The sequence below is a fragment of the Streptomyces sp. enrichment culture genome, assembly GCF_964272895.1.
Classification (GTDB): domain Bacteria; phylum Actinomycetota; class Actinomycetes; order Streptomycetales; family Streptomycetaceae; genus Streptomyces.
The window spans coordinates 903,293-958,786 of record NZ_OZ186832.1; the positions used below are offsets into that span (position 1 = coordinate 903,293).

At 74.0% G+C, this 55,494-nt stretch carries 52 protein-coding genes and 1 pseudogene (2 of these 53 only partly in view); 25 read left to right on the top strand and 28 right to left on the bottom strand.

All coding sequences use genetic code 11. The annotated features are described in order from the left end of the window. Both ACSU6M_RS03995 and ACSU6M_RS04000 read left to right on the top strand, forming a co-directional pair. Positions 1-135: the 3' portion of an MFS transporter gene (locus ACSU6M_RS03995; RefSeq protein ID WP_437067086.1), read on the top strand. The gene continues 1,353 nt to the left of window position 1, outside the view; the window shows 135 of its 1,488 coding nt (coding positions 1,354-1,488); the start codon falls outside the window, past its left edge; its stop codon occupies positions 133-135. Between the two features lie 96 nt (positions 136-231). Then, entirely contained in the window at positions 232-516 is a 285-nt protein-coding gene (locus ACSU6M_RS04000) for a DUF6332 family protein (protein WP_437067087.1), read from the top strand. Here the strand turns inward: ACSU6M_RS04000 and ACSU6M_RS04005 are convergent. The 3 genes from ACSU6M_RS04005 to ACSU6M_RS04015 form a co-directional block, all read right to left on the bottom strand. Continuing rightward, entirely contained in the window at positions 477-1,142 is a 666-nt protein-coding gene (locus ACSU6M_RS04005; RefSeq protein WP_437067089.1) for a response regulator, read from the bottom strand. The two genes, ACSU6M_RS04000 and ACSU6M_RS04005, sit on opposite strands and share 40 nt — an antisense overlap. After that, a complete protein-coding gene (locus ACSU6M_RS04010; protein ID WP_437067090.1) occupies positions 1,139-2,341 on the bottom strand; it encodes a sensor histidine kinase in 1,203 nt (400 codons plus the stop codon). The genes ACSU6M_RS04005 and ACSU6M_RS04010 overlap by 4 nt, the downstream gene beginning before the upstream one ends. A gap of 196 nt (positions 2,342-2,537) precedes the next feature. Beyond that, positions 2,538-3,833 (bottom strand): geranylgeranyl reductase family protein, encoded by a 1,296-nt coding sequence (locus ACSU6M_RS04015; RefSeq protein WP_437067091.1) that lies wholly within the window; start codon positions 3,831-3,833, stop codon positions 2,538-2,540. Positions 3,834-3,966: 133 nt separating this feature from the next. On the opposite strand from ACSU6M_RS04015, the gene ACSU6M_RS04020 reads away from it, so the two are divergent. Both ACSU6M_RS04020 and ACSU6M_RS04025 read left to right on the top strand, forming a co-directional pair. Beyond that, the gene (locus ACSU6M_RS04020) at positions 3,967-5,322 is read left to right on the top strand and encodes a dipeptidase (RefSeq protein ID WP_437067093.1); all 1,356 of its coding nucleotides are present in this window, start codon (positions 3,967-3,969) and stop codon (positions 5,320-5,322) included. A gap of 307 nt (positions 5,323-5,629) precedes the next feature. Further along, entirely contained in the window at positions 5,630-6,337 is a 708-nt protein-coding gene (locus tag ACSU6M_RS04025; protein ID WP_437067095.1) for an MBL fold metallo-hydrolase, read from the top strand. Here ACSU6M_RS04025 and ACSU6M_RS04030 read toward each other — a convergent pair. The 3 genes from ACSU6M_RS04030 to ACSU6M_RS04040 all read right to left on the bottom strand — a co-directional run bounded on the left by ACSU6M_RS04030 (position 6,310) and on the right by ACSU6M_RS04040 (position 8,890). Continuing rightward, the gene (locus tag ACSU6M_RS04030; protein WP_437067097.1) at positions 6,310-7,344 is read right to left on the bottom strand and encodes an NUDIX domain-containing protein; all 1,035 of its coding nucleotides are present in this window, start codon (positions 7,342-7,344) and stop codon (positions 6,310-6,312) included. The genes ACSU6M_RS04025 and ACSU6M_RS04030 overlap by 28 nt on opposite strands. Positions 7,345-7,485: 141 nt before the next feature. Further along, a complete protein-coding gene (locus ACSU6M_RS04035) occupies positions 7,486-7,695 on the bottom strand; it encodes a hypothetical protein (protein ID WP_437067099.1) in 210 nt (69 codons plus the stop codon). A 241-nt stretch (positions 7,696-7,936) separates the two neighbouring features. Further along, entirely contained in the window at positions 7,937-8,890 is a 954-nt protein-coding gene (locus tag ACSU6M_RS04040) for an ROK family protein (RefSeq protein ID WP_437067101.1), read from the bottom strand. Positions 8,891-9,071: 181 nt separating this feature from the next. Here ACSU6M_RS04040 and ACSU6M_RS04045 point away from each other — a divergent pair, with 181 nt between their 5' ends. Together ACSU6M_RS04045 and ACSU6M_RS04050 are read left to right on the top strand one after the other, a co-directional pair. After that, positions 9,072-10,148, top strand: a complete 1,077-nt coding sequence (locus tag ACSU6M_RS04045; RefSeq protein ID WP_437067102.1) for a LacI family DNA-binding transcriptional regulator — start codon at positions 9,072-9,074, stop codon at positions 10,146-10,148. Between the two features lie 7 nt (positions 10,149-10,155). Then, complete coding sequence (locus tag ACSU6M_RS04050; RefSeq protein WP_437067103.1) at positions 10,156-10,959, top strand: hypothetical protein; 804 nt, start codon at positions 10,156-10,158, stop codon at positions 10,957-10,959. Here the strand turns inward: ACSU6M_RS04050 and ACSU6M_RS04055 are convergent. The 6 genes from ACSU6M_RS04055 to ACSU6M_RS04080 form a co-directional block, all read right to left on the bottom strand. Beyond that, positions 10,905-12,845, bottom strand: a complete 1,941-nt coding sequence (locus ACSU6M_RS04055; RefSeq protein WP_437067104.1) for a serine/threonine-protein kinase — start codon at positions 12,843-12,845, stop codon at positions 10,905-10,907. The genes ACSU6M_RS04050 and ACSU6M_RS04055 overlap by 55 nt on opposite strands. Before the next feature lie 94 nt (positions 12,846-12,939). Further along, a complete protein-coding gene (locus tag ACSU6M_RS04060) occupies positions 12,940-14,235 on the bottom strand; it encodes a DUF6986 family protein (protein ID WP_437067106.1) in 1,296 nt (431 codons plus the stop codon). 197 nt (positions 14,236-14,432) lie between these two features. Further along, the gene (locus ACSU6M_RS04065) at positions 14,433-15,395 is read right to left on the bottom strand and encodes an electron transfer flavoprotein subunit alpha/FixB family protein (RefSeq protein ID WP_437067108.1); all 963 of its coding nucleotides are present in this window, start codon (positions 15,393-15,395) and stop codon (positions 14,433-14,435) included. A gap of 56 nt (positions 15,396-15,451) precedes the next feature. After that, complete coding sequence (locus ACSU6M_RS04070) at positions 15,452-16,240, bottom strand: electron transfer flavoprotein subunit beta/FixA family protein (RefSeq protein WP_437067109.1); 789 nt, start codon at positions 16,238-16,240, stop codon at positions 15,452-15,454. A gap of 219 nt (positions 16,241-16,459) precedes the next feature. After that, entirely contained in the window at positions 16,460-16,969 is a 510-nt protein-coding gene (locus tag ACSU6M_RS04075) for a flavin reductase family protein (RefSeq protein WP_437067110.1), read from the bottom strand. Positions 16,970-17,156: 187 nt separating this feature from the next. Beyond that, positions 17,157-17,579 carry a TlpA family protein disulfide reductase gene (locus ACSU6M_RS04080; RefSeq protein WP_437067111.1) on the bottom strand — a complete coding sequence of 141 codons (423 nt, stop codon included), beginning with the start codon at positions 17,577-17,579 and terminating at the stop codon, positions 17,157-17,159. A gap of 76 nt (positions 17,580-17,655) precedes the next feature. On the opposite strand from ACSU6M_RS04080, the gene ACSU6M_RS04085 reads away from it, so the two are divergent. From ACSU6M_RS04085 to ACSU6M_RS04095, 3 genes are all read left to right on the top strand, one after another. Next, positions 17,656-18,072 carry a DUF4395 domain-containing protein gene (locus ACSU6M_RS04085; RefSeq protein ID WP_437067113.1) on the top strand — a complete coding sequence of 139 codons (417 nt, stop codon included), beginning with the start codon at positions 17,656-17,658 and terminating at the stop codon, positions 18,070-18,072. 176 nt (positions 18,073-18,248) lie between these two features. Next, the gene (locus ACSU6M_RS04090; protein WP_437067114.1) at positions 18,249-18,977 is read left to right on the top strand and encodes a lysophospholipid acyltransferase family protein; all 729 of its coding nucleotides are present in this window, start codon (positions 18,249-18,251) and stop codon (positions 18,975-18,977) included. Between the two features lie 77 nt (positions 18,978-19,054). Next, complete coding sequence (locus tag ACSU6M_RS04095) at positions 19,055-20,065, top strand: hypothetical protein (protein ID WP_437067115.1); 1,011 nt, start codon at positions 19,055-19,057, stop codon at positions 20,063-20,065. A gap of 7 nt (positions 20,066-20,072) precedes the next feature. Here the strand turns inward: ACSU6M_RS04095 and ACSU6M_RS04100 are convergent, their stop codons facing one another. The 5 genes from ACSU6M_RS04100 to ACSU6M_RS04120 all read right to left on the bottom strand — a co-directional run bounded on the left by ACSU6M_RS04100 (position 20,073) and on the right by ACSU6M_RS04120 (position 25,263). Then, positions 20,073-21,251: a hypothetical protein gene (locus tag ACSU6M_RS04100; protein WP_437067117.1), complete on the bottom strand. Its 1,179-nt coding sequence runs from the start codon at positions 21,249-21,251 to the stop codon at positions 20,073-20,075. A gap of 70 nt (positions 21,252-21,321) precedes the next feature. After that, positions 21,322-21,915, bottom strand: a complete 594-nt coding sequence (locus tag ACSU6M_RS04105; RefSeq protein WP_437067119.1) for a transglutaminase domain-containing protein — start codon at positions 21,913-21,915, stop codon at positions 21,322-21,324. A gap of 98 nt (positions 21,916-22,013) precedes the next feature. Beyond that, positions 22,014-23,084, bottom strand: coding sequence for a threonine aldolase family protein (locus ACSU6M_RS04110; protein WP_437067121.1), 1,071 nt, complete (start codon positions 23,082-23,084; stop codon positions 22,014-22,016). Further along, on the bottom strand, positions 23,081-23,827 hold the full coding sequence (locus ACSU6M_RS04115; protein ID WP_437067122.1) for an SDR family NAD(P)-dependent oxidoreductase: 747 nt from the start codon (positions 23,825-23,827) through the stop codon (positions 23,081-23,083). Before ACSU6M_RS04115 ends, ACSU6M_RS04110 begins: the two co-directional genes overlap by 4 nt. Positions 23,828-23,865: 38 nt before the next feature. Next, positions 23,866-25,263, bottom strand: coding sequence for a DUF6421 family protein (locus ACSU6M_RS04120; RefSeq protein ID WP_437067124.1), 1,398 nt, complete (start codon positions 25,261-25,263; stop codon positions 23,866-23,868). Between the two features lie 233 nt (positions 25,264-25,496). Here ACSU6M_RS04120 and ACSU6M_RS04125 point away from each other — a divergent pair, with 233 nt between their 5' ends. Next, entirely contained in the window at positions 25,497-26,180 is a 684-nt protein-coding gene (locus ACSU6M_RS04125; protein WP_437067126.1) for a glycerophosphodiester phosphodiesterase, read from the top strand. Here the strand turns inward: ACSU6M_RS04125 and ACSU6M_RS04130 are convergent, their stop codons facing one another. After that, positions 26,181-26,720, bottom strand: coding sequence for a GNAT family N-acetyltransferase (locus tag ACSU6M_RS04130; RefSeq protein WP_437067128.1), 540 nt, complete (start codon positions 26,718-26,720; stop codon positions 26,181-26,183). It lies immediately after the preceding gene. A gap of 67 nt (positions 26,721-26,787) precedes the next feature. Between ACSU6M_RS04130 and ACSU6M_RS04135 the strand changes: the two genes are divergently transcribed. From ACSU6M_RS04135 to ACSU6M_RS04160, 6 genes are all read left to right on the top strand, one after another. Beyond that, positions 26,788-27,180 (top strand): VOC family protein, encoded by a 393-nt coding sequence (locus tag ACSU6M_RS04135; RefSeq protein ID WP_437067129.1) that lies wholly within the window; start codon positions 26,788-26,790, stop codon positions 27,178-27,180. A 109-nt stretch (positions 27,181-27,289) separates the two neighbouring features. Further along, positions 27,290-27,838: a DUF5134 domain-containing protein gene (locus ACSU6M_RS04140; RefSeq protein WP_437067131.1), complete on the top strand. Its 549-nt coding sequence runs from the start codon at positions 27,290-27,292 to the stop codon at positions 27,836-27,838. Positions 27,839-27,977: 139 nt separating this feature from the next. Continuing rightward, positions 27,978-28,916, top strand: coding sequence for a M56 family metallopeptidase (locus ACSU6M_RS04145; protein WP_437067133.1), 939 nt, complete (start codon positions 27,978-27,980; stop codon positions 28,914-28,916). 252 nt (positions 28,917-29,168) lie between these two features. Continuing rightward, positions 29,169-29,873, top strand: coding sequence for a phosphatase PAP2 family protein (locus ACSU6M_RS04150; protein ID WP_437067135.1), 705 nt, complete (start codon positions 29,169-29,171; stop codon positions 29,871-29,873). 9 nt (positions 29,874-29,882) lie between these two features. Beyond that, on the top strand, positions 29,883-30,638 hold the full coding sequence (locus ACSU6M_RS04155) for an HAD family hydrolase (RefSeq protein WP_437067137.1): 756 nt from the start codon (positions 29,883-29,885) through the stop codon (positions 30,636-30,638). 154 nt (positions 30,639-30,792) lie between these two features. After that, complete coding sequence (locus tag ACSU6M_RS04160) at positions 30,793-31,467, top strand: TetR/AcrR family transcriptional regulator (RefSeq protein WP_437067139.1); 675 nt, start codon at positions 30,793-30,795, stop codon at positions 31,465-31,467. 4 nt (positions 31,468-31,471) lie between these two features. Here ACSU6M_RS04160 and ACSU6M_RS04165 read toward each other — a convergent pair whose 3' ends face one another. Next, the gene (locus ACSU6M_RS04165; RefSeq protein WP_437075003.1) at positions 31,472-32,971 is read right to left on the bottom strand and encodes an LVIVD repeat-containing protein; all 1,500 of its coding nucleotides are present in this window, start codon (positions 32,969-32,971) and stop codon (positions 31,472-31,474) included. 196 nt (positions 32,972-33,167) lie between these two features. On the opposite strand from ACSU6M_RS04165, the gene ACSU6M_RS04170 reads away from it, so the two are divergent. Beyond that, positions 33,168-33,848: a DUF305 domain-containing protein gene (locus ACSU6M_RS04170; RefSeq protein WP_437067140.1), complete on the top strand. Its 681-nt coding sequence runs from the start codon at positions 33,168-33,170 to the stop codon at positions 33,846-33,848. 190 nt (positions 33,849-34,038) lie between these two features. Here the strand turns inward: ACSU6M_RS04170 and ACSU6M_RS04175 are convergent, their stop codons facing one another. Beyond that, complete coding sequence (locus ACSU6M_RS04175; RefSeq protein ID WP_437067142.1) at positions 34,039-34,737, bottom strand: DUF6214 family protein; 699 nt, start codon at positions 34,735-34,737, stop codon at positions 34,039-34,041. Positions 34,738-34,894: 157 nt separating this feature from the next. On the opposite strand from ACSU6M_RS04175, the gene ACSU6M_RS04180 reads away from it, so the two are divergent. Then, positions 34,895-36,277 carry an FAD-dependent oxidoreductase gene (locus ACSU6M_RS04180; RefSeq protein ID WP_437067143.1) on the top strand — a complete coding sequence of 461 codons (1,383 nt, stop codon included), beginning with the start codon at positions 34,895-34,897 and terminating at the stop codon, positions 36,275-36,277. A 6-nt stretch (positions 36,278-36,283) separates the two neighbouring features. Here the strand turns inward: ACSU6M_RS04180 and ACSU6M_RS04185 are convergent, their stop codons facing one another. Next, positions 36,284-36,646 carry an ArsR/SmtB family transcription factor gene (locus ACSU6M_RS04185; protein ID WP_437067145.1) on the bottom strand — a complete coding sequence of 121 codons (363 nt, stop codon included), beginning with the start codon at positions 36,644-36,646 and terminating at the stop codon, positions 36,284-36,286. A gap of 99 nt (positions 36,647-36,745) precedes the next feature. On the opposite strand from ACSU6M_RS04185, the gene ACSU6M_RS04190 reads away from it, so the two are divergent. Continuing rightward, positions 36,746-37,825 (top strand): NADH:flavin oxidoreductase/NADH oxidase, encoded by a 1,080-nt coding sequence (locus ACSU6M_RS04190; RefSeq protein ID WP_437067146.1) that lies wholly within the window; start codon positions 36,746-36,748, stop codon positions 37,823-37,825. Positions 37,826-37,828: 3 nt separating this feature from the next. On the opposite strand, the gene ACSU6M_RS04195 is transcribed toward ACSU6M_RS04190, so the two are convergent. The 3 genes and pseudogenes from ACSU6M_RS04195 to ACSU6M_RS04205 form a co-directional block, all read right to left on the bottom strand. After that, positions 37,829-42,370 (bottom strand): HAD-IC family P-type ATPase, encoded by a 4,542-nt coding sequence (locus tag ACSU6M_RS04195; protein ID WP_437067147.1) that lies wholly within the window; start codon positions 42,368-42,370, stop codon positions 37,829-37,831. A 14-nt stretch (positions 42,371-42,384) separates the two neighbouring features. Continuing rightward, the gene (locus ACSU6M_RS04200) at positions 42,385-42,849 is read right to left on the bottom strand and encodes a hypothetical protein (RefSeq protein ID WP_437067149.1); all 465 of its coding nucleotides are present in this window, start codon (positions 42,847-42,849) and stop codon (positions 42,385-42,387) included. Positions 42,850-42,984: 135 nt separating this feature from the next. Then, positions 42,985-44,432: pseudogene (locus ACSU6M_RS04205) on the bottom strand (extracellular catalytic domain type 1 short-chain-length polyhydroxyalkanoate depolymerase). A 211-nt stretch (positions 44,433-44,643) separates the two neighbouring features. Between ACSU6M_RS04205 and ACSU6M_RS04210 the strand changes: the two are divergent. Then, positions 44,644-45,429 carry a pectate lyase gene (locus ACSU6M_RS04210; RefSeq protein WP_437067151.1) on the top strand — a complete coding sequence of 262 codons (786 nt, stop codon included), beginning with the start codon at positions 44,644-44,646 and terminating at the stop codon, positions 45,427-45,429. A 101-nt stretch (positions 45,430-45,530) separates the two neighbouring features. On the opposite strand, the gene ACSU6M_RS04215 is transcribed toward ACSU6M_RS04210, so the two are convergent. Then, positions 45,531-46,301 carry a PaaX family transcriptional regulator C-terminal domain-containing protein gene (locus ACSU6M_RS04215; protein ID WP_437067153.1) on the bottom strand — a complete coding sequence of 257 codons (771 nt, stop codon included), beginning with the start codon at positions 46,299-46,301 and terminating at the stop codon, positions 45,531-45,533. A 104-nt stretch (positions 46,302-46,405) separates the two neighbouring features. Here ACSU6M_RS04215 and ACSU6M_RS04220 point away from each other — a divergent pair, with 104 nt between their 5' ends. Next, positions 46,406-48,070: a DNA alkylation response protein gene (locus ACSU6M_RS04220; RefSeq protein WP_437067155.1), complete on the top strand. Its 1,665-nt coding sequence runs from the start codon at positions 46,406-46,408 to the stop codon at positions 48,068-48,070. A gap of 188 nt (positions 48,071-48,258) precedes the next feature. On the opposite strand, the gene ACSU6M_RS04225 is transcribed toward ACSU6M_RS04220, so the two are convergent. Then, complete coding sequence (locus ACSU6M_RS04225) at positions 48,259-48,849, bottom strand: Rv1733c family protein (RefSeq protein WP_437067156.1); 591 nt, start codon at positions 48,847-48,849, stop codon at positions 48,259-48,261. Between the two features lie 327 nt (positions 48,850-49,176). On the opposite strand from ACSU6M_RS04225, the gene ACSU6M_RS04230 reads away from it, so the two are divergent. The 4 genes from ACSU6M_RS04230 to ACSU6M_RS04245 all read left to right on the top strand — a co-directional run bounded on the left by ACSU6M_RS04230 (position 49,177) and on the right by ACSU6M_RS04245 (position 53,085). Further along, positions 49,177-50,262, top strand: coding sequence for a WD40/YVTN/BNR-like repeat-containing protein (locus ACSU6M_RS04230; protein ID WP_437067157.1), 1,086 nt, complete (start codon positions 49,177-49,179; stop codon positions 50,260-50,262). 67 nt (positions 50,263-50,329) lie between these two features. Then, on the top strand, positions 50,330-51,007 hold the full coding sequence (locus tag ACSU6M_RS04235) for a uracil-DNA glycosylase (RefSeq protein WP_437067158.1): 678 nt from the start codon (positions 50,330-50,332) through the stop codon (positions 51,005-51,007). After that, on the top strand, positions 51,004-52,035 hold the full coding sequence (locus ACSU6M_RS04240; RefSeq protein WP_437067160.1) for an N-acetylglucosamine kinase: 1,032 nt from the start codon (positions 51,004-51,006) through the stop codon (positions 52,033-52,035). The genes ACSU6M_RS04235 and ACSU6M_RS04240 overlap by 4 nt, the downstream gene beginning before the upstream one ends. A gap of 126 nt (positions 52,036-52,161) precedes the next feature. Continuing rightward, positions 52,162-53,085 (top strand): sirohydrochlorin chelatase, encoded by a 924-nt coding sequence (locus ACSU6M_RS04245; protein ID WP_437067161.1) that lies wholly within the window; start codon positions 52,162-52,164, stop codon positions 53,083-53,085. A gap of 76 nt (positions 53,086-53,161) precedes the next feature. Here the strand turns inward: ACSU6M_RS04245 and ACSU6M_RS04250 are convergent, their stop codons facing one another. Beyond that, positions 53,162-54,187, bottom strand: coding sequence for a lactonase family protein (locus ACSU6M_RS04250; RefSeq protein ID WP_437067163.1), 1,026 nt, complete (start codon positions 54,185-54,187; stop codon positions 53,162-53,164). Positions 54,188-54,523: 336 nt separating this feature from the next. After that, positions 54,524-55,494, bottom strand: the 3' portion of a protein-coding gene (locus ACSU6M_RS04255; protein WP_437067165.1) for an FUSC family protein. Its footprint extends 559 nt past the window's final position; only the last 971 of its 1,530 coding nucleotides appear in the window; the start codon falls outside the window, past its right edge; it ends in the stop codon at positions 54,524-54,526.

Genomic DNA, 55,494 nt, shown 5'->3' on the forward strand with positions numbered 1-55,494 from the left:
GTCGCCGGGATCGCCGCCCTCGGCCTGCTGATCACCCTGACGGGACTGCGCGGCCGACGCCGGTCGCACTCGGTCGTCGTCGCCAGGTCCACCGTGAAGGAGGCGGACGCGGAGCGCGTTGCGGTCCGCGACTGAACCGGGGGACACCGCCTCCCACAGATGCCCGGCGGGGCCGTTTGCCCCGCCGGGCATCCTCCTGTTTGACTTGATCACGACCAACGATGGGGGACCATGACCATGCACGGGGAACGACGGACGCAGGCCGACCGGGACGCGATCACCGTCGAGATCGGATACGCGCTGTTCAGCGCCGCCTTCGCGGCAGCGGTGGTGTTCGGGGCGGTGGCCGGGCCGGCCCTGTTCTTCGACCTGTCGGACCTGGCGGAGACGACCCTGCTGCGCACCGGCGCCGCGGTCGCCGTCGCGCTGTTCGCCGCCCGCGTGATCTCCGTGCTGCTGCGCTTCGGGCGGCAGGATCAGCCCAGCCAGCCCGGCCGCACCAACCCCGACTCGTAGGCCAGCACGACCAGTTGGGCGCGGTCGCGCGCGCCCAGCTTCACCATCGTGCGGCTGACGTGCGTCTTGGCGGTGAGCGGGCTGACGACGAGCCGGCGGGCGATCTCCTCGTTCGACAGCCCGATGCCGACCAGCGCCATCACCTCCCGCTCCCGCTCGGTGAGCCGGGTCAGCGCGTCGGCGGCCGCGGGCTCCTTGGAACGGGCGGCGAACTCGGCGATCAGCCGCCGGGTGACGCCCGGCGAGAGCAGCGCGTCCCCGGCGACCACCGCCCGCACCGCGCGCAGGAGTTCGTCGGGTTCGGTGTCCTTGACCAGGAAGCCGGAGGCGCCGGAGCGGATCGCCTCGAAGACGTACTCGTCGAGCTCGAACGTGGTCAGCATGACCACCTTGACGTCCGCCAGCGCCTCGTCCCCGGTGATCCGCCGGGTGGCGGCCAGGCCGTCGAGCACGGGCATGCGGATGTCCATCATGACGACGTCCGGGCGCAGTTCGCGCACCGCGCGCACCGCCTCCTCGCCGTCGGCGGCCTCACCGGCCACCTCGATGTCCGGCTGGGCGTCCAGCAGCGCGCGGAAACCGGCCCGCACCAGTGACTGGTCGTCGGCGAGCAGCACGCGGATCACCGGTCCACCTCCTCTTCGCCCCGCAGCGGCAGTACCGCGAGCACCCGGAAACCGCCGTCGGGCCGGGGACCCGCCTCGATCGTGCCACCCAGCGCGGCCGCCCGCTCCCGCATCCCGGCCAGCCCGTTGCCGCCGCCGCCCGCGTCGGCGCCGGTCGCCGGACCGTCGTCGTCGATACACAGCCGTAGCGACGTACGGTCGCCCGGATCGAGCCGCACGCGCGCGTGCCGGGACCCGGAGTGCCGTACGACGTTGGTGAGGGCTTCCTGCACGATCCGGAACGCGGCGAGGTCCGCGCCCGGCGGCAGCCGCGGTGCCTCGCCCTCGAGGTGCACGGTGAGGCCCGCGCTCGCCGCCTGCTCGACCAGTTCCGGCAGTCGGTCCAGGCCGGGCGCGGGGGCGCGCGGCGCGTCGCCCGGCGTGCGCAGGGTGTCGAGGACCTGGCGGACCTCGCCGAGCGCCTCCTTGCTGGCGGACTTGATGGTGGTGAGCGCGGTGCGGGCCTGCTCCGGGTCGCTGTCCAGCAGCGCCAGGCCGACACCCGCCTGCACATGGATGACCGAGATGCTGTGGGCCAGGACGTCGTGCAGCTCACGGGCGATCCGCAGCCGCTCCTCGTCGGCGCGGCGCCGGGCCGCCTCGGCGCGCTCGGCCCGCTCGCGCTCCCACTGTTCACGCCGCACCCGCGCCAGCTCCGCCAGCGCCACGATCGCGGCCACCCAGGCGGCGATCACCGCCTCCTGCCCCCAGGAGGCGGCCGAGTCCCCGGACGGCGGCAGCCACCGGTACAGCCAGTGCGCCACCAGCAGATGCACCGCCCACAGCAGCCCCACCGCCGCCCAGGCCGCCCGGCGGTGTCCCGCGACGACGGCGCTGAAGCAGGCCACGGCCACGGCGAGGAAGACCGGCCCGTAGGGATATCCGGCCCCCAGATAGAGCGCCGTCACTCCCGCCGTACCGAACACCACCGGCACCGGCCGCCGCAGCCGCCACAGCAGCTGCCCGCAGGCCAGCACCAGCAGCACCCGCGCGAAGGCATCCAGACCCGCCCGCCCGCCCTCCTGCCCGTGCGCCGCGAAATGCGACCCGACCTGCACGAAGACGGTGAGCAGCAGGGTCGAGCGCCACGGCCACCCCGAGCCGTCGCCCGCACCGCGGACGAGGGCCCAGGGGGGCCTCAGGGCACGCTGTTCCTCCATGCCCGCCACGCTAGACCGCACCTGCCGCGAGCGGCGTCAGCCGGGCGAGGTGATCACACGTACTCCCCATGAAGTACGCGGATCCGCACCGCGGCCGGTCCCGTGGATCAGATCACGGAGTGAAGTCCTCGGGCCAGGGAGCGGTGTGCTCGGGTCAGGGAGCGGTGTGCTCGGGCCAGGGAGTGGCGTCCTCGGCTCAGGGAGTGACGTCCTCGGGCCCGTCCGCGCCCGTGGCCGCCGGCTCCTCCGCACGGGTGTTCGCGGGAGCCGGGGGCTGCTCCGCCGGTCGCCGGTCCAGTGTGGTCAGTATCCGCTGGGCGATGGGGCGGTTGCGGACGATCTCGCCGAGGGAGGTGGCTCCGCGGGTGATGTCCATGAAGGCCCGCCAGGCGGGGCGGAAACCGGTGAGGGCGGCGTGGAAGACGCCGGGGCGGCGTTCGAAGGCGGCCAGGAGCCGCTTGCCGACGGCCATCTCGACGCCGAGGCCCGCCTTGACGGCGAAGGCGTAGTTGAGGGCCTGGCGGCGGGTGTCCACGGCGTCGTGCGCCTCGGCGATCCGTACCGCCCACTCCCCCGCGAGCCGCCCGGAGCGCAGGGCGAAGGAGATGCCCTCGCGGGTCCAGGGCTCCAGCAGCCCCGCCGCGTCGCCGCACACCAGGACGCGCCCGCGCGAGAGGGGCGAGTCGTCGGCGCGGCAGCGGGTCAGATGGCCGGAGGAGATGCTCGGTTCGAAACCGGCGAGGCCGAGCCGCCCGATGAAGTCCTCCAAGTAGCGCTTGGTGGCGGCGCCTTCGCCGCGCGCGGAGATCACCCCCACCGTCAGGGTGTCGCCCTTGGGGAACACCCAGCCGTAACTGCCGGGGATGGGGCCCCAGTCGAGCAGCACCCGTCCCTTCCAGTCCTCGGCGACCGTCTCCGGCACCGGGATCTCCGCCTCCAGGCCGAGGTCGACCTGGTCGACCTTGACGCCGACATGGGCTCCTATCCGGCTGGCGCTGCCGTCGGCGCCGACCACGGCCCGCGCGAGCAGTGTCTCGCCGCCCTGGAGGACGACCGCGACCGTGCGCCGGTCCGGCACCGCGGAGCCGTGCTGCTCGACACGCGAGACGGTGACGCCCGTGCGCAGCTCGGCGCCCGCCTTCTGGGCGTGCTCGACGAGCTGCTGGTCGAACTCGGGGCGGTTGATCAGCCCGAAGAGCATGTGCTTGGAGCGCCGGGTGCGGCTGAAGCGGCCGTTGTGCGCGAAGGTGACCGCGTGCACCCGGTCGCGCAGGGGCAGTTCGAAGCCGGGCGGCAGGGCGTCCCGCGAGGGGCCGATGATGCCGCCGCCGCATGTCTTGTAGCGGGGCAGGTCGGCCTTCTCCAGCAGCAGGACGCGCCGTCCGGCGACCGCGGCCGCGTAGGCGGCCGAAGCCCCCGCGGGTCCCGCGCCCACCACGACGACGTCCCACACCCGCCGCTCGTCGTCCGCCGAAGAGTTCTCGCTGCTCACGATGGTCTACCGCTCCCGGTCCAGCCGCCTGCCGCATCTGTCCCCCGCATCCTACGGCGGAGATCGCCGCAGGCCGTTGTGGGAGGATCGCGCTATCCATTGGTTCAACGTCGCACCCACGAGGAGCGTGCCCATGTCGTCGAATCCGGTCGCCGAGACCGTCGCCTCGCTGATGCCCCGGGCGAAGGCGGAGCTGGCCGAGCTGGTGGCCTTCAGGTCGGTGGCGGACTTCGACCAGTTCCCGAAGAGCGAGAGCGAGGGCGCGGCCCGCTGGGTCGCCGACGCGCTGACCGCCGAGGGTTTCGAGGACGTCGCGCTGCTGGACACCCCGGACGGCACCCAGTCGGTGTACGGCCATCTGCGGGGGCCGGCCGGCGCGAAAACGGTTCTCCTCTACGCCCACTACGATGTGCAGCCCCCGCTCGACGAGGCCGGCTGGGACACCCCGCCGTTCGAGCTGACCGAGCGCGACGGCCGCTGGTACGGGCGCGGTGCCGCCGACTGCAAGGGCGGCGTGATCATGCACCTGCTGGCGCTGCGCGCGCTGAAGGCCAACGGCGGTGTGCCGGTGCACGTGAAGTTCATCGCCGAGGGCTCCGAGGAGATGGGCACGGGCGGTCTCGAGCGGTACGCCGAGGCGCACCCCGAGCTGCTGGAGGCGGACACCATCGTCATCGGCGACGCGGGCAACTTCCGCGTCGGTCTGCCGACGGTCACCTCCACGCTGCGCGGCATGACCCTGGTGCGGGTGCAGGTCGACACCCTGCAGGGCAACCTGCACTCCGGTCAGTTCGGCGGCGCCGCGCCCGACGCGCTGGCCGCCCTGATCCGCGTACTGGACTCGCTGCGGGCGCAGGACGGCTCCACCACGGTCGACGGGCTCACCGGTGAGGCGAGCTGGGAGGGGCTGGCGTACGACGAGGAGCAGTTCCGCAAGGACGCCAAGGTGCTGGACGGGGTCGGTCTGATCGGTTCCGGCACGGTCGCCGACCGCATCTGGGCGCGGCCCGCGGTCACCGTGCTCGGCATCGACTGCCCGCCGGTCGTCGGCGCCACCCCGTCGGTGCAGGCGAGCGCCCGCGCGCTGATCAGCCTGCGGGTGCCGCCGGGCGTGGACGCGGCCGAGGCGACCAAGCTGCTCCAGGCGCACCTGGAGGCGCACACGCCGTGGGGTGCCCGGGTGGCGTCGGAGCAGATCGGTCAGGGCCAGCCGTTCCGCGCGGACACCTCCAGCCCGGCGTACCAGGCGATGGCCGACGCGATGGCGGTCGCCTATCCGGGCCAGGAGATGCAGTACGCCGGTCAGGGCGGCTCCATCCCGCTGTGCAACACCCTCGCCTCCCTCTACCCGCGCGCCGAGATCCTCCTCATCGGCCTGAGCGAGCCCGAGGCGCAGATCCACGCGGTGAACGAGAGCGTGTCGCCCGAGGAGCTGGAGCGCCTGTCGGTGGCGGAGGCGCTGTTCCTGCGCAACTACGCCGCGAGCTGAGCGCCCGGGCTCCGCGCCCAGCGGGTGCCGAGCGCGGCTGACAGCGGGTGCCGAGTGCGCGGCAGACAGCGGGTACCGAGCGTGGCCGGCAGCCCGGTACCCGAGCGCGGCCCGCAGCCGGTACCCGAGCGCGGCCCGCAGCCGGTACCCGAGCGCGGCCCGCAGCCGGTACCCGAGCGCGGCCGGCAGCCGGTGCCCGAGCCCGCCTCGCAGCCGGTGCCGGGTCCTGCCGCCGCTCGGCGCCGCCGGGCTCTGCTCACAGCCAAGGGCCCCGCGTCCTCCGGCGCGGGGCGCTTACGTTCCTGCCATGGACGTCATCGAGCTGTTTCCCCGCCTCCATCTGCTGCGCTTCCCGGTCGGCCAGGCATACCTCTGGCGCGACGGCGACCGGGATCTGACCCTGATCGACGCCGGTCCGGTCGGCGCCGGCGAGCGGATCGCCGCCGTCGCCGAGCGTCTCGGGACCGTACGCCGGATCGTGCTCACGCATTTCCACGAGGACCATGCGGGCGGGGCGGGCGAGTGGGACGTCCCCGTGCTGGTGCATCGCCTGGACGCGCCGTACGTGCGCGGGGAGCGGCCCGGTCCGCCGCCCGTGCTGGAGGACTGGGAGCGCCCGATCCACGCGGAGGCCACCCGGCATCTGCCGCCGCTGAGCCAGGCGCGGCGCCCGGCGCGCGTCGTGGAGCTGTCGGACGGGGAGGTGCTGGACTTCGGCGGCGGTGCCCGCGTCGTGCACGTTCCGGGGCACACGGAGGGCAGCGTCGCGCTGCATCTGCCGGAGCAGGGGGTGCTGTTCACCGGGGACACGGTGGCCGCGTCGCCGGTGGACGGCACGGTGATGCTCGGCGTGTTCAACCAGGACCGGGAGCGGACCCTGCGTTCCGTGCGGGAACTGGCCGCGCTGGACGCGGAGATCGCGTGTTTCGGGCACGGGGACCCGGTGACGGCGGACGCCTCTGCGGTGCTGTGCGCGGCCGCGGCCCGCTACACGGGCACGCCGGCCTCCAGGTAGAGGGCGGCCCCGCGCTCCCGCGCCCGCAGCGCCCAGCGCAGCCGCTCGTAGCGCACGGGCGGCAGCAGGTCGGCGGCCTCCTGCTCGGTGACGAAGCGCCAGGCGCGCAGCTCGGGGCCGGGGAGCACCAGTTGGGCGGAGGCCGCGGGGTCGAGGCGGCCGCCGTCGAAGAGGAGGCGCAGACCGCCGTAGCCGGGCGGTGCGGGCCGCTCCCAGTCCACGACGAGCAGACGCGGTACGCCGGTCAGGTGGATGCCGGTCTCCTCGGCGACCTCGCGCACGCCCGCGCGTGCGGGTGCCTCGCCGGGTTCGACGACACCGCCGGGGAACTCCCAGCCGGGCTTGTAGGTGGGGTCGACCAGCAGCACCCGGTCGTGCTCGTCGAAGAGGAGCACCCCCGCGGCGACCGTCTCGGCGGTGGGCTCGGCGGTCTGCACGATCGCGCAGGCGGGGGCGGCCCCGCAGGCGACGGCGTCGGCGATGCGCCGGGCCGTCTCGTGCGGGGTGAGGGTGCTGTTGTCGACGGGGTAGGCGTCGGCGCCGAGCCAGCCGGCGAGGGCGGTGCGCCAGGGCTCGACGGGGTCGTGGTCCCACCGGCGGTTCTCGCCGCCGGGGAGGTCCGGGGGGCTGTCCCGGTGGGCCGCTCGCTCGCGCAGGATCGTTTCGGCCGGGGTCAGCGCGAGATGGCGTACGGCGATCCGGCGGGCGGCGAGGCCGCCGAAGATCTCGTCGCGGTACTCCTGGCGCAGCAGGGTCATGGGCACCACCAGGGTGCCGCCGAGCTCCGCGTGCAGGGCGGCCGCCGTGTCGATCACGAGCCGGCGCCAGATCGGCAGATCCTGGACGTCGCTCACCTCGGCCAGACGCTTGGCCGGGAGCAGCTGGGCGAGCGCCCCGCCGATCAGCTCGGGGTCGAAGAGCGTGCTGTTCGGGATCAGGTCGATCAGCTCCCGTGCGGTGGTGGTCTTCCCCGCACCGAACGCGCCGTTGATCCAGACGACGGTCACGTGTCCCCCTCTTCTGTTGGCCCCCTGTGGCTTGCCCGCTCCACCCTGCCACGGAAACCAGGCGCAGTTGAGGCCCTGCGGACAGCACGGCGCCGGGCCCCCACCCGGGAGCCCGGCGCCGTGCGGAGCCGCTGGGGAGGCTCAGCCGTTCTGCGTCGCCTCGCCGCCGAGGGCCGATTCGTCGACCCCGGACAGGCTCTCGCTGGCGATCGTGTGGTCGAGGGTGCTCAGGGTGTCCTGCACGTCCAGGTCCCCGAGCGCGGAGTCGGCCAGACCGTGGGACGGGGTGATCGCCGCGACGACGAAACCGGTGGCCAGGGAGGCGATGGCGAGCATGCTGCGCTTCTTCATGCCCGTTCCAACGCCACCCGCCCGAGGAAGGTCACGCCCGCGGGAGGAGGTCGCGGGGCCCGGCAGTGAGTACGAAGATCACGTCCGCGCGGCGAGGTCGCGCGGCCGTACGAAGCTCACGCCCGCGCGGCAAGGTCACGCGACGCCCGCGGGAGGAGGTCCTGCCGGTGGGCCGGGCGAGGTCCCGTACGAGGGCCAGACCCCCGCATGAACGTTCCGTCACCCTCCCGCACGGCCCCTTTCACACCGGCGCGACCGTGCCCGCCCGCCCCGCGAGGGCCGCCGCTGCCGCGCCGACCAGGCCCGCGTCGGTGCCCATGCGGGCGGGGGCGACGGTGAGGCGCTGTACGAAGGAGAGGGTGGCGTAGTCGGCGAGGGCCTTGCGGAGCGGGGTGAACAGGACGTCCCCCGCCTTGCCGACGCCGCCGCCGATGACGGCGATGTCGATCTCGACCAGGGTCGCGGTGGCGGCGATCCCGGCGGCCAGGGCACGCGCGGCCCGCGCGAAGGAGGCGACCGCCACGGGCTCCCCGGAGCGGGCCGCGGCGGCCACCGCGGCGGCGGAGGTGTCCCCGTCCGGGCCGGGCCGCCAGCCGGCCTCCAGGGCGCGCCGCGCGATGTTCGGGCCGCTGGCGATGCGCTCCACGCAGCCGCGCGAACCACAGGGGCACGGGTCGCCGTCGAGGTCGACGCTGATGTGGCCGATGTGACCGGCGTTGCCGGTGGGGCCGGGATGGAGGCGCCCGTCCAGGACCAGGCCCCCGCCCACGCCCGTGGAGACGACCATGCACAGCGCGTTGTCGTGGCCGCGCGCGGCGCCCTGCCAGTGCTCGGCCGCCGTGATGGCGACCCCGTCCCCGATCAGCTCGACCGGCAGTCCCCCGGTGGCCTCCCGTACGCCCGCGACCAGCGGGTAGTCGCGCCAGCCCGGCACGTTGACGGGGCTGACCGTGCCCGCGGAGGCGTCCACCGGCCCGGCGCTGCCGATGCCGACCGCGTGCGCGCGGGCCCACAGGGGCGTGGCCCTGAGCTCCGCCAGCACCTCGCGTACCGCGGCCATCACCGTGTCGCCGTGCTCCTTGGCGGGCGTTGGGCGCTGGGCGCGCACCAGGATGTGGCCGTCGCCGTCGACCAGGGCGCCGGCGATCTTGGTGCCGCCGATGTCGAGCGCGGCCACGAGGGCGGTGTGCGTCAAGGTCGGATCTCCCCGTCAACCATGGGCAAGGGCAGGAAAAGGGCAGGCCTGTCCGGCGGTGGGGCGCGCGAACCGAAGGTGCCGGGACAGTGTCCCCGCTTCTGACAACGTTGTCCAGGCTCTATGCTCGACGCCACATCCTCATACAATCCACGGATCGACGCACCCCCGTGGATCACACGTGGATCACAGGACAGGACACCGCACCGTGGCCGATGCCATCCGCCGAGCAGACGGGCTGCCCGCAGCCCGCTACGGGAACCGCCCGACGATGAAGGACGTGGCCGCACGGGCCGGCGTCGGCCTGAAGACGGTCTCGCGGGTCGTCAACGGCGAGCCGGGCGTCACACCGGACACCGAACGGCGGGTGCAGGACGCCATAGAGGCACTGGGCTTTCGCCGCAACGACAGCGCGCGCGTCCTGCGCAAGGGCCGCACCGCCAGCATCGGCCTGGTCCTGGAGGACCTCGCCGACCCCTTCTACGGCCCGCTGAGCCGCGCGGTGGAGGAGGTGGCCCGCGCCCACGGCGCGCTGCTGATCAACGGCTCCAGCGCGGAGGACCCGGACCGTGAGCAGGAGCTGGCGCTGGCGCTGTGCGCCCGGCGGGTGGACGGCCTGGTGGTGATCCCGGCCGGGGACGACCACCGCTATCTGGAGCCGGAGATCAGGGCGGGCGTGGCGACGGTGTTCGTGGACCGGCCGGCCGGCCGGATCGACGCGGACGTGGTGCTGTCGGACAACTACGGCGGGGCCCGCGACGGCGTCGCCCACCTCATCGCGCACGGGCACCGCAGGATCGGGTTCATCGGTGACATGCCCCGCATCCACACCGCGGCCGAGCGGCTGCGCGGCTACCGGGCCGCCATGGAGGACGCCGGGATACCCGTGGCGGACTCCTGGATGTCCCTGGGCGTCACCGACCCGGTGCGGGTGCGCCGGGCGGCCGAGGAGATGCTGTCCGGACCGGACCCGGTGACGGCGGTCTTCGCGGGCAACAACCGGGTGACCGTCACCGTCGTCCGCGTCCTCGCCGAGCACGACCGCCGGGTCGCCCTCGTCGGCTTCGACGACATCGAGCTCGCCGAGCTGCTCCAGCCGGGTCTGACGGTGGTCGCGCAGGACGCGGCGGCCCTCGGCCGTACCGCCGCCGAGCGGCTCTTCCAGCAGCTCGACGGCACCCTGGTCACCCCCGAGCGGATCGAACTGCCCACCCGGCTGATCACCCGCGGCTCCGGCGAGCTGCCGCCCGCGGACTGAGGCGCCGATGGCCGAGGCGGACGAGCACACCCTGCAGGCCCTGGGCCTGGACGTGGTGCCGCGGGACGACCCGCTGAGCTACCCGGGCGCGTGGCCCGACCGCTCCGGACTGCTCGACGGCGACCGCCTGTTGCCCCTGGGCCGCCTCGTCCACCCCGACCGCACCCCCGTGCTCGCCGTCGGCTCCAACGCCTCCCCCGGCCAGCTGCGCCGCAAGCTGGCCCTCGCCGGGCTCCGCGCGCCCCTGCCGATGGTCAAGGTGCGGGTCACCGGCGTCGCCGCGGGGGTCTCCGCGCATGTGAGCCGCATGGGCTACGTCTCCGCGTCGCCGGTCCACGCGCCCGGCGCGGTACGGGAGTTGTTCGTGACCTGGCTGGACGCCGCGCAGCTCGCGGTCGTCGACGCCAGCGAGGGCGTACCGCTGCCGGCCGGGAACTTCCGGCGGGCCTGGCTGCCCGGGTCCGAGGTGCGGGTGGAGCTGGAGGACGGGCGGACGCTGCCGGGGGTGTACGCGTACGTCAACCGGCGCGGTGTCCTGCGGGACGGCACGGGCGCCCCCCGCGCCCACCCCGGCCAGCGCGCCCTGCTCACCGAACTCCTCGTCGCCCTGCCCCGGTTGCGGGAGCTGTTCGGGGTGACGCCGGAGGAGTTCGTCGCGCGGGCGCGGGCCGACTCGGCGCTGTGCGAGCGCGGGACCCGGCTGTTCGCCGAGGAGAAGCTGGTGACGGCGTCCGGCCTGGAGGCGTACGTCCGCCCTCAGCAGACGGGCAGTCCGGGCACCGGGGCGTCGTTGTCGCCGCCCTGGATGTAGACGTCGCTGACGTAGACGTTCGTGTTGCCGCTGTCGTCGTCCGTCCGGGCCCACCAGACGTTGGTCCACTCGCCGTAGGTCTCCCGGCGGCCCAGGTTCTGCTGGCAGTAGAAGTAGTTGGTGCCGGCGTAGAGGACACCGGCCTCGGTGCCGGAGGCCGTGTAGGAGGTGGCGGTGCGCCAGACCTGGCAGTTGTACTTCCCGCCGCCGACGGGGTGGCAGACGGGGGCGGGGGCCTGGGTGGTCGCGCCGCCGCCGGTGCCGGGCTCGTCGCCGCCACCGGATCCGGCGGTCGGGGACTTCGAGGGGGCGGCGGTCGTGGCGCGGCCGGTCGGCTCGGCGGGTTCCTCGTCGTCGGTCGTCCTCGACGCGCTCGGCGAGGGGTCCTCGCCCTTCTCGGAGGGTTCCGCACTGTCCTCGGGGCTCGCCTCGGCGTCCGTACCGGCACGGGCCGACTCCGGGTCGGAGACCGATGCCGAGCCGCTGATCGCCGCCGCGGAGGCGCCCGACGCGGCGACCGGCTCGGTGTCGTCGTCTGCGGGGGTGTCGAACAGGGCGACGGTGACACCGGCGGCGGCCAGCACGACGGTCACGGCCACGGCGGCGAGCAGGGCGCGGCCGCGCTTGCGGCGGGGCGGGGCGGGGTCGCGGGGAGCGGCGGCGTCGGCCGCGGGGGCGGGGGCGCCGGCCGGTGCGCGGTTCCCGGCGTCTCCCAACGGTCCGAGGTGGCCGGCGTTCCCGAACGGATCGGCGTGTCCGGCGTTCCCGAACGGATCGGCGTGTCCGGCGTTCCCGAAGGGGTCGACGTGCCCGGCGTTCCTGAAGGTGCCGGCGTGTCCGGCGTTCCCGAACGGATCGGCGTGCCCGTTGCCCGCGGGGCTGGCGGGGTGGCCCGTCCCGTCGGCGGGGGCGTACGCCGGGCCGAAGCCCGGCGGCACCGACGGCACGCTCAGTTCCGTCTCCGCGCGGGCGGACGCTGCCGTGGCCGCCGGACAGCCGTGCAGGGACGCCGTCGGGAGGTCCGTCACGGCGCCCGAGGCCACCGCCTCCAGCTGCTCGCGTGCCCGGTCGGCGTCCGGGCGGGCGTCGGGGTGCTTGGCCATGAGGCCGGTCAGGACGGGGCCGAGCGGTCCGGCCCGGTGCGCCTCCGGGAGGGGTTCGGCGACGATGGCGGTCAGGGTCGAGTACGTCGACGTACGGCGGAACGGCGAGGCGCCCTCCACGGCGGCGTACAGGGTGGCGCCGAGGGCCCAGATGTCGGAGGCGGGGCCGGGGAGGCCGCCCTGGGCGCGCTCGGGGGCGAGGTAGTCCAGGGAGCCGACGATCTCGCCGCTGCGGGTGAGGTGGGTCTCGGAGCCGTCGCCGGGGTCGTCCATGGTGGCGATGCCGAAGTCGGTGAGGACGACCCGTCCGGAGCGGTCCAGCAGGATGTTGCCGGGCTTGACGTCACGGTGCAGGACGCCGACGCGGTGGGCGGCGGCCAGCGCGTCCATCACCTTGGCGCCGATCCCGGCGGCCTCGCGCGGGTCGAGGGTGCCGCGCTCGCGCAGCACATCGTCCAGGGAGGGGCCGTCCACCAGCTCCATGACGATCAGCGGGCGCCCGTCGACCTCGGCGATGTCGTGCACGGCGATCACTCCGGGATGGCGCACCCGGGCGGCGGCGCGGGCCTCGCGCTGCATGCGCAGACGCAGGTCGGACAGCTCGGGGCCTGCGGAGTCGGTGTAGGTGCGCAGTTCCTTGACGGCGACCTCGCGGCCGAGGACCTCGTCGACGGCCCGCCATACGACGCCCATGCCGCCGCGCCCGAGCCGCGCCGTGACGCGATAGCGCCCGGCCAGCACCCTGCCGACGCCCTCTGTCTGTCCGTACTCCCCCGAAGACACCGCTGCCCCGTTCTCTGACACGCTCATGAACGGCGTACAGACTACGGGGCAGGAGTGACGGCGACGGTCGCCGGTGGCCGCTGTGACGATTCCGCTACGTGGCCGAGGCCGTCAGGTCACCGCGGCGCGGCGCGGCGAAGCCCTCCAGGTCGGCGCGGGTGAGGCCGGTGAGGCGGGCGACCTCGGCGATGTCGAGGGCGCCGCAGTCCAGGCCGCGCAGGAGGTAGCCGCTGAGCGCCTTGGCGGTGGCGGGCTCGTCCATGACGTCGCCGTCGGTGTGGCTGGCGTAGCGGGCGAGGCGGGCGGCGGCCTGCTCGAAGCCCTCGCGGTAGAAGGCGAAGACGGCGGCGTAGCGGGTGGGGATGTGGCCCGGGTGCATGTCCCAGCCCTGGTAGTAGGCGCGGGCCAGGGCGCGGCGGGTGAGGCCGTAGTGCAGACGCCAGGCGTCGTGGACCTTCTCGGTGGGGCCGACGGGCAGGACGTTGGTCGAGCCGTCCGAGACCCGTACGCCCGTGCCCGCCGCCGCCACCTGCATGATCGCCTTGGCGTGGTCGGCGGCGGGGTGGTCGCTGGCCTGGTAGGCGGCGGAGACGCCGAGGCAGGCGCTGTAGTCGAAGGTGCCGTAGTGCAGGCCGGTGGCGCGGCCCTCGGCGGCCTGGATCATCCGGGCGACGGTGGCGGTGCCGTCGGCGGCGAGGATGGACTGGCTGGTCTCGATCTGGATCTCGAAGCCGATCCGGCCGGGCTCCAGGCCGTGCGCCTTCTCGAACGCCTCCAGGAGCCGGACCATGGCGGTGACCTGCTCGGGGTACGTCACCTTGGGCAGGGTCAGGACCAGGCCCTCGGGCAGGCCGCCGGCCTGCATCAGGCCGGTGAGGAAGATGTCGAGGGTGCGGATGCCGCGGTCGCGGACCGGGGCCTCCATGCACTTCATGCGGATGCCCATGTACGGGGCCGCCGTGCCCTGCTCGTATGCCTCGGCGATCAGACGCGCGGCGCGGGCGGCGTCGGCGTCCTCGTCCTTGCCCTTGTAGCCGTCCTCGAAGTCGACGCGCAGGTCCTCGATCGGCTCGCGCTCCAGCTTGGCGCGGACCCGTGAGTACACCGGCTCGGCCAGCTCGTCCGCCAGGCCCAGCACGGAGGCGAAGGAGGCGGCGTCCGGGGCGTGCTCGTCGAGGGCGGCGAGGGCCTGGTCGCCCCAGCTGCGCACGGTGTCGGCGGCGAAGACGTCGCCGGGGACGTAGACGGTGTGGACGGGCTGCCGGGTGCCGGGGTCCCCGGGGTAGAGGCGCTCCAGCGCGGCGTCGACCTGGGCGAGGGAGGCGCTGATCTCCTCGCTGACGGTGCCCGCGAGGCTCGTCGCCACCTTCTCCTGCTGGCCCTGACCCATCCCACACCCTCCATATTTCCGACAGGCGGAATCAACATTCCGTTGAACGAAGTTATCCGGGGATCTTCCCGCTGGTCAACACCCTCAGTACAGCATCCGGGCATGCCGAGGCCCCCGTGACCGGCGCGGGTCACGGGGGCCTGGGTCAGCCCGGTGACCGGCGTGGGTCAGGGGGCTTCGGGCAGCCGGGGCGGCGATCAGCCCTTGCGGGCCTTGATCTCCTCGGTGAGCTGCGGGACGACGTCGAACAGGTCGCCGACGACGCCGTAGTCGACGAGCTCGAAGATCGGGGCCTCGGGGTCCTTGTTGATGGCCACGATGGTCTTCGAGGTCTGCATACCGGCGCGGTGCTGGATCGCACCGGAGATGCCGGAGGCGATGTACAGCTGCGGGGAGACCGACTTGCCGGTCTGGCCCACCTGGTTGGTGTGCGGGTACCAGCCCGCGTCCACCGCGGCGCGCGAGGCGCCGACGGCCGCGCCGAGGGAGTCGGCGAGGGCCTCGATGATCGCGAAGTTGTCGGCGCCGTTGACGCCGCGGCCGCCGGAGACCACGATCGCGGCCTCGGTCAGCTCGGGGCGGCCGGTCGACTCGCGCGGCGTGCGGGCGGTGACCTTGGTGCCGGTGGCCTTCTCGGAGAAGGACACCTCCAGCGCCTCGACGCTGCCCGCGGCCGGGGCGGCCTCCACGGCGGCCGAGTTCGGCTTGACCGTGATGACCGGGGTGCCCTTCGAGACGCGGGACTTGGTGGTGAAGGACGCGGCGAACACCGACTGGGTGGCCACCGGGCCCTCGTCGCCGGCCTCCAGGTCGACGGCGTCGGTGATGATGCCGGAGCCGATGCGCAGCGCCAGACGGGCGGCGATCTCCTTGCCCTCCGCGGAGGACGGCACCAGGACGGCGGCCGGCTCGACGGCCTTGACCGCGGCCTGGAGGGCGTCGACCTTCGGGACGACCAGGTAGTCGGCGTACTCGGACGCGTCGTGGGTGAGGACCTTCACCGCGCCGTGCTCGGCGAGGGCGGCGGCGGTGTCGGCGGCGCCGTTGCCGAGCGCGACGGCGACGGGCTCGCCGATGCGGCGGGCCAGGGTCAGCAGCTCAAGGGTCGGCTTGCGGACGGCACCGTCCACGTGGTCGACGTAGACGAGGACTTCAGCCATGGGATTGCTCTCCTGCGTAACGAAGTTGAGGGGCGGTCGGCGTGCGGCTGCGGGCCTTAGATGAACTTCTGGCCCGCGAGGAACTCAGCGAGCTGCTTGCCGCCCTCGCCCTCGTCCTTGACGATCGTGCCGGCCGTGCGGGCCGGGCGCGGCTCCGCGGACTCGACGACGGTGTAGGCGTTCTCCAGGCCGACCTCGTCGGCCTCGATGTCCAGGTCGGACAGGTCCCAGGACTCCACCGGCTTCTTCTTGGCGGCCATGATGCCCTTGAAGGACGGGTAACGGGCCTCGCCGGACTGGTCGGTGACCGAGACGACGGCCGGCAGGGATGCCTCCAGCTGCTCGGAGGCGGCGTCGCCGTCACGGCGGCCCTTGACGGTGCCGTCCTCGACGGAGACCTCGGAGAGCAGGGTGACCTGCGGGACGCCGAGGCGCTCGGCGAGCAGGGCCGGGACGACGCCCATGGTGCCGTCGGTGGAGGCCATGCCGGAGATGACCAGGTCGTAGCCGGCCTTCTCGATCGCCTTGGCGAGCACCAGGGAGGTGCCGATGGCGTCGGTGCCGTGCAGGTCCTCGTCCTCGACGTGGATCGCCTTGTCGGCACCCATCGACAGCGCCTTGCGCAGCGCGTCCTTGGCGTCCTCCGGGCCGACGGTCAGGACGGTGACCTCGACGTCGTCGTCGGAGTTCTCGGCGATCTGCAGCGCCTGCTCGACGGCGTACTCGTCGAGCTCGGAGAGCAGACCGTCCACGTCGTCCCGGTCGACGGTCAGGTCATCGGCGAAGTGCCGGTCGCCAGTGGCGTCGGGCACGTACTTCACAGTGACAACGATCCTCAAGCTCACGCCGGCTCTCCTACTGCAATCGTCATTTCTCGGCTGCCTCTTGCAGGCAGCATAGGCGCCCCAAGCGGCCGATCCCGGTCGGGGCGACCCCGCGCCCCGAGCGAAATATTACTCGTCAGTACACCCAGTTCGTTCCCGCTAAGCAAGCGCTTTGAACTGTGACCTTCGCAACGCAGCGTAACCGGAATCGGACCGGTCCGCAGAAGCGGCAGGGGGTGATCAATCCCGCAGAGCGGTGAAGCGCCCCTGGTGGTAGAGGAGGGGACGGCCCGCGCCCGAGGGGTCGCCGAGGACGACCTCGGCCAGCACGATCCGGTGGTCGCCGGCGGGCACCCGGCTCACGATCCGGGCGATCAGCCAGGCCGGCACGTCGTCGAGGACGGGCACGCCCTCGGGACCCTCGTGCCAGTCGGTCGCCGGGCCGAAGCGGTCGGCGCCGCTGCGCGCGAAGGTGGCGGCGAGCTGCTGCTGGTGCTCGCCGAGTATGTGCACCCCCACGTACTCCGCCTCGGCGATCGCGGGCCAGCTGGAGGCGCCGGTGCCGATACCGAAGGAGATCAGCGGAGGATCGGCGGAGACCGAGGTGAGCGAGGTGGCGGTGAAGCCGACGGGGCCCCGGTCGCCGCTCGCGGTGATCACCGCGACACCCGCCGCGTGCCGCCGGAAGACGGAGCGCAGCAGATCGGGGGAGGCGAGCCGGACGGTGCCGAGGTCGGACGTGGCCGTCATGGAGTTGTCCTTCTGATGGAGGGGACGAGCGGGTCGCGGGTGCTCAGCGGCCCGGACAGCGCGCGCTCGCGGTGCGGGCCAGGTCGATGTGCACCCGGCCGAAGAGAAGGAGTTCCGAAGGCATGGGGATCAGGCTGACGATCGGTGGTACGCCCAGTCAAGTACGTACCGGGATATGGGAGCGGCCTCACTGTGCCCCGACCGCCTCCCCGAGGGCCGCGATCACATCCGCCTTGCGGGGCTGGCCGGCGGCCCTGCGCACCACGCGCCCACGCGCGTCCAGTACCAGGACGGTCGGGGTCTTGAGGATGTCCAGGGCCCGTACGAGCTCCAGCCGCTCCTCGGCGTCGATCTCGACGTGGGTGACCCCGGGCACCATCGCGGCGACCTCGCCGAGCACCCTGCGGGTGGCCCGGCAGGGGGCGCAGAAGGCGCTGGAGAACTGCACCAGCGTGGCGCGCTCCCCCAGCTCCCCGCCCAGTTCCACCGGGCTCAGCATCTTGCCCGCGTCGCGCCCGCGCACCCGCACTCTCCCGTTCCGCCGCCGATGCAGCACTCCGAAGGCGCTCGCCGCCGCGAGCACCGCCACGCACACCACAAGTCCGGTCATCCTCGACTGAAGCGTTCACGAGACCGCAAAGATTCCCGGCCGCATACCCGGTTCCGCTTGAGGAATGCTGGACCGCATGGACATCGACGTGAGGGGGCCGCGGTTCGGCGCGGCCGTGACGACCGTGGTGCTGGCCCTGGTGCTGGTCACCGGGAGCGCCTGGCTGCTGGCCTGGCAGACGCTGGCGTTCGCGCTCGGCGCGGCGGGCGGGGTGGGCAGGTCGCCGTATGGCTGGGTGTTCCGCCGGGTCGTACGGCCGCGACTGGGGCCGCCGGCGGACTTCGAGGCGCCCGAGCCGCCGCGGTTCGCTCAGGCGGTGGGCCTGCTCTTCGCGGGCGTGGGGCTCGCCGGGTTCGCCGCGGGGGTCGAGTGGCTGGGTCTGGCGGCGACCGGGGCGGCGCTCGGGGCGGCCTTCCTGAACGCGGTGTTCGGCTACTGCCTGGGGTGCGAGATGTTCCTGCTTCTGCGGAGGCTGGCGGTACGCCCGGAGTAAAGAATCCGCAAAAGCCCGAGGTGGACGTGACGAGGATCTCGCCCAGGACGGGCACGCGGACTGGCCCCGCGGGCGTTCTTGGGGCACGATCTGCGACAGGCCGCAAACCTACGGCTGCGTAACTTCCCGCCGGGAGCCCCCTTTCCCGAGCAGAGCAGAAAGGGCCCGTCCCACCCATGGCTGAGCTCGTGTACCGTCCGGTCGTCGGCCTTGCCCTGACCATGTTCAAGGCATGGGACCTCAAGATCGACTGCAAGGGGTCCGAGAACATCCCGCGGTCGGGCGGTGCCGTCCTGGTGAGCAACCACATCAGCTACCTGGACTTCATCTTCAACGGCCTGGCGGCGCTGCCGCAGAAGCGGCTGGTGCGCTTCATGGCCAAGGAGTCGGTGTTCCGCCACAAGGTCTCCGGTCCGCTGATGCGCGGTATGAAGCACATCCCGGTGGACCGCAAGCAGGGCGAGGCCGCCTACGAGCACGCGCTGGAGTCGCTGCGCTCCGGCGAGGTCGTCGGCGTCTTCCCCGAGGCCACGATCTCCCAGTCGTTCACGCTGAAGAGCTTCAAGTCCGGTGCCGCGCGCCTGGCCCAGGAGGCGGGCGTCCCGCTGATCCCGATGGCCGTGTGGGGCACCCAGCGGCTGTGGACCAAGGGCCACCCGCGCAACTTCCGGCGCAGCCATCTCCCGGTCACCATCCGTGTGGGCGAGGCGGTCGAGGCGCCCAAGGACAAGTACGCCGGCGCCATCACCCGCCAGCTGCGCGAGCGGGTCCAGGAGCTGCTGGAGGCCGCCCAGCGCGCCTACCCGGCCCGCCCCAAGGGTCCGGAGGACAGCTGGTGGCTCCCCGCCCACCTGGGCGGCACGGCTCCCACGCCGGAGCAGGTGCGCGCCGCCGAGTCGCGCTGACCCCGCCCGCCGCCCGGACCCGGCGCGACCGGTAGGGTCCCGGCGAGAGTGCGACGGCGGGGCCTGGGGGCGGTGGGATGCGGCGCTGGATCAAGGTGGCGGTGGCGGCTGCGGCCGCGCTGGGTGCCGTCGGATGGATCGCCGAGCCGTGGGTCCAGGACTGGATGCTGGTGCGCGGGGCCTGCGACGGCGGTCTGCCCGGCGACGCGGTACGCGAACTCGCCGTCCACGGCTCCCACTTCACGGAGGCGGAGTCCGCGACGCACGAGCGGCTCGGCGTGTACGGCTGCTCCCTGACGTTCGAGGGCGACGAGATCCACGACGAACTCCTGCTGAAGGTACGGGCGTACACGCGCCGGGACGAGCAGGACCGGGAGTTCCGCAGTCTCTTCGAGGACGACGGCTTCTCCACGACCGCGGCACTGCCCGAGGGCATGCCCGGCTTCGTCGACGAGTTCGGCGCGCTGCAGTTCCTGGTGGACTGCCCGGACCTGGGCCGCGACGACGAGGGGCGGCAGCGCCGGATGCTGGTGCGCACCGTGTTCGGCCGGGACGCGGCCGCCGGGCAGCCCGCCGCCTACGAGACCGCCGTCGCCGCCGTGGCCACCGCCTCCGACCGGCTCGGCTGCGGCGCCGGGCCGCTGCGCGTGCCGAAGGGGGACGCCGGTCCGCCCGACCCCGAGGACGATCCGCGCACGGTCCCCTTCGACGAGGCGGAGGACAGCGCCTGCGCCCGCGCGGTGGGTTCCGTGCTGCCGCGGCCGGCCGCCTGGGAGCTGACCGACCGGCTGAACGACGCCGCGCCCACGGGCCGGTGCGACCTGAGCTCATCGGGCGACGGCGGCGGGCAGGGGATGACGTTCGTCGTCTGGTACGGCGACTGGAGCAGGCGACTGGTCACCCAAGACGGCGTGCCGCGCGACATGACCGCGACCGCCCGCTGCGACGGCGAGACCGCGAGCTTCGCCCTGTCCGCCTCCGAGGACATCCCCGGCGTCGGCACCGCGAAGCGGCGGGAACTGCTCACGGCGTTCGCCGAGGACCGGATGCGGCAGCGGGACTGCACGGACCTCCGCGTCCACGGGTGACGAGCCGTCAGAAGCGCAGCCACAGCCCGCGGACATAGGCGTCGTCGATGATCTGCCGCATGGCCGCGGCCCGTTCCGGCGGCACGCCACGCTCCCGCGCCCAGGCGTCGAACACGGTGAACAGCTGGTACCGGCCGTCCATCGGATCGCCCCGGAGCGGCCCGGAGACCGGCCGGGCGGCGATGGCGGCCATCGGCGGGCGCGTCATCACCTGGCGGGCGGCGGGCCGGTAGGCGCCGCGGGTGTGCCGGCGGACGGCCTCGTCGTACGCGGCGAGGTCCGCCACGGTCCCCTCCCACGCGTGGCCGGCGCGGTGTTTCATCAGGTCGCCGACGCGCTCGGCGATGTCCTCCAGGTCGTTGTCCGGCCAGGTCGTCCCGGTGCTGTCGTATCCGCTGCGCGCGGGGCGGTCGGGGCGGAAGCCGGGGTCGGTGCCGTGCCGTGTGAGGCGTTCCAGGTAGTGCGCGAAGTAGGCGCGCTCGGCGTCGTAGAGGACGGCGAACGCCTCGGGGTCCTGGGTGAGTTCCCCGACGAGCCACTTCGGGTCGGCCTCCGCCTCGCCGTAGGGGTGCTCGTACTCGAACTCCGTGTGGGCCTCGCCGGGGGCGAGGAAACGGCCGTAGCGCGTCCAGCCCTGCGCGTCGGGCGCGGCCGCCTCGCCGGGGACCGCCGGGGCGCCGAGGTCGGGGTCGTGGGACAGGTAACGGGCCTCGTCGACCACGTAGTCGGCGAGCATCCTGGCCACGCCGGGTGCCATGCCCTCGGGTATGTCGGCGCCGTCCAGCGCGGCGACCACGCCGTAGACGGCGCGCGCCTGGGCCAGGGTGTGCGGGGTGCCGGGGCCGCTCGCCAGGGTGGCGGCCTCGACGACCTCGCCGAGCACCTTGCCGCCGTCGCCGCAGGGGTTGTCGTGGCGCAGCGTCCTGCGCACCTCGTCCATGCGGGACAGGTCGTCGCCGGGGTCGAGCGCGCGGGTCGCCGCGGCGGGCCGGGCCGCGAGGGCGCGGGTGGCGGCGGGGATCTCCTGGCAGGGCGGTTCGTCGTCGCCCGCGGCGAGGACGAGGGGGACGGCGGTGCCGGTGGCGAGCAGGGCGAGGGCGAGGGCCGCCACGAGCAGGCGGCGCCGCGTGAGCCATGGGCCGTCCTTCGCCGCCGCCGTGTGCCGTGCCGGTTCCCCGTCGTTCATGCGGTGGACCCTAGCGGGCGGGCGCGCGCCGGGCGCGGGGTGGGTGGCCTCGGGCGCGGGCTCGGTCGCCTCAGAGTGCGGCGGGGAGCGTCTTCCAGAGGTACGGCCGGTCGGGGGCGGCCTTGAGGACGTCGACGACGGCCGGGTGAGGTGCGGCGTACAGGACCGGATAGTCCAGTTCGCCGGCCTCGTGGTGCACCGGGAAGGCCAGCCGCTCGCCGTCGAGGGAGAACTGGGCGTCCACGCCGGGTTTGTTGCCGCGGGGGTCCTGGCGGTGCCAGGCGCCGTCGAAGCGGACGGCGACCAGCCCGTGGACGCAGTGGCCCGAGCCGTCGTCGTGCGCGAGCCGCTGGTAGCAGAGGGCCGTGGGGATGTCCTCGGCCCGCAGCAGCGCGGCGAGGGCGTGGGCCTTGGCGTAGCAGATGCCGGTCCGCTGCTCCAGGACGTCGGACGCGCGCCAGGTGACGCGCAGATCGCCGGAGTCGGCGGAGTGCGGGACGGCGTCACGGATGTACGCGAAGGCGGCTCGCGCATAATCATACGAGTCATCGGCGCCGTCGGCGAGCCGGGCCGCGGTCTGCCGGACCAGCGGGTGCTCATGGTCGATGACCTCGTCGGCGGCCAGATAGGCGGAAAGGTCGGGGTTCTCCTGGATCAGCTCCATACCCGCAGAGCATAGGAATGCGATCACCCGACAGTCAATGACTTTTCAGGTGACCGCATACCTATGCAATCGGTGGGACTTTCGGCCGGTGCGGCCGCTCAGCGGGCCATCTCCTCCTTGAGCGCCGCCACGAACGCGTCCACGTCGTCCTCCGTGGTGTCGAAGGAGCACATCCAGCGCACCACGCCCTCGGCCTCGTCCCAGAAGTAGAACCGGAACTTCTTCTGCAGCCGCTCGCTGACGTCGTGCGGCAGCTTGGCGAAGACACCGTTGGCCTGCACCGGGTAGAGGATGTCCACCCCGTGCACCGCGCGCACGCCCTCGGCGAGCCGCTGGGCCATCTCGTTGGCGTGCCGGGCGTTGCGCAGCCACAGGTCCTTGGCGAGCAGCGCCTCCAGCTGGACGGAGACGAAGCGCATCTTGGAGGCGAGCTGCATGGACAGCTTGCGCAGATGCTTCATCTTCCGCACGGCGTCCTGGTTGATGACCACGACCGCCTCGCCGAACAGGGCGCCGTTCTTGGTGCCGCCCAGGGAGAGGATGTCCACGCCGACCGCGTTGGTGAAGGTGCGCATGGGCACGTTCAGGGAGGCGGCCGCGTTGGCTATCCGGGAGCCGTCCAGGTGCACCTTCATGCCGTGCGCGTGGGCGTGCTCGCAGATCGCGCGGATCTCGTCGGGCGTGTAGAGGGTGCCCAGCTCGGTGGACTGGGTGATCGAGACGACCTGCGGCATCGCGCGGTGCTCGTCGTCCCAGCCCCATGCCTGCCGGTCGATCAGCTCAGGGGTGAGCTTGCCGTCCGGGGTGGGCACGGTGAGCAGCTTCAGGCCGCCCATCCGCTCGGGCGCGCCGCCCTCGTCGACGTTGATGTGCGCGCTCTCGGCGCAGATCACCGCGCCCCAGCGGTCGGTGACCGCCTGGAGCGCGACGACGTTGGCGCCGGTGCCGTTGAAGACCGGGAACGCCTCCGCCGTGGGGCCGAAGTGGCTGCGGATGATCCCCTGGAGGTTCTCGGTGTAGTCGTCCTCGCCGTACGCCACCTGATGGCCGCCGTTGGCCAGCGCCAGGGCGGCCATCACCTCCGGATGCGCCCCGGCGTAGTTGTCGCTGGCGAAACCGCGGACCTCGGGGTCGTGATGGCGACGCGCGTCGGTCTTCGGCGGGTTCACGGCTTCTCGGTGAGCCACAGACGGTTTCCGTTCACTTCCGCGGCGGGCTTGTCCCAGACGCCCACGATGGCCTCGGCGAGGTCCTTGACGTCCGTGAAGCCCGCGAACTTCGCGTTGGGCCGCTCGGCGCGCATCGCGTCGTGCACCAACGCCTTCACCACCAGGATCGCAGCAGCGGACGTCGGCCCCTGCTCGCCCCCGGCCTTGCGGAAGTAGTCGGCCATGGCCAGCGTCCACGCCTCGGCAGCGGCCTTGCCCGCGGCGTACGCGGCGTTGCCGGCGGTCGGCTTGGTGGCGCCGGCGGCGCTGATCAGGACGTAGCGGCCGCGGTCGCTGCGCTGGAGCGCCTCGTGGAAGGCGAGGGAGGTGTGCTGCACGGTGCGGATGAGCAGCAGCTCCAGGAAGTCCCAGTCGTCGAGGCTGGTCTTGGTGAAGGTCTCGCTGCCGCGCCAGCCGCCGACCAGGTGGACCAGGCCGTCGATGCGGCCGAACTCCTTCTCGGTGCGGTTGGCCCAGTCGCGGGTGGCGTCCAGGTTGAGCAGGTCGACCGTCTCGCCGGTGACGGTGGCGCCGCCGTGCGCGTAGCGCGCCGCGTCCACGGCCTCCGCGAGCCGCTCCGGGTCGTTGTCGGCGCCGACGACGGTGGCGCCGGCCTCGGCGAGCCGGAGCAGTGCCGCCCGGCCGGCGGGTCCGCCCGCGCCGGCCACCGCGATCACTGCACCGCTGAGAGCCCCGTTCCCCATGTTCTTCCCCTTCACCGCAGTGTTCTGGACGCGGTCGCTCACGCGGCGACCCGCTCGGCGCTGTCCGCCGTGATGCCCTTGGTGGAGGCGATCACGTTCTTCAGCTTCTTGGACAGTGCCTCAAAGAACATGCTCAGCGGAAACTCGTCCGGAAGCACGTCATCGACGAGCTTGCGCGGCGGCTGGGTCAGGTCCAGGGCGTCGGGACCCTTGGCCCACTTGGAGCCCGGGTGCGGGGCGAGGTAGGTGGAGACCAGCTCGTAGCCGGCGAACCAGTGGACCAGCTTCGGGCGGTCGATGCCGTCGCGGTAGAGCTTCTCGATCTCGCCGCACAGCTGGTTGGTGACCTGCGGGGCGCGCTGCCAGTCGATCGACAGCTTGTTGTCCCGCCAGCGGACGACGTCGTGCTTGTGCAGGTAGGCGAAGAGCAGCTGGCCGCCGAGGCCGTCGTAGTTCCGGTTGCGGTCGCCGGTGAGCGGGAAGCGGAACATACGGTCGAACAGCACGGCGTACTGCACGTCACGGGCCTGCGGGACGCCCTCGGCCTCCAGCTTCACGGCCTCCTTGAAGGCGGTGAGGTCGCAGCGCAGCTCCTCCAGGCCGTACATCCAGAACGGCTGGCGCTGCTTGATCATGAAGGGGTCGAACGGCAGGTCGCCGTGGCTGTGGGTGCGGTCGTGGACCATGTCCCACAGGACGAACGCCTCCTCGCAGCGCTTCTGGTCGTGGACCATCGCGGCGATGTCCTCGGGGAGGTCCAGGCCGAGGATGTCGACGGCGGCGTCGGTGACGCGGCGGAAGCGGGCGGCCTCGCGGTCGCAGAAGATGCCACCCCAGGTGAACCGTTCCGGCGCCTCGCGCACGGCGATGGTCTCCGGGAAGAGGACGGCGGAGTTGGTGTCGTAGCCGGCCGTGAAGTCCTCGAACTTGATGCCGCAGAACAGCGGGTTGTCGTAGCGGGTGCGCTCCAGCTCGGCCAGCCAGTCCGGCCAGACCATGCGCAGCACGACCGCCTCCAGGTTGCGGTCGGGGTTGCCGTTCTGGGTGTACATCGGGAAGACGACCAGGTGCTGGAGGCCGTCCGCGCGGTTCGCCGCCGGGTGGAAGGCGAGCAGCGAGTCCAGGAAGTCGGGCACCTGGAAGCCGCCCTCGGCCCACTTCTGCAGGTCCTTGGCCAGGGCCTCGTGGTAGGCGGTGTCGTGCGGCAGCAGCGGCGACAGCTCGCGCACCGCCTCGATCACCTCGCGCACGGCGGCCTCGGCGGCGGCCCGCTCCGGGGCGCCCTCGGCGGTCAGGTCGATCGAGCCGTCCTTGGACTGCCAGGGCCGGATCCGCTCCACGGCATCCTTGAGCCGGGGCCAGGCCGGGTGTTCGACCACCCTGCTCGTCGAAGGAACCTGCTCCCCCGTCGCCGCCTGCACAAGAATTTCCGTCATGTCCCATCCTCCACAGGAGAACCTCGCGTGAGGACACCGTATGCATATGCGGTTTCTTCGAGCAAGGGGAGCCTCGGGAAATTATCCTGTGAACCCCCCGACATCACCGAAGGTTTTCCTGCTGGACACCGTGGGAAGGGATGCTTCCGCGCTTCCTTGCACGTAAGGGTGCAGGGCGGGCGCGGGCCATTAGGCTGCGGCCCCGACTGCCGTCGACGGAAGCGAGGTCTGCCTTGAACTTCCTCACCATCGGTCACCGCGGAGTCATGGGCGTGGAGCCCGAGAACACCCTTCGGTCCTTCGTCGCCGCCGAACGCGCCGGACTGGACGTCATCGAGCTGGATCTGCATCTGAGCAAGGACGGCGCCCTCGTGGTCATCCACGACGCGGACCTGGACCGCACCACGGACGGCTCCGGCCCCGTGGCCGACCGGACCCTTGAGGAACTGCGCGCCCTGGACGCCGGGCGGGGCGAGCGGATCCCGGTCTTCGAGGAGGTGCTGGAGGCGGTACGGTCCCCGCTCCAGGCGGAGATCAAGGACGTGGCCGCCGCCCGGGCGCTGGCGGACGTGCTGCGGGCGCGGGACCTGCTGGACCGCGTCGAGGTGTCCTCCTTCCACGACGAGGCGGTCGCCGAGATCGCCCGGCTGGTGCCGGGGGTCCGCACGGCGCTGATCGGCAGCCGCTACGGCACCGACATCGTCGACCGCGCGGTGGCGGTGGGCGCCCCGACCCTGTGTCTCGACATCCGCAGGCTCACCCTGGAGGTCGTGGAGCGGGCCCGCGAGGCCGGCCTGCGGATCATCGGCTGGGTGGTCAACACCCAGGACCACCTGCGGCTCGTACGGGCCCTGGAACTGGACGGCGCCACCACCGACCACCCGGACATCAAACGCACCGGCCGCTTCACCGCCTGATCAGGCGAGAGGCTTGACCAGCAGCTCGAACTGGAGGTCGTCGCGCTGCGGGATGCCGAAGCGCTCGTCGCCGTACGGGAAAGGGGTCATCCGTCCCGTACGGCGGTAGCCGCGGCGCTCGTACCAGGCGATGAGGTCCTCGCGCACGGAGATCACCGTCATGTGCATCTCGGTCACGCCCCAGCTCTCGCGGGCCTGCCGCTCCGCCTCCGCGATGATCACCTTGCCGAGGCCGGCGCCCTGGAGCCGGGGACTGACCGCGAACATGCCGAAGTAGGCGTGGTCACCGCGGTGCTCCAGCTGGCAGCAGGCGACGACCTCGCCGTCCCGCTCGACCGTCAGCAGCCGGCTGTCCGGCGACTTGATCACGGCCAGCACACCCTCGGGGTCGGTGCGCTGCCCCTGGAGGATGTCCGCCTCGGTCGTCCAGCCGGCCCGGCTGGCCTCACCCCGGTACGCGGACTCGATCAACGCGACCAGTGTGTCCACATCGGCGTCGCATGCGTCGCGGAAGGTGAGTCCGTGGACGGCGGATTCCATGGCGGGGCTCCGTTCTGTGGCGTGGTCGGGCGGGACGAGCCTAACTCCGGCACTACGCTGCGCGGGCATGGTGCATGTGCTGAGCAGCCGTATCCTTCTGCGCCCCCGCGACCCCGAGCGCTCGCGCGCCTTCTACGGCGGTGACCTGGGTCTCGCCGTGTACCGGGAGTTCGGCACCGGGCCGGAGCGGGGCACCGTCTACTTCCTCGGCGGCGGGTTCCTGGAGCTGTCGGGCCGCGCCGAGGAGGGACCGTCACCGGCGGTGCGGCTGTGGCTGCAGGTGCCGGACGCCGAGGCGGCGCACGAGGAGCTGCGCGGCAAGGGGGTGACCATCGTGCGGCCGCCCGTCACCGAGCCGTGGGGGCTGGTGGAGATGTGGATCAGCGATCCGGACGGGACCGAGATCGTGCTGGTGGAGGTGCCCGAGGAGCATCCGCTGCGGTACCGGCCGGGCCTCTGACACTTCCCGCGCGCGGACCGTGCTCCCCGTGTACACCCTTGCGCTCGCGTACGCCCCGCGGTGCCGGGGCATCGCTTGGCTGGAGCGGGTCTCGAGCGGGGAGGTACCTGTGCACGGACCGGCGTCACCCGGCTGGCTGCTGGTCGCGCTGTGCGCCGCGACCGGCGCGTACTGCCTGCTGCGGATGCGCAGCAGCGTGGAGGAGCAGCGCCGCAGCGCGGGCACCGAGGCGCTGATGGGGTTCGGAATGGCCGCGATGGCGGTGCCCGCGACGGTGTTCAGCCCGCCGCCGTGGGCCTGGCCGGCCTACGCGGCGGTGTTCGGCGGTGCCGCGCTGCGGGCGCTGTGGGCCGCGCGGGCCGACGCGCACCATCTGCACCATCTGGTGGGCGACGCGGCGATGGTCTACATGGCGGTGGCGATGGCCGCCTCCCCCGGCGGCCACGGGCACGGTGCCTCCGGCGTGCCCCTGCTCACCGGGGCGCTGCTGCTGTACTTCACCGGCTATGTGCTGCGCTCCGGCGCACGGCTGCTGCCCGTCCCCGGCCCCGCCGCCGCAGCGGGCGGCACGGTCGCCTGGGGGGACCGGCCGGAGCTGGCGCGGGCCTGCCGGCTGTCCATGGGCATCGCGATGGTGGCGATGCTGCTGATGATGTGAGACGGACCGTGTGAGGTGAGACGGACCGTGCGCGACGCCCAACGCCGTTGTGGCGTACGGCCGCACGAAACCGTGGCGTGCGTCACTTGGCACGGCGGTCCGTACCCGAGGACGGCTCCGCGCTCATAGGCTGGCGGACATGATGGTCCCCGTGGCACTGCTGCTGCTCGGCGCCCTGACCGCCTGTCTCGCCCCCCGTCTGCTCGCCCGCGCCGACTGGCCGGACCGTGAGCCGGTGGTGGCGCTGTGGGTGTGGCAGTGCGTGGTGGCCGCCGTGCTGGTCTGCTGCGCGCTGTCGATGACGTTCAGCGCGGCCGCCGCCTGGCAGGCGGTGCACGGCCATCTGTTCGCCCCGGCCCCGCGCCCCGTCGTCGAGGCGTACGCGCTCGGCGCGGCCGGGGGCCCCTGGCCGGCCGTCACCGCCGTCGCCCTCGCCCTGGCCGGGGCGTGGAGCGGGGCGATGCTGGTGCGCGAGGTCGTACGGGCCCGTGCGCGGCGTCGTCGGCGCCGGGCCGAACTCCTGGTCCGGGCCCCGCTGTTGCCCGGCGAGGAGCGCGGTGCCGACCGCCTGGTGGTGCTGGAGGCCGAGCGCCCCGACGCCTGGTGGCTGCCCGGCGCGACACCCCAGCTGGTGATCACGACCGCCGCGCTGCGCCGGCTGAAGGGACGCCAGCTGGACGCCCTCGTCGCCCACGAACAGGGGCACGCCCAGGCACGGCACGACTGGCTGCTGCACTGCTCGGGCGCGCTGGCCTCGGGGTTCCCGCAGGTCCCGGTGTTCGCGGCGTTCCGCGACGAGATGCACCGGCTGGTGGAGCTGGCCGCCGACGACATGGCCTCGCGGCGCTTCGGCCGGCTGACGACCGCGCTGGCCCTGGTCGAACTCAACGAGGACCGCGGGGTGTTCGGCCCCTGCCCGACGGCCCACGCGCAGGTTCCGCAGCGGGTGCACCGGCTGCTGGCCCCGCGCGACCGCCTCACCGCCGCCCGCCGCCTGCGCCTGACGGCCGCGGCCGCCCTGGTGCCCGTGGTGCCGGTCCTGGTGGCGTTCATTCCGGGGCTGCGGGCCCTGGGCTAGACGGACGTCGGGCCGGTTTCCGCCGGCTCGCATGGACCGGACCGCCATGGGCCGGTTCCCGTCGGCTCGCATGCCGGGGCCTCGGCCCCTGGACCAGACCGCCATGGGCCGGTTTCCGCCGGCTCGCGTGCCGGGGCGGGGCCCTGGATCAGACCGACGTGGGGCCGATTTCCGTCGGCTCGCGTGCCGAGCTTCGGGTCCTGGACCAGACCGCATTGGCACCGGACGCCGTCCTTCGGCGAGGATCGGGGCATGCATCCCCCGCACACCGCCTCGCCGCCCAGCATCTCCCGTCGCCGTGGCACGCTGCGCGCCGCGGGTGCGCTGGGCGTGTGCTCCGTGCTGCTGCTGACGCTGGTCGGCGCCGCGTGGCACCCGCTGATGTCCTTCGACCGCTCCGTGGCCCGCACCACGCACCGCTGGGCCGTGGACGAGCCCGGTTTCACCCAGGCGTGCCGCATCCTCACCGACTGGGTGTGGGACCCGCACACCATGCGGGTGCTGTGCGCGGTGACCGTCATCTGGCTGGTGTGGCGCAGAGCCGCCTGGTGGACGGCGCTGTGGCTGATCGGCACGGTGGCCGTGGGCACGGCCGTACAGCAGGCGGTGAAGGCGGCCGTCGGCCGTGAGCGCCCGACGTGGCCCGACCCCGTCGACTCCGCGCACTACGCGGCCTTTCCGTCCGGGCACGCGATGACGGCCATGGTGGTGTGCGGTCTGTTGCTGTGGCTGCTGCACACCTCCGGTGCCGGCCGCGCCCTGTTCCGGGCCGCCCTCGGGGTGGCCGCCGTCTCCGTGGTCGGGGTCGGGCTGACCCGAGTGTGGCTCGGCGTCCACTGGCCCACGGACGTGCTCGGCGGCTGGCTCATGGGCGCGACGCTGGTGACGGTGGCGGTGGCCGCGCATCAGCGGTGGCGTCCGGTCACGCCTCGGGAGAGGGCCCCCGCCGACTCGTAGGATCCGGTCATGACCGCGGTGATGTTCGACTTCTCCGGCACGCTGTTCCGAATCGAGTCCGCCGAGTCCTGGCTCGGCCACGTCCTCGACGCCGCGGGGGTCTCCCTGCCCGAGCCGGAGGCCGCCGCGACGGCGAGGGCGCTGGAGGCGGCCGGGGCGCTGCCGGGCGGGGCGCCGCCGCTGCGGGTGCCCGAGGAGCTGGCCGAGCTGTGGGAGACCCGTGACGAGAGCTCCGCACGGCACCGGGCCGCCTACACGGGCCTGTCCAGGCGGGTCGCGCTCCCGGACCCCGCGCTGCACGAGGCGCTCTACGAGCGCCATATGACACCGGCCGCGTGGACGCCGTACCCGGACGCCGCCGAGGTGCTCGGCGCGCTGCGGGAGCGCGGCATCGGCGTCGGCGTGGTGAGCAACATCGGCTGGGACCTGCGCCCGGTGTTCCGCGCGCACGGACTCGACGCGTATGTGGACGCGTACGTCCTGTCCTACGAGCACGGCGTGCGCAAACCCGACCCGCGGCTGTTCCGTACGGCGTGCGAGGCGCTGGGAGCGGATCCGCGGCGGGTGCTGATGGTGGGCGACGACCGGCGGGCGGACGGCGGCGCGGCGGCGCTGGGCTGCCGGGTGCACTTCGTGGACCCGCTGCCCGCCGAGCTCCGGCCGGACGGACTGCGACCGGTGCTGGATCTCGTGGACCGCGCGAGGGGGGACCGGCCTCGGACGCCACCCCGGAGAAGCGCCGGGGACCATGCCGGAGGACAATAGCCTCAGGCCACTATCTCCCCGCAAAAGGCCGCCCGCCTCGGACGATCCCCCGCGTCGCCCGAGGCAGACGGCACCCGGGACCACGCCGACCCACAGGCGGATCCCGCTGCGCTGAGTATAGTTGGCTGGCAGCCAGTCAACGCAGGAGTCCAGGATGTCCCCGCGCAGCGCCCAGGTCAATGAAGAGTTGCGACGGCGCTCCCGCGAACGGCTTCTGCAGGCGGCCGTGGAGCTGGTCAACGAGCGCGGATTCGACGCCACGACCTTGGGCGACATCGCGGACCGGGCCGGCTCGGCACGCGGTCTGGTCTCGTATTACTTCCCCGGCAAGCGCCAGCTGGTGCAGTCCGCGGTGCACCGGCTGATGCACCGCACGCTGGAGGAGGCCCTGGAGCGCGAGCCGCGCACGGACGACGGCCGGGAGCGGATGGCCCGGGCGATCGACGCGATCCTGGGGCTGGCCCGCGACCGCACGGTGCTGATGCGCCAGCACATGGCGGGGCTGCTGCAGGCCGAGGGGTTCGTCCAGTGCGCGGAGCAGCAGCGGCTCGCGGAACTGCTGCTGGACACCGTCGCCCGGCACGGCTCCTGCGACCCGGACACCGACTACCCGATGCTGCGGGCCCTGCTGATGGGGGCGGTGTACGCGATGGTGCTGCCCAATGTCGGCATGCCGATCGCGCCGGTGCGCGCCGAGCTGTTCCGGCGCTACGGACTGGACTGGGACATGGGTGTCCCGCCGGACGCCGAAGCGCCCGGCGGGACGTGCGACGAGGATCTGTCGCGGTTCTTCGCCACGGACCGCACGCCCGTGGACCCTCAGGGGTAGCGGCTCAGTCGAAGTAGTCCGGCTGGGTCTGCACGTTGAGCTCGTCCAGGTGGATCCGCCGTGCCGGGTCGGTCAGCCGGTCGCTGATCTTCAGCACGTCGAAGCCCTTGGCCATGTCGTTCGAGTAGATGTAGCCGTTGTAGTAGTACGCCGACCAGGAGCCGCCGACCGTGAGCCGGTCGGTGCTCAGCGGGCCGCGCTCGAAGTACGCGATCTCCTTGGGGTGGGCGGAGTCGGTGAAGTCCCAGACGGAGACACCGCCCTGGTACCACGCCTGGACCATCAGGTCCTTGCCCTTGACCGGGATCAGCGAGCCGTTGTGGGCGACGCAGTTCTCGGTGTCGGCCTGCATGCGCGGGATCTTGAAGTAGTTGCGGAAGACCAGCTTGCGGTTCTCGCCGCGGCCGGTGATGTCGTAGATGCCGTTGGCGCCGCGCTTGGGGCCGGTGGCCTCGTTGCAGGTGGCGCCGACGCCGCCGCCCAGCTCGTCGGTGAAGACGACCTTGTTGGCCTTCTGGTTGAAGGTGGCCGAGTGCCAGAAGGCGAAGTTGACGTTGTCCTGGACCCGGTCGATGACCTTGGGGTGCTCGGGGTCCTCGATGGAGAACAGGATGCCGTCGCCCATGCAGGCGCCCGCGGCCAGGTCCTTGGAGGGCAGCACGGTGATGTCGTGGCAGCCGGTGGTCTTGGTGACACCGGGGTTGGTGGGCGCGCCCGGATTGCCGCCGCCGTCGGGGCCCTCACCCGGGAACAACACCGGGAAGCCGACGACCGCCGCCTTCTCCGGGGCCTTGCGCGGCACCTTGATGACCGAGATGCCGTCGTGCGGCGGCTGGCAGTCGGGGAAGGTGGCGCTGGGGAAGTAGGAGGAGACGTAGATGTAGACGTTGCGGCGCTCGGGCACCAGCGTGTGGGTGTGCGAGCCGCACGCGGTCTCGACGGCGGCCACGTACTTCGGGTTGGCCTTGTCGCTGATGTCGAAGACCTTCATGCCCTCCCACGAGGACTTCTCCGTCGCGGGCTGCGAGGTGCTGTTGCAACTGGCGTCGCTGCGGGAGGAGTCGGTCGACAGGAAGAGCAGGTCGCCCGAGACTGAGATGTCGTTCTGGGAGCCGGGACACAGCACCTGCGCGACCGTCTTCGGCGCCTTCGGGTTGCTGATGTCGAAGATGCGGAAGCCGTCGTAGTTGCCGGCGAAGGCGTAGTCGCCCTGGAAGGCGAGGTCCGAGTTGGTGCCCTTGACCAGGTCCTTGGGGATGTTGGTGAGGTGCTCGATGTTGGACGAGTGGACGATCTCGTCCTGGCCGGGTATCGCGCCGTCGGCGATGGCCTCCCGCACCTCGGCCTCGGCACTGCGGGAGACGTCCTTCTGGGTCGGGGCGTCCCCGGGGTCGGGCGTGGCGATCGCCGGGTGCGCGGTGAGCAGGGCGGCCAGGAGTCCGGCCGCCGCGGTGGCAACTCCCAGACGTCTGCGCCGCGTTCGGGGGTCGTTCGACAGGGTCACTGCTTCCTCCCTTGTTCCGTTCACGAGGGAACGGTTCACGGACCCCCGCAGTATCGTCTTCGGCATGCGCAGATCAACAGAGGTGAAACGTATATGTAATCCAGGTTTTTGATCAGTCGTGCGCGGAAGCGTGTTAGGACAGTCAGCAACACTCACGAGGTGTGCCCCTCATCTCCCCCCGTACCAGGAGGTCGTTGTGCACGTTCGCCGCGCTCTTCGCGCATCCCTTGCGACGGCGTCCCTCGCCGCCCTGGCGGCGTTCGCGCTCGCCGGCTGCACCTCGGACTCGGACGGCGAGGCCAAGTCCCCGGCGCCGAGCGGCCCTTCGGTGCTCGTGCCCGGGCTGCCGGGCGAGGAGAACCGCACCCTGTCGGCCGAGGAGGCGGCGGCACAGCAGGCCGAGGACGACACACCCAACTCGGCGGACGTCTCCTACGTCCGCAGGATGATCGAGCACCACGAGCAAGCCGTGGTGATGGCCGAACTCGCCCCCAAGCAGGCGAAGTCCACGCAGGTGAAGCGGCTCGCCGAGCGCATCAAGGCGGCGCAGGCGCCGGAGATCGGCGCGATGCGGGGCTGGCTGGAGACCCATGGCAAGGCCGAGCCGGGCGAGGAGGTCGACGGGGAGGACGGGGGACACGACCACGCCGCGATGCCCGGCATGGCGACCGAGGCGCAGCTCGGGCAGCTGCGGGCGGCGCGCGGCGAGGTCTTCGACACGCTGTTCCTGAAGCTGATGATCGCCCACCACCAGGGGGCGATCACCATGGCCACCGAGGTGAAGGGGCAGGGCAACAACATCCAGGTCGAGGAGATGGCCGACGATGTGGTGGCGCAGCAGACCAGCGAGATCACGCGGATGCGGGACATGATCTGATCTCCCGGACCGGCCCGCCAGGGCGTCGGCCCGCCGTGCGCCAGCCCCACCGCGAGTCAGCCTTGCCGGAGCATACGCCTCGCCGGTGCGCATCCCCGCTCGTGCATCAGCCCCGCTGTGCGTCGGCCCCGCCGGCGCATCCGCCCCGCCCCTGCGTCATCCCCGCCCATGCATCCGCCCCGCCCCCGCGTCAGCCCCGCCGTGCGTGACGCGGCGTCAGGAAACCGGCGTCCCGCGCCTGCGCGATCAACCGCAGCGACCTGCGGCGGCTGTGGCCGGTCGCGCACATCACCGCGACCACCGGATCCAGGCCCTCCTCCTGGGCCGCCCGGTACTCCTGGGCGATCAGCCAGCGCCCTTCCATGCCCCGCGGCCAGGAGGGGCGGGCACGGCGGGGGGCGGCCGGCTCGTCGGCGAGGTCGTCGGTGAAGTCCTCGGCGAGGTCGGTGACATCACCGGGGAACCCGTCGGCGAAGTCGCCGGCGAGGGGGAGGCGGGTCTGGGTGTCGGCCTCGGACGGCGACTCGTCGTCGTACGCCCCATCCTCCCCGTAGGCCCCTTCCTCCCCGTACGCCCCCTCCTCCGCGTACTCCCCCTCCGCCCGCACCTCGACCCCGCACGCCTCGGACAGCGGGCCCTCGATCCAGTCGGCGAGGACGGTGAGGTCGCCGAGGGAGAGGGCCGGCTGGGCCCGGACGTCCTCGACGGAGACGCATCCGGCGGTCACGACGGCGAGGCAGTCCACGCGGGCGCCGTCGGTGAACTCCAGCCGCACCTGGAACCAGGAGGTGGCCCCGTCGCTCTCCCGCACTTCCCACGCGGGCCACACGGACACCGCGCCGTCCTCGAAACGGCGATCAGAAAGATTAAGAAAGGATGCTTCTAGCACACACGCAACGTAACCGCATGATCACATTCCATACGAAAGGACACGCACACCGCACACTCCGACGGCGCAGCCGCGCCCCCTCCCCGTGCGGGCCCGCCGGTGCGATGCTGGAGTCATCAGCGATCTCCTGCCACACCGTTCGGACAAGGAGTTCCGCGTGCTGCGTGTCGCCGTGATCGGTTCCGGGCCCAGCGGGGTCTACACCGCCCAGACCCTGGTCGAGCAGGACCCCGCGGTGCTGGTCGACGTCCTGGACCGGCTGCCCTGCCCGTACGGCCTGGTGCGCTACGGGGTGGCGCCGGACCACGAGAAGATCAAGTCGCTGCAGAACAATCTGCGCACGGTGCTGGAGCACGAGCGGATCCGCTTCCTCGGCGGGGTGCACATCGGCGCCGGGGGCGTGCCGGCGGCGCGGCTGCGGGAGCTGTACCACGCGGTGGTGTACTGCGTGGGCGCCGCCACCGACCGGCACCTCGGCATTCCCGGTGAGGAGCTGCCGGGCAGCTGGTCGGCGACCCGGTTCGTGTCCTGGTACAGCGCCCACCCGGACGCCGTGGACGACGGGTTCGTGCGCGGGGCCCGGTCGGCCGTGGTGATCGGCGTGGGCAATGTGGCGGTGGACGTCACCCGGATCCTGGCCCGCGGCGAGGCCGAGCTGAGGACCACGGACATGCCGCAGGCGGCCCTGGACGCGCTCGCCGCGAGCACCGTGACGGAGGTGCACATGGTGGGCCGGCGCGGCCCGTCCCAGGCCCGTTTCACCACCAAGGAGCTGCGCGAGCTGGGCGCCCTGCCCGGCGCCGAGGTCCGGGTGGACCCCGCGGAGCTGGCGCTCGACCCGTCGTACACGGACCCCTCGGGTCTGCCCGCGGTGCAGCGGCGCAATGTGGAGGTGTTGCGGGGGTGGGCCGCCGCACCGCCCCGGAACACGCCGCGCCGCATCCATGTGCGCTTCTACCTGCGCCCCGTCGAACTCCTCGCCGACGGCGGCCGGGTGGGCGCGGTCCGCTTCGAGCGGACGGTGCCGGACGGGCTGGGCGGGGTGCGGGGCACGGGCGCGTACGAGGACATCGAGGCCCAGCTGGTGCTGCGCTCGGTCGGCTATCGCGGGCTGCCCCTGGAGGGCCTGCCGTTCGACGACGCCACCGGCACGATCCCGCACAGCGCGGGCCGGGTCGCCCCCGGCGTGTACGTGGCCGGCTGGATCAAGCGGGGCCCGACCGGGGTGATCGGCACCAACCGGCCGTGCGCGAAGGAGACGGTGATGTCGCTGCTGGAGGACGCGCCGGTGCTGGTGCGCGCGGACGTCCCCGAGGATCCGGTGGCGGCCCTGCGCGCGCTCGGTGCGCAGCCGGTGGAGTGGAGCGGGTGGCAGGCGATCGAGCGGGCGGAGGCGGAGCTGGGCGCCTCGCTGGGCAGGGGTGTGGTGAAGCTGCCCGACTGGCCGTCACTGCGGGGCGCCGCGCGCGGCGAGGCACCCCGGCGGAGCGCAGAACTGCCCGACCGGTCGCGGGCCTCCCGCGCGAAGCACCCCGCGTAGCCCGGCTCAGCCCTCCCCGAGCCGCACCGCCTGGCGGTCCGCTCCGGCCAGCAGGGCGTCGAGCAGCCCCGGGAAGAGGGCGTCCAGGTCGTCCCTGCGCAGCCCGTTGATCTTGGACGTGCCCCGGTAGACCTGCCGGATCACCCCGGCCTCGCGCAGCACCCGGAAGTGGTGCGTCGTCGTGGACTTGGTGACCGGCACGACGAACTGCGAGCAGGTGAGCCCTTCCCCCTCCTCCAGTGCGGCCAGCTCGCGCACGATCTGCAGCCGCAGCGGATCCGAGAGGGCGTGCAGCACGGCCTCCAGCCGGATCTCGTCATGGGCGGGGTGCGGGAGTTCACGGATACCGGGGGATGCGCTGGGGGCCATGGCGCCATAGTACGAGAACCCTCGTAGTTTGACATCTGCCGTACTACGATGAGTATCGTACGACTCGCCACAGCCGGACCCGCGACGAATGGAGGCGCCGTGAGCGCGCTCTTCGAGCCTTTCACCCTGCGTGACCTGACCATCCCGAACCGCGTGTGGATGGCCCCGATGTGCCAGTACTCGGCGGCGCCGGACGGCCCGGAGGCGGGGGTCCCGCACGACTGGCACTTCGCCCACTACGCCGCCCGCGCGGCCGGCGGCACCGGGCTGATCCTCACCGAGGCGACCGCGGTGAGCCCCGAGGGCCGTATCTCGCCGTACGACCTGGGCATCTGGAACGACACCCAGGTGGCGGCGTTCCGCCGGATCACGCACTTCCTCCGGGAGCAGGGCACCGTCCCCGGGATCCAGCTCGCGCACGCCGGACGCAAGGCGTCGACCGACCGGCCCTGGAAGGGCGGCGCGCCGGTCGGGCCGGAGGCGCACGGCTGGACGCCGGTGGCGCCGAGCGCGGTGCCGTTCGCGGAGGGTCACCCCGTGCCGGAGGAGCTGACCGTCGAGCGCATCCGGGAGGTCGTCGAGCAGTTCGCGGACGCGGCCCGGCGTGCGCTCGCCGCGGGCTTCGAGGTCGTCGAGGTGCACGGCGCCCACGGCTATCTGATCAACGAGTTCCTCTCCCCGCACTCCAACCGGCGCACCGACGCCTACGGCGGCTCCTACGAGAACCGCACCCGGTTCGCCCTGGAGGTCGTCGACGCGGTGCGCGCGGTGTGGCCGGACGACAAGCCGGTGTTCTTCCGTATCTCGGCGACCGACTGGCTGGACGAGGCCGGCTGGACCGCGGACGACACCGTGCGCTTCGCGCGCGACCTCACGGCGCACGGCGTCGACCTGCTCGACGTCTCCACCGGCGGCAACGCCACCGGCGTGCGGATCCCCACCGGCCCCGGCTACCAGGTGCCCTTCGCCGCCCGGGTCAAGGCCGAGACCACCCTGCCGGTCGCCGCGGTGGGGCTGATCACCGACGCCGAACAGGCCGAGAAGATCGTCGCCAACGGCGAGGCCGACGCCGTGCTCCTCGGCCGCGAGCTGCTGCGCAACCCTTCCTGGGCCCGGCACGCGGCCCGCGAACTGGGCGGCGAGGTGCGGGTGCCGGACCCGTACCACCGGTCCGTGTGACCCTCAGCGCGCCAGCCTGGCCACGGCCCGCTCCAGTTGGGGCAGGGTGCGCTGGCCGGTGATCGCCAGGGCGATGGCCGCGGCCACCCCCGCCCAGGCGACGGGGCCGAGGGGGGTGCAGCCGAAGAACTGGCTGGCACCGGGGGTCTCGACCAGGGCGAACAGGACGGCGGCCGAGCCGATCGCCGTGGCGCGCACGAGGGGGCTGCCGCGGCGGTCGGCGAGGGTCTGGGCGAGCTGGGTGCCGACCAGGGCGCACAGGGCCATCGTGGTGGCGCGGCGCCGGGTGCCGGGGGTGAAGCGGCCCAGCAGCCAGGCCGTGGTGGCGCCCAGGCAGGTGGTCAGCGCGCGGTGGCGGATCTGCCGGATCAGCGGGGCGCCGAGCAGCGAGGTGCCGAGCGGTTCGGGACCGGGCTCGGGCACGCCGTCCTCGGCGCCGCCCTCCTCGCCCTTCGGCGTCACCGCGACCGCCATCGCCGGGAACAGGTCCGTGAAGAGGTTCACCAGCAGCATCTGACGGGTGGACAGCGGGGCGGCGCCGGCGAGCAGGGTGCCCAGGATGCCGAACCCGACCTCGCCCGCGTTGCCGCCGATCAGGATGGCGACGGCGTCGGCGACACCGTGCCACAGGGCGCGTCCCTCGCCCACGGTCTCGATGAGCACGGTGAGATCGTCGCCGGTCAGGACGATGTCGGCGGCGTTGCGGGCGGCCGCCGAACCGCGGGCCTGGATGCCGATGCCGACGTCGGCCGCCCGGATCGCCGCCGCGTCGTTGGCGCCGTCCCCGACCATGCCGACGACCCGCCCGGCGTCCCGCAGGGCCTCGATGACCTGGAGCTTCTGCTCCGGTGCGACCCGTGCCACGACCCCGGCGTCCCGCAGCATCCGGGCCCGCACCGACCGGTCGGCGGCGGCGAGCTCCTCGCCGGTGACCACCACGGTGTCCTCGGGCCAGCCCAGCTCGGCGGCGATCGCGCGGGCGGTCTGCGGGTGGTCGCCGGTCAGCATCACCGGCCGCACCCCGGCCTCGCGCAGCCCGCGCACCAGGGCGGGGGACGTCTCGCGCGGGGTGTCCGCCAGGCCCAGCAGCCCGGTGAACTCCAGCTCCCGCAGCGGGTCCTCGAGCACGTCCGCCGCCGACTCGCCGTCCCCCAGCGGACGCCGGGCGACCGCGAGGACGCGCAGTCCGTCGGCGGCCAGCCGATGGGCCGTCTCGGACGCCTCCTCGGGCAGGTCGCGGCAGGCGGGCAGGACCGTCTCGGGGGCGCCCTTGAGCACCAGCACCGGCGCGCCGTCCGCCGCGCGACCGACCGCAGCGGCGAAGCCACGGGCCGCCTCGAACGGCCGGCCCTCCGTCTGCTCCCACTCCGGGTCCGGCCCCGCGGCGTCCAGGACCGCCTCGTCGGTGGCGTGCGCCGGGCGTTCGGAGCCGCCGTTCTCCCGCGGGCAGGCCCGCGCGGCGGTGCGCAAGGTGGGGTCGGCGTCGTCCTCGCCGGGGCGGTGCACCGTCCCCGCGGCGTCCGAGACACGGACCAGGCGCAGCCGGTTCTCGGTGAGCGTGCCCGTCTTGTCGAAGCAGAGGGTGTCCATCCGGCCCAGCGCCTCCAGGGTGCGCGGGGTACGGACCAGGACGCCGCGGCGGCTGAGCCTGCGCGCCGAGGTCAGCTGGGCGACCGTGGCCACCAGCGGCAGGCCCTCCGGTACGGCGGCGACGGCGACCGCGACGCCGCCGCTGACCGCCTCGCGGATGGGCGTGCCGCGCAGCAGGGCGAGCCCGGAGACCGCCGCGCCGCCGGCGAGCGTCAACGGCAGCGCCTTCTCGGTGAGTTCGCGCAGCCGGGCCTGGACGCCCGCCGAGGGCGGGGTGCGCGCGGCGAGGGCGACGGCCCGGTGGGCCTCGGTGTCGGCTCCGGTGTCGACGACGACGGCGCGGGCGCGGCCGGCGACCACGGTGGTGCCCTCGAAGACCATGCAGCACCGGTCGGCGACGGCCGCCCGCGGAGTCGCCTCGACCTGCTTGTCCGCGGGCAGCGACTCGCCGGTGAGCGCGGACTCGTCGACCTCCAGGCCGTCCTGCCACAGCAGGCGGGCGTCCGCGGGCACGACGTCGTCGGCGCGCAGGTCGATCACGTCGCCGGGGGCGAGACGGGAGGCGTCGACGGTGCGCAGGGCGGCGGCGTCCTCGTCGGGGGCGGGTTCGGCGTAGGCCGGTGCGGTGTCGGGGGCCGGTTCGGCGTCGGTCGGCGGGGTGTCGGTGGCGGGTACGGCGTCGGTCGGCGCGGTGTCGGGGGTGGATCCGGTGTCTGCCGGGGCCGTACCGCGTGGCGCGAGCCGCGCCTTCTGCTTCTGGTCGGCCACGAGCTTGGACAGCGCCCGTTCGGCCCGCAGCCGCTGGGCGCCGCCGACGAGGGCGTTCAGGTCGAGGGCGCCGAGGACGAGGAGCGCGTCCACCGCGGAGCCGAGGATCGCCTCGGCGGCCGAGCCGACAGCGAGGATGGGGGTGAGGGGGTCGTCCAGTTCGCCGCGCACCGCGCGGGCCAGATCCACGGTCCAGCGGACCGGTGCCAGCACGGGCGTCCGCCCGGCGGAGCGCGCGGTCCCGCGCAGCCGTTCGGCGGCCCGCCCGAGGCCCTCGGGCCGGGCGCCGGGATCCTGCTCCAGCCGGGACAGCACGGCGTCCGGCTCCAGCGCGTGCCAGGCCACCCGCGGCCGGGGGCGCGGCGCCCGGGTGACGGCCACCCCGAGAGCCGTGCGCACCCCGCTGAGCAGCGAGGCGACGGCGGCGGTCTCCACGGGCACGTCCCGCAGGGCCGCCAGTCCCCTGCGCCGCCTGCCGTGCGGTGCCTCGCCGACGGCGACGAGCAGCCCGGACAGCGCGGCCCCCGACTTGGCCAGCACCTGCGCCCGGTCGCCGACCCGGCGGGCGGCCGGTACGGCGGCCAGCAGCCGCCACACATCGGCCAGCCCGTGCACGGCGAGGACGTCGGCGCCCCAGGCCACGGCGGCTCCGGGATCGGTGAGGGACACGGCGATGTCACCGGCCAGCAGCCCGGACAGGACCTCGTCGTCGTCGGCCGACATGGGCCGGGCCACCGTCATGACCGTGCCGCCGCGTTCGCGCAGTCCGGCCACCACCTCGGCCAGCGGCTGACCGGGGTCCACGACCTCGTCGGCGAGACCGGCGAGTTCGCCGACCAGCGGGTCGTCCACGACCACGACCCGCATCCGGGCGCGCCGGGCGGCGTCGAGGACGGCCTCGCCCCAGGGATCGGCGGCCTGCTCCGCCGAGGCGGCCGACGGGGCCGCGTCCACGGCGTCCGCCGCACCCCCGGCAGCCGCCGCACCGTCGGCGTCCGCCGCATCCCCGGCAGCCGCCCCACCGCCGAAGGCCGTGTCGCCGCGCCCCGGCCGGCGCAGTGCGCTGGGATGCAGCACCAGCGTGCCCGCCGTCTCCAGTTGCCGGAGGCGGTCGGTGTCGAGCACCAGCACTCCGGTGCGGGCGAGGGCACAGCCGAGGACGGAGTGGAAGGCGGCGGGGCCGTAGCGGGCGGCCTTCGGGGAACCGGCGAGCGCGGCCTCGGCGGCCTCGGTGGTGTTCCGTTTGACGAGCAGCGCGGCGGCGGCGCCGACCAGCCGGCCGGCCGAGGCGGACGACGCGTAGTCCTCGGCGGGGGTGGAGCGCAGCGGCGGCCGGGGCCAGCGGTCGGCGGCGATGTCGTCCCGGTCGGGCAGGCACAGCCGGTCGTGGTCGGCGTCGAACGCGGCGGCGCGGGCCACGGTCTCGGCGAGCTGGCAGGCCCGCAGCGAGGCCGCGAGCAGCAGCGGGACGGGCGACTGGCCCGCGCCGCGGACGGCGGCGTGCGCGACGGCCAGCAGCAGGTCGCTGCGGGAGCGGCCGAAGCGGGAGCGCAGCAGACCGCGGAAGGCGGGGTTCTCCCGCAGCACCGACACCGTGGCGGTGAGGGTGCGGGGCGTGGGAGGCAGCCGCAGGGCGCCGGCGGCGACCGCCACGGCGGCGCCGGCCAGGTCGGCGGCGAGCGCGGCGGCGGCGATCCGGACCCCGCCCGGATCGCCGGGGTGGGCGAACTCCTCCACGCCGCCGCCCGCGGGACCGAGCCCGTGGCGTGCGGCGAGCGCGGTGGCCCGCTCGACCACGCGGTCCGTGACGGCGTCGTCGACGGCGGCCACCACCAGCCGGTGCAGGCCGCCGTCCCAGTAGGCGTAGGCGACCTCGGGGCGTTCGGCGAGCGCCGCGGCGGTCTTGCGCAGCGCGTGCTGGGTGCCGCCGACGCGCCGGACCTGCTCGGGTGCCGTGGGCCGCAGCGCCAGGTGGGCGCGGCGGCCGGACCGCCACGAGCGCTCGCCGCCCGGCATGGCGTTGCGGGCGACACGGCCGATGCGTACCGCGCTGTCGGCGCCGCGCACCCCGGCCCGTGCGGCTCCCGCGGCCGCGCCGGCGACCGCCCCGGCGGCGGGCGCGGCACCGCGCGCGAGCAGCCGGGGCCCGGCCAGGACCGCCGCCGTGGTTCCCGTGAGCAAGCCCATCGTCCGCCGTCCCCTCAGTCCTCGTCGGAACGGGTGCCGTCGGTGCGGGAGCGCGACGCCGTACCGCCGGCGGACCGCGAGCGGGGTCCTTCGAAGCGGGTGGAGGTGCCCTTGGCGTGCGCGGCCGCGCTCGTGGAGTGCCGGGAGCGGCTGGTGGACCGGTGGGCGGATCCGGTGGACGCGCCCGTGGCCGGTGCCCCGCCCGGCGTGCCCTGCCGGTCGCCCGGCCGCGGCTGGGTGAGCCAGACGGCCGCCGCTCCGGCCACCGCCACGGGCCACCCCACGACCCCGGTGGCCCCGAGGATCCCGGCGCCGGTGTACGCGGCCATCCTGCGGCCGCGCGGGGACACCGCCCCGACCGCGTTCAGCGCACCCGTGGCGGCGTGGCCCACGGTTCCCGCTCCCGGCACCCTGCGCAGCACCGAGGCGCCGGCGCGCAGCGGCTGGGGAAGACCGGTGGACGCATTCTCGCGTGCCATGACGTACTCGCCTCCCGGACAGTGATCGGCCTCTGCGCACCGCCGAGTGCCCAAGATCCGGCCCGTCACCCGTCCCTTCCGCAAACTGCGGGCGGCCCCGGGTCGGCGTCCGGGGCCGCCCGCCGCGGCGGGGGGTCAACCGGTGGCGCAGGCGGCCCCGTTGAGCGTGAAGCCGCCGGGCGCCGCACCGCTGCCGGTGTGGGTGGCCTGATAGCCGATGCCGACGCTCGCGTTCGGCGCGATCGTGCCGTTGTACGAGACGTTCGTGGCCGTCACCGCGCCGCTCGCCGGGGCGTACGTGGCACCCCAGCCGTTGGTGATGCGCTGGCCGGACGGCAGGGTGAAGCCCAGCTTCCAGCCGTTGATCGCGGTCGTGCCGGTGTTGGTGATCGTCACGGAGGCGGTCAGCCCGGTGTTCCAGGTCTGCGTGGTGACCGTGACCTTGCAGCCGCCGGGCTGGGGCTGCGGGGCCGGTCCGGCGGAGTCGAGGCCGAAGAAGGCGAGCGCGCGGGCGGCCATGCCGGAGGTGTAGAGGTTGTGGCCGACGCCCTGGAGGCTGATGGCCTCCACGGGGGCCCGGTCACCGATGGCGCCGTAGCGGGTGCGGGTCCAGCCGGGGGCGGGGCTGTCGGTGGCGGCGGGGGTCTGGCTGAGGCCGTGGACGTCGGTCCACTGCTTGATCTCCTCGCCGAAGTTGGGGTAGCGCAGGACGTCGTCCTCGGTGCCGTGCCACAGCTGCATCCGCGGCCGCGGTCCGGTGTAGCCGGGGTAGGCGCCCCGGACCAGGTCGCCCCAGGCCCGCGGGGTGCGGATCACGTTGCCGTTCGCGCAGTCGCTGTTCCACTCGGAGCCGTTGGTGGTGGCGAAGCAGGCGAAGGGCACTCCGGCGAAGGCGGAGCCCGCGGCGAACACGTCGGGGTAGTCGCCGAGCAGGACGTTGGTCATCATCGCGCCCGAGGAGATGCCGGTCGCGAAGATCCGGCCGGTGTCGGCGCCGTAGGTGCGCACCCCCAGTCGACCATCGACTTGATGCCCACGGGGTCGCTGCCGCCGTCGCGCCGCAGGGCCTGCGGCGAGGCGACGTCGAAGCACTTGCTGGCGCGGGTGACGGACGGGTAGACGACGATGAACCCGTACCGGTCGGCCAGCGAGGCCCACTCGGTGTTGTGGTACATCGCCGGTCCGGAGCCGGTGCAGTAGTGCACGGCGACGACGACCGCGGGCTTGGCGGTGACGCTGTCCGGGACGTACAGGTACATCTGCAGATTGCTGGGGTTGGCGCCGAAGCCGGTGACCTCGGTGAGCGCGGCGGTGGGGGCGGCTGTCTCGGCCTCGCTGCCGCGCGCGGAGGCCGGCGGCGCCGCGAGCAGCGCGAGCAGCAGGGGCACGACTGCGGCGAGGAGCGTGCGCAGCGCGGCGCGCGGGGGCCTGGTCGCGCGCGGGCGGGTCGGATGGGACACGTCCTTGTCCTTCCTGTCACGGCTCTTGCGGGCGGGACGGCGTGGCGCGGTGGTCAGCCTGCTGACGGACGTACATGTATGTGGCGGCCTCCGTCTCCCGAAGGAGACGTTCCACCCCGGCATCGTGACATGCACACGGCCGTCATGGAAGCGCTCCCACGGCTTACCAGGCGGTACCCGCGTCCCACCTGGGGCGACGCCGATGCCTCTGTTCGACCCATTGACCAGAAAGCGCTTACCCTCTACGTTCCGTTCAGCAGTGTGAACGGCTTCGAGCCCACTTCAAGGTGAACCACTCACTGGGCACCCCCCACCACGAAGAAGGAATCGGGACATGACCTCTCCCCGGCGCCCCAGCAGGCGCACGACGACCTCGGCCCTGGCCGCGACCACCCTCACGGTTGGCATGCTCATGACCAGTGCCACACTCACCCCGGCGTCCGCCGCCACCTGGCCGACCCCCTCCGGCAGCCAGGCGGTCAGCTCGACCATCCATCTGACCAGCTCCAAGGACTACGGCATGCTGCGCCTGTACGGCAGCGGCGCCCTCGGCACCGGCGACCAGGCCGAGGACCAGCAGCCGATCCTCACGCTCGCCAACGGCGTGACGCTGAAGAACGTCATCATCGGCGCGCCCGGCGCCGACGGCATCCACTGCCTGGGCAGCTGCACGCTGCAGAACGTCTGGTGGCTGGACGTCGGCGAGGACGCCGCCACCTTCAAGGGCGGCAGCAGCGCCACGTACCACGTCATCGGCGGCGGCGCCAAGAAGGCCAGCGACAAGGTGTTCCAGCACAACGGCGGCGGCACCGTGAACATCTCGAACTTCGCGGTGCAGGAGTTCAAGACCCTCTACCGCTCCTGCGGCGACTGCTCCACGCAGTACACCCGCAAGGTCAACCTCAACACCGTCGAGGTGACCGGCACCGGCACCACGGCGCGGCTCGTCGGCATCAACGTCAACCGCAACGACGTGGCCACGCTGCGCGGGATCACCATCTACAACGACGCCTCGCGCAAGGTCATCCCGTGCCAGAAGTACAACAACAACACGGCGGTCGGCGTCGGGCCCGACAGCACCAACTGCCTCTACTCCACCTCGGACATCACCTACCGGTGACGTCCGGGCGCTGAGGGCGGCCGTACGGAGCGTTCCCGCACTGCGCTTCGTACGGCCGCCGGTACCCCATGGGCTCCAGGCGGCCCGCGCGCGGGGAGCCCTCAGCTCTCCCTCGGCCCGTCCCCGCCCGGTACGCGCGCGTGTGCCTGGTCTGCCAGCTCCCGGCGGTAGTCCGCGTAGGCGGTGCGCAGGGCGGCGCCCGGCCAGTCGGCGGGCAGCAGGGCGTCGGGGAGGACGGGGTCCCCGAGGAGGTGGCGGACGATCGCCGCGTAGGCGGTGAGCCGGTCGGCCGGGCGGTCGGCCCGCTCGACATGGGCCAGCAGGGCCTGCGCCGTCGCGGCCCAGGCGTCCAGCGGCCACAGGGTCGCGGCCAGCTCGCGCGGGGGGCGCGCGGGCCGGGACACATACCGGTCGGCCACCTGGTCCAGCTCGCCGGGCAGCTCACGCGCCAGGTTGGCGGGGCGCAGCCAGACGCCCTCGCGGAGCTCGGCGAGCCGCAGGCCGGTCAACCGGGTGCGCAGCTCGGCGCGTTCGGCGGGGCCGCGGCCGGTCGCCGTCACCACGAGCATCTCCCAGTCGCCGTCCCACGCGCGCGTGCGGGGCCGTACGGCCTCGTCCTGCCGCCGGCGGCGCTCCAGCAGACGCTCGCCGATCCGGTAGCCGGCCGCGGTGCGGCGCAGATCCCCGGCGGCCGCCATCCGGCTGAGCGCGGCCCGCAGGGTCGAGCCCGCGACGCCGAACGGCGCCACCACGCGCGCGAGGTCCTTCGCCGCCATCTCGGGCGGATCCGCCCCCAGCAGCAGGCTCAGCACGACCGAGCGCGCGGACAGCGGACGCAGCTCGACGGCGCCCGGACGGGCAGGGGAACTCATCCGCGTGACCTCGTGTCGTACCGGCGCATGGCCCCGTACTGTACGGGCCGGCCCTCGGTGTTGCACTATTGCTGCGGCCGCAGAGAAGGTGCAACACTCGCCGCATGGTCTCGACACCCGAGCAGGTACGGCACCGGCAGGACGCGACGCACGACGTCACCAACCAGGCCCCGTCCCTGGCCCCCTACGACGCCTCCGAGGATGCGGCCCTGCTGGAGGGGCTGCGCCGGGAGGGCGCCGGCTGGGCGGAGCCGGACATCCGCCGGCTCGGTCTGCTGGCGGGCGGCGTCCAGGCGCAGGAGTGGGGCGAGCAGGCCAACCGGCACGAGCCGGAGCTGCGCACCCACGACCGGTACGGCCACCGCGTGGACGAGGTGGAGTTCCATCCGAGCTGGCACGAGCTGATGCGGGTGGCCGTCGGCGAGGGCCTGGCCGGGGCGCCGTGGGCGGACGACAGGCCGGGCGCGCATGTCGTACGGACCGCGGGCGGGCTGGTGTGGGGGCACAGCGAGGCCGGGCACGGCTGCCCCACGTCGATGACGTACGCGGCGGTCCCCGCGCTGCGCCGGGAGCCGGAGCTGGCCAAGGTGTACGAGCCGCTGCTGACCAGCCGGGAGTACGACCCGGGGCTGCGCGTGCCGACGGACAAGCGCGGGCTGCTGGCCGGGATGGGGATGACCGAGAAGCAGGGCGGCTCGGACGTCCGGACGAACACGACCTCGGCCCTGCCGACGTCGGAGCCCGGCGTGTACACCCTGCGCGGGCACAAGTGGTTCACGTCGGCGCCGATGTGCGACGTGTTCCTCGTGCTGGCCCAGGCGCCCGGCGGCCTGTCCTGTTTCCTCGTCCCGCGCGTGCTGCCCGACGGCAGCCGCAACACCTTCCGCATCCAGCGTCTGAAGGACAAGCTGGGCAACCGGTCCAACGCCTCCTCCGAGCCCGAGTTCGACGGGACCCTCGCCTGGCTGGTCGGTCCGGAGGGGCAGGGCGTCAAGACGATCATCGAGATGGTCAACTGCACCCGCCTGGACTGTGTGATGGCCTCGGCGACGCTGATGCGCAGGACGCTGGTGGAGGCCGGTCATCACGCCCGTCACCGCAGCGCGTTCGGGGCGCGGCTGGCCGACCAGCCGCTGATGCGCAACGTGCTGGCCGACCTCGCGCTGGAGTCGGAGGCCGCGACGACGCTCACGCTGCGGCTGGCGGGCGCGGCGGACCGGGCGGTGCGCGGCGACGAGGGCGAGCGGGCCTTCCGCCGGATCGCGACGGCGGTCGGCAAGTACTGGGTCACCAAGCGGGGGCCCGCCTTCACCGCGGAGGCCCTGGAGTGCCTGGGCGGCAACGGCTATGTCGAGGACTCCGGCATGCCCCGGCACTACCGCGAGGCTCCCCTGCTGTCCATCTGGGAGGGGTCGGGGAACGTCAACGCCCTCGACGTCCTGCGGGCGTTGACGCGTGACGCCCGTACCGCGGAGGCGCTGTTCGCCGAACTCGCCCTCGCGCAGGGGGCGGACGCGCGGCTGGACGCGGCGGTGGTGCGGCTGAAGGGGCAGTTGGCCGGGGCGTCCGAGGGGGGTGCCCGCCGCCTGGTCGAGGCGATGGCCCTCGCCCTCCAGGCCGCCCTCCTCGTCCGGCACGCCCCGCCCGCGGTGGCCGACGCCTTCTGCGCCACGCGGCTCGGAGGCGAGTGGGGTCACGCCTTCGGCACGCTGCCGGACTCGGCCGACCTGGACGGCATCCTGGGCCGGGCGCTGGGCTACGGCGACTGACGAGCGTGCGCCGGGTGGGCCGCGACGGACTGCGGGCACTGGCTTACGGCGTGACGGGGGGCCCTGCCGGGGCGGCGCCGGGTGCAGCGGGCGACCGACGGGCACTGCGTGGCGGACACCGGGCGAAGCGGCCGACCGGCAGGCCCTGCCGGGGCCGGCGCCGGGATGCGGCGGCCACGGGGCCCGGCTCAGCTCGTGCGGTGGCCCCACAGCGGGTCGAAGCGGGCCCAGTCGGCCTCCCACCGCTGCAGCCGCCGGCCCTCCAGGCCGCTCCGTACGGCGCGGCCGGCGGCGAGGGGGACGGCCGCCGCGCCGAGGCCGGCGAGCACGCCGACCAGGGAGGAGCGGACGCGGGCCTGCGCGGGGCTGGCGGGCCGGGTGACGAGGCGGCCGCGGTCGTCGGTCCACACGGTCACCTCCGCTCCGGTGCCCGTGCCGGGCCGCACCCGGGCCTGGCCGGTGCGCGCGATGCCGTCCGGCGCGGTCCAGGCGACCTCGGCCCAGACGTGGGCGCCGTGCGCCGCCGCCGGCACGGTGGCCGCACCGGGGGCGGGCTCGGTCAGCCGGGCGGCGACGGGCCGGAACTCCGCGCGCTCACGAGCCATGCTCCGCTCCACGGCCCCGGCCACCGCCGTACCCGCGAGCACCCCGCACAGCACGGTGAGCGTCCACGCGCCGAGCAGCACCCACGCCTCCAGGGTGTCCGAGCGGCGCTTGAGCGGATTGCGCCGCCAGCGCCACAGCCACACCCGTCGAACCCTCCGACTCCGCAGGCCCATCGAAGGCCGCCTCCCCACCAGCGCACGAGCATCTCCACCGGCCTCCCGTACGGGCGGCGGGCCGCCGATGCTCAGGGCGAGTCCTCCGCCCCGACGTTGCCACGAGCCGGGCGGCCGTGCGGGCGAGTTCCGCGAAGTTCGCGCGCGGCCCGCCGACTCGGTCCGAAAATGCGCCCTCCACCGCGCCGGGAGCGGGACGGGCAAACCGCCCACGAAGCCGCCCGACACGCGCTGACCTGCGGCGACGCCCGCTCCGGAGGTGACTGTCAGTGGTGGGGTGCAGACTGGCCGGTGTTCTGAGACAACGACGTCGCGGAGGTGATCGGCATGTCCGACGTACTGCTGGCCGTGGGCACCCGGAAGGGCCTTTTCATCGGGCGCCGGCGCGGGGGCGCGTGGGAGTTCGACGAGAGTCCGTACTTCAACGCGCAGGCGGTGTACTCGGTCGCGATCGACACCCGCGGAGAGCGCCCGCGCCTGCTGGCCGGAGGGGACAGCGCGCACTGGGGGCCGTCCGTGTTCCACTCCGACGACCTGGGCCGGACCTGGACCGAACCGGCCAAGCCGGCCGTGAAGTTCCCGCAGGACACCGGCGCTTCGCTGGAGCGGGTGTGGCAGCTGCACCCGGCGGCGGCCGAGCCGGACGTGGTGTACGCGGGCACGGAACCGGCCGCGCTGTACCGCTCGACGGACCGGGGCGAGACCTTCGAGCTGGTGCGTCCCCTGTGGGAGCACCCCACGCGCTCGCAGTGGGTGCCGGGCGGCGGCGGCGAGGGGCTGCACACGGTCCTGACCGACGCCCGCGACCCGAAGTCGGTCACCGTCGCCGTCTCCACGGCCGGGGTGTTCCGCACGGCCGACGGCGGCGCGAGCTGGACGCCCTCCAACTCCGGTGTCTCCGCGGTGTTCCTGCCGGACCCCCACCCCGAGTTCGGGCAGTGCGTGCACAAGGTCGCGCGGGACTCGGCGACACCGGACCGGCTGTACCTGCAGAACCACTGGGGTGTGTACCGCAGCGACGACGCCGGCGCGCACTGGACCGACATCGGGGCGGGGCTGCCCTCCACGTTCGGCTTCGCGATGGCCGCCCATCCGCACCGCGGCGACACCGCGTACGTGTTCCCCATCCAGGCCGACTCCGACCGCGTCCCGGCCGACCGCCGCTGCCGGGTCTTCCGTACGCAGGACGCGGGCGCCTCCTGGGAGCCCCTGGCGTCCGGCCTGCCGCAGGAGGACCACTACGGCACCGTGCTGCGCGACGCCCTGTGCACGGACGACGCGGAGCAGGCGGGCGTGTACTTCGGCAATCGCAACGGCGAGGTGTTCGCCTCGGCCGACGACGGCGACAGCTGGCGCCAGTTGGCCTCGCACCTGCCCGATGTGCTGTGCGTGCGGGCCGCGGTCGTCGGATGAACCCCTCCCGATCCGCCCTTGGCCACCGGTTGATCGCCCTGCCGTGTACGGCAGTAGGGTGACGCCCGTGGCACCACGACCCTTGCATGAAATCGTCGAACCGGGCTGGGCGAAGGCCCTGGAGCCGGTGGCCGGGCGGATCGCCGAGATGGGCGACTTCCTTCGCGGGGAGATCGCCGCGGGGCGCACCTACCTCCCCGCGGGACAGAACGTCCTGCGGGCCTTCCAGCAGCCCTTCGACGAGGTCCGCGTCCTCATCGTCGGACAGGACCCTTATCCGACTCCGGGGCACGCGGTCGGGCTGTCGTTCTCGGTGGCGCCGGAGGTACGGCCGCTGCCCGGCAGCCTGATCAACATCTTCCGCGAGCTGCACACCGACCTGGGGCTGCCCCAGCCGTCCAACGGCGACCTCACGCCCTGGACCCGGCAGGGGGTGCTGCTGCTCAACAGGGCGCTGACCACGGCGCCGCGCAAGCCGGGCGCGCACCGCGGCAAGGGCTGGGAGGAGGTCACCGAGCAGGCGATACGCGCGCTCGCCGCCCGCGGCAAGCCGCTGGTGTCGATCCTGTGGGGCCGTGACGCCCGCAATCTGCGGCCGCTGCTGGGCCGGCTCCCCTCCGTCGAGTCCGCGCACCCCTCCCCCATGTCCGCCGACCGCGGCTTCTTCGGCTCCCGCCCGTTCAGCCGCGCCAACGACCTCCTCATCCAGCAGGGCGGCCAGCCCGTGGACTGGCGCCTGCCGTGACCACCGGGGCGGGGGAAGCGGCGCCGCAACGGGCGGACGCGGGACGCGGCGAGGCGCCCGGCACCGGTTTCCTCGCCGTGGACTCCGGTGGCTCGGGGCTCCGGGTGGTCGTCGGCACGGCGGACGGCAGGGTGTCGGCGCGGCGGGAGTCGGCCGTGCCGGTGCGCACCGGGCCGCGGGGCATCGACGCCGGGCACCTGATGCGGCAACTGCTCCCGCTGGTGCGGTCCTCGGCCGCGGAGACCGGGGTGACCGAGTTGCGTACCGCGGCCGTCGGCGCGGCCGGGCTCGGCACGCTGGGTGACGAGCTGCGCGCCGAGCTGCCGGGCGCGCTGCGGCGGGAGTTCGGGATCCGCGCGGTGGCGCTGGCCGCCGACGCCGTCACCGCGTACGTGGGCGCTCTCGGTGCGCGTCCCGGCGCCGTGGTCGCCGCGGGGACCGGCATGATCGCGATCGGTACGGATCTGACGCGGTGGCAGCGGGCGGACGGCTGGGGGCATCTGCTGGGCGACTGCGGCAGCGGGGCGTGGATCGGCCGTGCCGGACTGGAGGCGGCGCTGCGCGCGCACGACGGACGGGACGGCGGCTCGGCGCCGCTGCTGTCGCGGGCGCGGGAGGCGTTCGGGCCGATGCCGGGGCTGCCGGGCCAGGTGTACCCGCGTACGGACCGGCCCGCCGTTCTCGCCTCGTTCGCCCCGCAGGTGGCCGCCTGCGCGGACACCGACCCGGTCGCCGCGGGGATCCTGCGGGAGGCCGCGCGGCACATCGCCGAGTCCGCGGCGGCCGTCTGCCCGGCCACGGACGAGGCCGTGATCGCGCTCACCGGCGGGCTGTTCCGCATGGGAGCGCCGCTCCTGGAGCCGCTGGCACGGGAGTTGGCCGAGCGGCTGCCGCGGGCGCGGCGGGTGGAGGCCGACGGGGATCCGCTGCTGGGCGCGGTACGCATCGCGACGGCGCTCGCCGAGGGCGGGCCCAAGCTGCCCGCCGATGATCGATTGTTGCAGGTCGTGGCCGTGGACGGCGACTAGACCGGTGCCTTCCGGGTCCCCTCCGCGCGCTTGTCGTCAGAACCGGTCAGACAAAACCGGACGGATACCCCGCACCTGCCCCCTCCCCGAACAGGGGAGCCCAGGAAACCAGTAACATGCGGCGCCATGAGCTCCCCCACTGGGCCCGCGTCCGGCCTGCCAGTACGAATGCCGCGCCCCCGCCAGCCCGGGCGACACCGCCGACCCGAGCCCCTGGCGGCTCCCGAGGGCGCGCCCGCGCTCGTCCTCGCGGTCCCGGGCACGCCCAGCGCCGCCACCCGCGGCCTCGCCGAGGAGGTCGTGAGCATCGCCCGCTCCGAGCTTCCCGGCCTCGACGCCCGGATCGGGTACGTCGACGGGGACGACACCGAGTTCCCCACGCTCCAGGCCGTGCTCGCGCACGCCGCCGACGAGCGCACCGCCCGCTACGAGCAGGCGCTGGCCGCGGGCGTGGACGCCAAGGAGCCCGAGGGCCCCGTCGCCGTCGTCGTGCCGCTGCTGGCCGGCCCGGACGCCGCCCTGCTGCGCCAGGTGCGCCAGGCCGTCATGGACAGCCGGGTCGCGGCGGAGCTGACCGATGTGCTCGGCCCGCACCCGCTGCTCGCCGAGGCGCTGCACGTGCGGCTGTCGGAGGCGGGTCTGGCCCGCGCCGACCGCGCCCGGCTGTTCACCGTGGCCACGGCCGCGGACGGCATCATCCTGGCGTCCGTGGGCGGCGAGGAGGCCGTGCAGGCGGCCGGGATCACCGGCATGCTGCTGGCCGCACGGCTCGCCGTCCCGGTGATGGCGGCGGCGCTCGACCAGGAGGGTTCGATCGCCTCCGTGGCCGAGCAGCTGCGTTCCTCCGGCTCGCAGCAGCTGGCGCTGGCGCCGTACCTGATCGGCCCGGAGATCGACGCCTCCCTCGTCGAGGCGGCCGCGCAGGAGGCGGGTTGCCCCGCCGCCGAGGCGCTCGGTCCCTACCCGGCGATCGGCAAGCTCGCCCTGGCCAAGTACACGACGGCCCTGGGCATCGCCCCGCAGACCCCGCAGGGCGCGCCGGTGCGCTGACCCGCACCCCGACTGGACGCCGTACGACGAAGGGCCCGCACCCCCACCGGGGTGCGGGCACTTCCTGTCGCAGGGGTCAGCCCACGACGACGCAGGACGCGGCCGGGACCCGCAGGGAGCCCGCGCGGTGCGGGAGGCCGGTGTCCGGGTCGAGGCGGAACCAGGTCACGTCGCCGGATCGCTCGTTGGCGACGTAGAGGAAGCCGCCGGCCTCGGTGAGGGCGCGGGGCCAGTGGCCGTCGCAGGGGACGGTCGCGACCAGGCGCAGGTCCTCGCCGTCGACGTCGAACACGCACAGCACGTCCTCGCCGCGCACCGCGGTCCACACGAACCGGCCGTCGGGCGAGACCACGATCCCCGACGGATAGGCGTCGCCGTCGGGCGCGCCGGGCAGCACCGGGGTCTCGGTCAGCGGCTTGAGGGTGCCCTCGGCGGCGTCCCAGCGGCAGACGGTGACGGTCGGGGAGAGTTCGTTGACGACGTAGGCGCGGTCGCCGTCGGGGTGGAAGGCCAGGTGGCGGGGGCCGGAGCCGGGGCGCAGGGCGATCTCGCGGTGCAGTTCCAGGCGGCCGTCGGTCAGGGTGCACACCCGCACCGAGTCCGTGCCGAGGTCGACGCTGACGGCCCAGCGGCCGCTCGGGTCGGGCTGCACCTGATGGGCGTGCGGGCCCTGCTGGCGGGGCGTGTGCGGCCCGGACCCGGTGTGCTGGAGCATGCCGGACGCGGCGCCCTCCGGGGTGCCGTCGGGGCGCAGCGGGACGACCGAGACGCCGCCGGAGCCGTAGTCGGCGGTGAGGAGGTGGCCGTCGTGGACGCTGAGGTGCGTGGGGCCGGAGCCGACCGGCACCGGCTTGCCGAGCGGTTCGGGCGCGTCGCCGGTCACCCGGTACGCGGCGACCGCGCCGTCCGCGGTCTCGCTGACCGCGTAGAGGGTGGCGCCGTCGGGGGCGAGCGCGAGGTACGAGGGGTCGGGTACGTCGTCGACGCCGCCGAGGACGGCCAGGGAGCCGTCGCCGGCGTCCACCGCCGCCATCACCACCCCGGGACCGCCCGCCGCCGTGAACGAACCGATGAACGCCCGCCGCGTGCCGCCGTCTGCCACCGCTGTCCCCTTCCGGTCGACTGCCGTCCGGGGCGACGGTAGCACCTGCGGTCTAGACCAAGGGTGGCTCTGGACAGGGTGTGCGCGTCGCGGGCGGGCGGGCTAGGGCGGCGCGGACCGGACGTGGGGCCGCCGGCGACGCGGGTCCGGCAGGGCGCGGGTCGTGGCAGACGGGGTTCCTAGGCGGCTGACGCGCGCGGGGAAGGGCCCGGCTCCGAAGCGGCGAACACGGGCAGGGCAGGCACGGCTCCGAGGCGGCGAGCACGAGCAGGCACAGGCACAGCTCCCAGGCGGCGAACGCTGGGCGCCGGGCGAAGTCCGCAGCTCAGGCCCTGCTCACGCCCCCACGAGCGGAGACCCCGAAGGGGCCCGCAGCGGTACCGCCAGTTCGGCCAGGGCGCGCTCCAGGCCGTGCAGATGGGCCAGGGCGGGCTCGGCGGCGGTCGGGTGGGCGACCGGGATCATGACGACCTCCGGCATGCGCCCGCCCTTGCCCGCCCCCTGGCCCGCCGGGCTGTCGATCAGCGCCTCGACGGAGGTCTGGACGCGGTGGCAGGCGGTGGCGAGGCGGGCGTCGTGGGATGCCTCGGGGTCCGCGGCGACGGCGACCAGGCCGCGGATCTCGCGGGCGCAGTCGTCGAGCAGGTCCAGCACCCGGCGGGCGCGCCGCTTGCGGCCGAGCATCGGGTTCAGCGGGTGCACGAGGGGCGCGACGGCGAGCCGCACCCGCGCCAGCAGCTGCTCCAGCTCGGCCACGCGCGGCGCCGGATCGGCGTCCGGCACCCCGGCCATCCGCGCCGCCGCCTCGGCGGTGGCCGCCCGCACACAGGCCAGGGCCCGCTGGATCCAGGCGTCGGTGACGGCGTGGGTGGTGACGGGGAGGACGAAGAGCACCGCAAGGACGGCACCGAGCGCCCCGACGCCGGTCTCGGCCAGCCGCAGCGCCAGCAGCGCGGGATCGAGCAGGTCGAGAAGCCCGTAGAGCAGGGACGCCAGCAGCGTGACGCAGAGCATCATCCATGTGTAGGACACGGCGGCCGTGTAGAAGATGCCGAAGACGCACACGGCGAGGAGCGCGGAGGAGACCACCGGGTCGCCGTGCACGGGGACGGCGACGAGCAGGCCGAGTCCGATGCCGATCACGGTGCCGAGGACACGCCGGAAGCCGCGGACCAGCGTCTCGCCGCGCGAGGTGGTGTTGACGAAGATCCACCAGGTGGCGCCGACGGCCCAGTACCAGCGCTCCCCGGACACCAGCTGCCCGACGACGAGGGCGAAGCCCGCGCCGACCGTGGCCTGGACCGCCT

What these genes read in the sequence shown, in the direction of transcription:
- ACSU6M_RS04000 (WP_437067087.1), top strand. Translation starts at nt 232, where the DNA reads ATGACCATGCACGGGGAACGACGGACGCAGGCCGACCGGGACGCGATC.
- ACSU6M_RS04010 (WP_437067090.1), bottom strand. Translation starts at nt 2,341, where the DNA reads ATGGAGGAACAGCGTGCCCTGAGGCCCCCCTGGGCCCTCGTCCGCGGT.
- ACSU6M_RS04020 (WP_437067093.1), top strand. Translation starts at nt 3,967, where the DNA reads ATGTCGTCGAATCCGGTCGCCGAGACCGTCGCCTCGCTGATGCCCCGG.
- ACSU6M_RS04025 (WP_437067095.1), top strand. Translation starts at nt 5,630, where the DNA reads ATGGACGTCATCGAGCTGTTTCCCCGCCTCCATCTGCTGCGCTTCCCG.
- ACSU6M_RS04035 (WP_437067099.1), bottom strand. Translation starts at nt 7,695, where the DNA reads ATGAAGAAGCGCAGCATGCTCGCCATCGCCTCCCTGGCCACCGGTTTC.
- ACSU6M_RS04050 (WP_437067103.1), top strand. Translation starts at nt 10,156, where the DNA reads ATGGCCGAGGCGGACGAGCACACCCTGCAGGCCCTGGGCCTGGACGTG.
- ACSU6M_RS04060 (WP_437067106.1), bottom strand. Translation starts at nt 14,235, where the DNA reads ATGGGTCAGGGCCAGCAGGAGAAGGTGGCGACGAGCCTCGCGGGCACC.
- ACSU6M_RS04065 (WP_437067108.1), bottom strand. Translation starts at nt 15,395, where the DNA reads ATGGCTGAAGTCCTCGTCTACGTCGACCACGTGGACGGTGCCGTCCGC.
- ACSU6M_RS04075 (WP_437067110.1), bottom strand. Translation starts at nt 16,969, where the DNA reads ATGACGGCCACGTCCGACCTCGGCACCGTCCGGCTCGCCTCCCCCGAT.
- ACSU6M_RS04080 (WP_437067111.1), bottom strand. Translation starts at nt 17,579, where the DNA reads ATGACCGGACTTGTGGTGTGCGTGGCGGTGCTCGCGGCGGCGAGCGCC.
- ACSU6M_RS04085 (WP_437067113.1), top strand. Translation starts at nt 17,656, where the DNA reads ATGGACATCGACGTGAGGGGGCCGCGGTTCGGCGCGGCCGTGACGACC.
- ACSU6M_RS04090 (WP_437067114.1), top strand. Translation starts at nt 18,249, where the DNA reads ATGGCTGAGCTCGTGTACCGTCCGGTCGTCGGCCTTGCCCTGACCATG.
- ACSU6M_RS04095 (WP_437067115.1), top strand. Translation starts at nt 19,055, where the DNA reads ATGCGGCGCTGGATCAAGGTGGCGGTGGCGGCTGCGGCCGCGCTGGGT.
- ACSU6M_RS04100 (WP_437067117.1), bottom strand. Translation starts at nt 21,251, where the DNA reads ATGAACGACGGGGAACCGGCACGGCACACGGCGGCGGCGAAGGACGGC.
- ACSU6M_RS04105 (WP_437067119.1), bottom strand. Translation starts at nt 21,915, where the DNA reads ATGGAGCTGATCCAGGAGAACCCCGACCTTTCCGCCTATCTGGCCGCC.
- ACSU6M_RS04115 (WP_437067122.1), bottom strand. Translation starts at nt 23,827, where the DNA reads ATGGGGAACGGGGCTCTCAGCGGTGCAGTGATCGCGGTGGCCGGCGCG.
- ACSU6M_RS04120 (WP_437067124.1), bottom strand. Translation starts at nt 25,263, where the DNA reads ATGACGGAAATTCTTGTGCAGGCGGCGACGGGGGAGCAGGTTCCTTCG.
- ACSU6M_RS04130 (WP_437067128.1), bottom strand. Translation starts at nt 26,720, where the DNA reads ATGGAATCCGCCGTCCACGGACTCACCTTCCGCGACGCATGCGACGCC.
- ACSU6M_RS04135 (WP_437067129.1), top strand. Translation starts at nt 26,788, where the DNA reads ATGGTGCATGTGCTGAGCAGCCGTATCCTTCTGCGCCCCCGCGACCCC.
- ACSU6M_RS04145 (WP_437067133.1), top strand. Translation starts at nt 27,978, where the DNA reads ATGATGGTCCCCGTGGCACTGCTGCTGCTCGGCGCCCTGACCGCCTGT.
- ACSU6M_RS04150 (WP_437067135.1), top strand. Translation starts at nt 29,169, where the DNA reads ATGCATCCCCCGCACACCGCCTCGCCGCCCAGCATCTCCCGTCGCCGT.
- ACSU6M_RS04155 (WP_437067137.1), top strand. Translation starts at nt 29,883, where the DNA reads ATGACCGCGGTGATGTTCGACTTCTCCGGCACGCTGTTCCGAATCGAG.
- ACSU6M_RS04160 (WP_437067139.1), top strand. Translation starts at nt 30,793, where the DNA reads ATGTCCCCGCGCAGCGCCCAGGTCAATGAAGAGTTGCGACGGCGCTCC.
- ACSU6M_RS04185 (WP_437067145.1), bottom strand. Translation starts at nt 36,646, where the DNA reads ATGGCCCCCAGCGCATCCCCCGGTATCCGTGAACTCCCGCACCCCGCC.
- ACSU6M_RS04195 (WP_437067147.1), bottom strand. Translation starts at nt 42,370, where the DNA reads ATGGGCTTGCTCACGGGAACCACGGCGGCGGTCCTGGCCGGGCCCCGG.
- ACSU6M_RS04200 (WP_437067149.1), bottom strand. Translation starts at nt 42,849, where the DNA reads ATGGCACGCGAGAATGCGTCCACCGGTCTTCCCCAGCCGCTGCGCGCC.
- ACSU6M_RS04210 (WP_437067151.1), top strand. Translation starts at nt 44,644, where the DNA reads ATGACCTCTCCCCGGCGCCCCAGCAGGCGCACGACGACCTCGGCCCTG.
- ACSU6M_RS04215 (WP_437067153.1), bottom strand. Translation starts at nt 46,301, where the DNA reads ATGAGTTCCCCTGCCCGTCCGGGCGCCGTCGAGCTGCGTCCGCTGTCC.
- ACSU6M_RS04220 (WP_437067155.1), top strand. Translation starts at nt 46,406, where the DNA reads ATGGTCTCGACACCCGAGCAGGTACGGCACCGGCAGGACGCGACGCAC.
- ACSU6M_RS04225 (WP_437067156.1), bottom strand. Translation starts at nt 48,849, where the DNA reads ATGGGCCTGCGGAGTCGGAGGGTTCGACGGGTGTGGCTGTGGCGCTGG.
- ACSU6M_RS04230 (WP_437067157.1), top strand. Translation starts at nt 49,177, where the DNA reads ATGTCCGACGTACTGCTGGCCGTGGGCACCCGGAAGGGCCTTTTCATC.
- ACSU6M_RS04245 (WP_437067161.1), top strand. Translation starts at nt 52,162, where the DNA reads ATGAGCTCCCCCACTGGGCCCGCGTCCGGCCTGCCAGTACGAATGCCG.